Raw genomic sequence first — 55095 nt, forward strand, 5'->3', positions numbered from 1 at the left:
CGTCACTGCCGGACCCTGCTCTGATGCACGATCGCAACGACGCCTTCCATTTCTACGAGCCGGCCAACGGCCACGGGCTGCCGCACGACCCGTTCAACGCCATCGTCGGGCCGCGGCCGATCGGCTGGATCGGTTCGCGCGGCGCCGACGGCGTCGCCAACCTGGCGCCCTACAGCTTCTTCAACGCCTTCAACTACGTTCCGCCGATCGTCGGCTTCGCTAGCATCGGCTGGAAGGACAGCGTGCGCAACATCGAGGCCACGGGCGAGTTCACCTGGAACCTGGCCACGCGGGCGCTGGCCGAGGCGATGAACGCCAGTTCCGCGGCGGTGGCGCCGGAGGTCGACGAGTTCGCCCTGGCCGGCCTGGCTGCCGCGCCGTCGCGGCTGATCGGTGCGCCCCGGGTGGCCGCCAGCCCGGTCAGCTTCGAATGCCGGCTCAGCCAGCTGCTGCCGCTGCAAAGCGCGCGTGGCGAACCGATCGAGACCTGGCTGGTGCTGGGCGAGGTGGTTGGCGTGCACATCGCCGAGCACGCGCTGCAGGACGGGATCTACGACCCGGCCGCGGTCGCCACCCTGCTGCGCGCCGGCGGCCCGGCCGACTACTTCGAGGTGCTGGCGCAAGGGCGCCTGCGCATGCCGCGGCCGACGCAGGCGCGCTGACCGCATCCGGCGCGCCGCCTTTCTTTCTTCCGCCTACGAGCAGATCGTCTCCATGACCATCACCCCCCAGCAAGCCCTGCAACGCACCATCGAGCACCGCGAGATCTTCCACGACGAGATGGTCGCGCTGATGCGGCAGATCATGCGCGGGGAGGTGTCGCCGATGATGACCGCAGCCATCCTCACCGGCTTGCGGGTCAAGAAGGAAACGGTCGGCGAGATCGCCGGCGCGGCGGTGGTGATGCGCGAGTTCTCGCGCACCGTGCCGGTCGCCGACCGTACCCACATGGTCGACATCGTCGGCACCGGCGGCGACGGCTCGCACACCTTCAACATCTCCACCTGCGCGATGTTCGTGGCCGCGGCCGCCGGCGCCAAGGTCGCCAAGCACGGCAACCGCAGCGTCTCCTCCAAGTCCGGCAGCGCCGACGCGCTGGAAGCGCTGGGTGCGGCGATCGAGTTGCAGCCCGAACAGGTGGCGCAGGCGCTGGCGGCCACCGGCATCGGCTTCATGTACGCGCCGGTGCACCACCCGGCGATGAAGGTGGTGGCGCCGGTGCGGCGCGAGATGGGCGTGCGCACCATCTTCAACATCCTCGGCCCGCTGACCAATCCGGCCGGTGCGCCGAACATCCTGATGGGCGTGTTCCACCCCGACCTGGTCGGCATCCAGGCGCGCGTGCTGCAGGAACTGGGCGCCGAGCGCGCGCTGGTGGTGTGGGGCCGCGACGACATGGACGAGCTCTCGCTCGGCGCCGGCACCCTGGTCGGCGAACTGCGCGACGGCCAGGTCCGCGAGTACGAGGTGCATCCGGAGGATTTCGGCATCGCCATGTCGGCCAGCCGCAACCTCAAGGTCGCCGACGCCGCCGAATCGATGGCGATGCTGCGCGCCGTGCTCGACAACGTGCCCGGCCCGGCCCTGGACATCGTCGCCTTCAACGCCGGCGCGGCACTGTACGTGGCCGGCCTGGCCGAGGACATCGGTGCCGGCATCGCCCTGGCGCGCGCGGCCATCGCCGATGGGCGCGCGCGGGCGAAGCTGGAGGCGTATGTGGCGTGTACGCAGCGGTTGGTGGCGGCTCGGGACTCGGGACCCGGGACCCGGGACCCGGAAAATCCCGCAACCTGAAGGTCTGCGCGCAAACCCTGGCTGCGCTCGCGTTTGCCTTGTGCGCCAATCGCGATGGCGCACCTATGCTTTTCCCGGGTCCCGGGTCCCGGGTCCCGGGTCCCGATCCCTTCTTTACCCCGCATCGCCGATAATCCAGCCATCCCCCAGGATCCCAACCGCATGAGCAGCGACATTCTCCGCACCATCCTCGCCCGCAAGGCCGACGAGATCGCCGAGCGCAGCGCGCGCGTGCCGCTGGCCGAGCTGGTCGCCCGCGCCGAGGCCATGCCGCCCACCCGCGGCTTCGCCCGCGCGCTGCAGGCCGCCATCGCCAACGGCGATCCGGCGGTGATTGCCGAGGTCAAGAAGGCCAGCCCGTCCAAGGGCGTGATCCGCCCGGACTTCCATCCGGCCGACATCGCGGTCAGCTACGAGTTCGGCGGCGCCGCCTGCCTGTCGGTGCTGACCGACGAGGACTTTTTCCAGGGCCACGACCGCTATCTGCAGCAGGCGCGCGATGCCTGCACGCTGCCGGTGCTGCGCAAGGATTTCACCATCGATCCGTACCAGGTGTACGAGGCGCGCGCGCTCGGCGCCGACTGCATCCTGCTGATCGTGGCCGCGCTGGACGACCTGCAATTGGCCGAGCTGTCGTCGCTTGCCCTGCAACTGGGCATGGACGTGCTGGTGGAAGTGCACGACATCGACGAACTGGAGCGCGCGCTGCAGGTGCCGGCGCCGTTGATCGGCATCAACAATCGCAACCTGCGCACCTTCGAGGTGTCGCTGCAGACCACCTTGTCGATGCAGAACGCGGTGCCGCGCGACCGCCTGCTGGTCACCGAAAGCGGCATCCTCGGCCCGGACGACGTGGCGCTGATGCGCGGCGCCGGCGTGCACGCGTTCCTGGTCGGCGAGGCGTTCATGCGCGCCGAGGAGCCGGGCGAGGCGCTGCGCCAGCTGTTCTTCGCCGCATGAGCGGGCAGGGCCCGAGTCCGCACCCGCTGCCGCGCGCCGATGCGCCGCTGGTGGTGTTCGATTTCGACCACACCCTGTACGACGGCGATTCCGGCAGCCATCTGTTCGCCTGGCTGATCAAGCGCAATCCGCTGCGCCTGGCCGCCGCGGTGCTGGCCACGCCGTTGCTGGGGCCGCTGGTGGCGATGCTGCCGACCCGGCGCACCGGCATCTCCGGCTACGTCTGGATCGCCAGTTTCGGCCTGCGCCGCGCGCGCGAGTTCAACCGCATCATCGACCAGTACGTGCTGCAGCATCAGGCGCAGATCCGCCAGCGGTTGCTGCCGCAGGCGCTGGACGTGTTCGCCCGGCACCGTGCCGCCGGCGACCGCGTGGTGGTCGCCACCGGCGCGCCGCCGGAACTGGCACGCGCCATCCTCGGCTTCGTCGCGCACCAGGACGTGCCGGTGGTCGGCAGCCTGATCGGCCCGCGCCTGGGCGCGGTCACCGCCACGCGCCACTGCCACAACGAGGAAAAGATGCGCATGCTGCGCGAACTGGGCTACGGCGAGATCGCCATGGCCTATTCCGACAGCACCGCCGACCTGCCGCTGCTGCAGGCCGCGGCCGCGCCGGTGGTGGTCAATCCCAAGCACGGCGCGGTGGCGGTGTTCCGCCGGCTGCTGCCCACCGGCACGCCCATCCTCAACTGGGGCTGCCGCGACCGCGCCGGCGAGGCCGTCGGCTCCGAGTAAGTCACGGCGCTGCGGCGCATTCGGGACGCGGTGTCTCCCCGCGCCTTGTCAGCGCCGTTCGCGCGGATGCCGCCGTGCCCGCCCTGCGGCGATCAGCCGCCGGATCTGGCGTAGGTGCCGTCGCTGCCGACCAGCGCATGGTGCAGCGGCGCGACCCACTGGCCGCGGTCGATGTCGTAGGCGCCGAAGCTGCCCTCGAATTCCCAGTACGCCCAGGCGAAATGCCGTTTCTCCGCGGCATTGACCACGGCCACCGTCCAGGCCAGGCGGTCGGCCGGCGGCGCCTGCTCGTATGCGCCGAACTCGCCCAGCAGCACCTGCCGATGGTGCGCCGTGGCCCAGGCCGCGATGCGGTCGAACTCCCCATATAGCTTGGTGCGGTCGGCCGCGCTGCCCCAGGCCACGCCGGTGTGGTCGCGGATGTCCGCAGGCGCCCACGGCGCGCCCTGGTGGGTGAAGCGGAACGGGTTGTAGTAGTGCACGGTGACCAGCAGGTGGGTGTCGTCGTCGGGCAGGCGCAGGCTGTCGAGCGCGGTGAAGGAATTGCTGTTGCCCGGGCCCACCACCACCGTGCGGGTCGGGTTGTCGCGGCGGATGATCTGCAGCGCATCGCGCAGCAGGTTGTTCCACACCGCGCTGGTCATCTGGCCATTGGGCTCGTTGAGGATCTCGAACAGCACCGACGGCGGCGCATGGCGATAGCGCGGGGCGACCTGGCTCCAGAACGCCAGCAGCTTGGTCCGGCACACCGCCGCGTCGGCGGCGCAGGGGTGGAAATCGTGTTCGTCCAGGATCACGTTCAGGCCCGCGGCGGTGGCCTGGTCGACCACCGTGTCCAGCGTCTTCAGCCAGGTCGGGTCGAGCCGGTTGGCCGCGTCCATGTGCGCGAACGCCTGCAGGTTGACCCGCACCGTACGGAAGCCGCCGTCGCGGATCGTGCGGTACAGCGGCGGGCGGAAATGCGCCTTCGCCGGGTCGTTCCACAGCGGGTCGTAGCCGAGGATGTTGACCCCCCGCCCGAGCCGGGCGAAGGCGTCGTCGGCCTTCGCGCGCGGCGCAGACAACGCAAGACACAACAGGGCCAGGAGCAATGGGATGGCACGCATGGCGGATCTCGCGGGGGAGGGAGGGGGCGAGACGCGCGGCCACCGGCGGCGGTATCCCGGCCGCAATCATCGCGCGGCCCGCCCCGGCAAAAGCGAACGCAGCCTGACCGCCTGATGCGTGGCCAGCACCGCGTCAGGTGCCGCCGACACCGCTCCTGCGAATCCCCAATCCCGACTCCCGACTCCCGAGCGTCAGCCCACCCACCGAAACAGGGCCCCACCCACCTGATACAGGCTGATGCCCAGCACCAGCAGGCCGACCGCCACCAGCACCCAGCGCTCGCGCACGCGCTTGACCAGCAGCGCCGCCAGCGGCGCGGCGAGCATGCCGCCGACCAATAGGCCGAGCACGATGTCCAGGTGCTGCACGCCCATGGTCAGCAGGAAGGTCAGCGAGATCGACAGCGTCACCAGGAACTCGGCGGCGTTGACCGTGCCGATGGTGGTGCGGGCCTGACCGCCGTGGGCGAGCAGGGTCGAGGTCGCCACCGGTCCCCAGCCGCCACCGCCGCTGGCGTCCAGCAGGCCGGCGACGAAGCCCAACAGCGGCACCCGCCGCACCTCGCGGCGCGGCAGCGCACGGCCGGCCGCACGCAGCAGGATCAGCACCGCCAGGGCCAGCAGGTACAGATAGACGAAGGGGCGGATCAGCTCGCCCGGCAGCTGCGTCAGCACGTAGGCACCGGCGACTCCGCCGACCATGCCCGGCAGCGCCAGGCGCAGGAACAACCGCTTTTCGACGTTGCCCAAAGCCAGGTGCGACAGCCCGGAGGCACCGGTGGTGAACACCTCGGCGCTGTGCACGCTGGCGCTGACCACCGCCGGCGGCAGGCCCAGGCTCAGCAACACCGACGAGGACACCAGGCCGAAGGCCATGCCCAGCGCACCGTCCACCAGCTGCGCGGCCAGGCCGACCAGCACGAACCAGTAGAAGGTCTCGCTCAGTACCATCGCGCCGGGCCTAGCGACCCATGGCGGTCAGCGCGCGCCGTACAGCACCACGGTCTTGCCGCGGGCGTGCAGGATGCCGTCGACCTGCAGCTTCTTCAGCACCCGGCCGGCCATCTCGCGCGAGCAGCCGACCAGCCGCGCCAGTTCCTGCCGCGACACGCGCAACTGCATGCCCTGCGGGTGGCTCATCGCCTCCGGCTCCTGGGCCAGGTCGTGCAAAGTGCGCACGATGCGGTCGGTGACGTCCAGGAACGCCAGGCGGCTGGCCTTGCGCGAGGTGTCCAGCAGGCGCTTGGACAGCTGCACGCCGATCGCGTACAGCACCCGCGGCGCGTCGGACGACAGCGAGCCCAGGAACAGCTGGTGCAGGCGCTCGTAGCTGATCTCGGCCAACTCGCACGGGGTACGGGTGCGCAGGATCACCTCGCGCTGGTCGGACTCGATGAACAGGCCCATCTCGCCGACGAACTCGCCGCTGCCGAAATATCCCAGGACCAACTCGCGGTCGTCATCTTCCTCGGCGATGATGCTGACCGAGCCACTGACCACGTAGTACAGGGTGCCGGCCGGATCGCCGGGCCTGAACACGTCCGTCCGCGCCGGATAGCGGCGACGGTGGCTGTGGGCCAGGAAGCGGTCGATGGTGGCGGTGTCCAACGTCAAAGGACTTGGAGCGATGCGCACAGGTGCTGCAGTGGATGTGTTTCCGGGGCTCATGGCGGCTTCGCTACGGCGTAATTCCTGAAGCTTAACGGGACGCGTTCGCGGCGGCAAACAAGAGACGGACGCCACGTTTCGCAGCCGGGCCATTTGGCTCATAATTGAGTGTCTTTCCCCCCCACTTCCAGAGGATCCACGCCGTGGTCAAGCCGTTGCCTCGCCTGAGGCTGCAAGGTTTCAACAACCTCACCAAGGCGTTGAGCTTCAACATCTACGACGTCTGCTACGCGATCTCCGAAGAGGAGCGCCAGCGCTACATCGAGTACATCGACGAGCAGTACGACGCCGATCGCCTGACCCAGATCCTCACCGATGTGGCCGAGATCATCGGCGCCAACATCCTCAACATCGCGCGCCAGGACTACGATCCGCAGGGCGCCTCGGTGACGATCCTGATCTCCGAAGAGCCGGTCATCGACAAGAAGGCGGCGGGCAAGGAGATCATTTCCGACGCCGTGGTCGCGCACATGGACAAGAGCCACATCACCGTCCATACCTACCCGGAAACCCATCCGCAGCACGGTATCGCCACGTTCCGCGCCGACATCGATGTCGCCACCTGCGGCGTCATTTCGCCGCTGAAGGCCCTCAATTACCTGATCGAGAGCCTGGAATCGGACATCGTGATCATGGACTACCGCGTGCGCGGCTTCACCCGCGACGTGAAGGGCAAGAAGCACTACATCGACCACAAGATCAACTCGATCCAGAACTTCCTGGCCAAGAACGTCAAGTCGCGCTACGAGATGTTCGACGTCAACGTCTACCAGGAGAACATCTTCCACACCAAGATGCACCTGAAGGACTTCGACCTGGACCAGTACCTGTTCGAGGAAAAGGCCAAGAACCTCTCGTTCAAGGAGCGCATGCGCATCGAGGCGCTGCTCAAGCGCGAGATCGAGGAGCTGTTCCACGGGCGCAACCTGTCCGAGTAAGCAGTCTCCACACCGGCGGGGCGGCCCGCCCGCAGCCTGCGCTGCGACCCCTGCCGACGGCGGCCCGATGTGCAGACATCGGGCCGTTTTCATTTGGATTTGTCTACGGAGAAAGACAATGCCCTGGATCTACCTGTTGCTCGCCGGCCTGTTCGAGATCGGTTTCGCCCTCGGCCTCAAGTACAGCGAAGGCTTCACCCGGCTGTGGCCGACCCTGGGGACCATCGCCGGCGCAGGCATCAGCCTGTGGCTGCTGACCCAGGCGCTCAAGCACATCCCGCTGGGCGCCGCCTATGCGATCTGGACCGGGATCGGTGCGCTGGGCACGGCCGTGCTCGGTATCGTCCTGTTCGGCGACAGCGCCTCGCCGGCGCGGCTGGCCTGCATCGGCCTGATCGTGGTCGGGGTGATCGGGCTGAAGCTGGTCGCGCACTGAGCGCGGCGCGCGCGGGAACTCAGGCGGCGGCGATGCGGCGCCGGGTCAGCACCCGGCCGATCAGCATCCGGTGTGCGACCACCGCCAGCAGGGCGGCGATCGACAGCGCGATCATCGCGCGGGTGAACACGCTGCCGAGGTTGCCGGCGTGCTGCAGCTGGTCCAGGCGCCCGAAGCGCGCGGGGTCGGCGTTGGCGTAGGCGATCTCGACGGTGGCGCCGTCCAGCAACAGCGGGGCGGCTTCGGCGCCGCTGGCTTCGAAGGCCCCGCTGTGCAGGCGGCCCCTGCTCTCGAACACGTAATGGAAGCGGTAGCGCACCAGCGGCTCGGTCTGCACGCCGAAGGCGCCGTCGGCGATCACCGGCACGGTGGCGACCGAATGGTCGCGCAGGATCGCGCTGGCCTGGCGGTAGTCGCCGAGCAGGTGATGCAGCAGGGCGCCGCCGCCGAGCGCGAACAGGGTCGCGAACAGCAGGCGCGACAACCAGCGGGTCCGGGGCGATGGCAGGTGGAGCGAAGATGCGGGCATGGCAGTCGGCAGGCGGAGCGCACGCAGGCGTGGCTCGGCACGGGTACATCGGTGGCTGCAGCACCTGGCGGTGCCGCAGCTGGAACGGCGTGCGCCGACGCGGAATCAGTCAGCGTTCGTTCACTTTACTCCGATCCGGCCGGCAATGCCAGTCGGGGTGATGCCGGCCCGACCCGCGGGCGGCTACAGCCGATAGGCGACGGCCTTCATCAGCCGCGACGCCGCGGCCATGACCGTGGGGATCGGCGGCGGCAGGCGCCGCGCGCCGGCCTGTTCTGCGTGCTCGGCATGGCGGGCCTCGTCGGCCTTCATCACCTTCAGCACATCGCGGCTGCGCAGGTCCGCTGGCGGCAGCGTCTGCAGGTGTTCGTCCAGATGCGCCTCGACCTGGCGCTCGGTCTCGACCACGAAGCCAAGGTTCCAGCCGTCGCCGCGCAGCCCGGCCAGGGTGCCGATCGCGTAGCTGCCGGCGTACCACAGCGGATTGAACAGGCTGGGGCGGCTGTCCAGTTCGCGCAGCCGCGCCGCGCACCAGGCCAGATGGTCCGTTTCTTCTTGCGCCGCCTCCAGCAGGTGCGCACGTGTGGCCGGGTCCCGCGCGACCGCGGCCTGGCCGAAGTACAGGCCCTGCGCGCAGACCTCGCCGACGTGGTTAATGCGCATCAGGCCGGCGGCATGGCGGCGCTCGTCCGGCGCCAGCACCACATCGGCGGTGGCCGCGGCAGGGTAGGGACGCTGCGCCGGCGGGTCGCCGAACACGGTCTCCAGCGCGCGCTGGGCCTCGACCAGGGCGCGATCGAGCGGGGAATGCTGGCGACTGGCGGTCATGGGGAAAGCCCGGAAGCGGTGGGGACCCCCCGATTTTCGCCGCCGGCCGGCGCACTGCCAAGCGCACGGCCCATCCCGTGTCGGCCCGCCAGGGTGGACTTGCGCGGGGCGACCGGGCCGCGTAGAATTTCGCCTCTTGCGTTTTTGCAATTCACAACGCGTGGCAAAGTTCCGGCCGTTCACCGCAGGAATCCGCCCGACCAACCGAGTCTGATCATGAGCACCTTCACTGCTAAGTCCGAGACCGTCCAGCGCGACTGGTATCTCGTCGACGCCGCCGGCAAAACGCTGGGCCGGCTTTCCACCGAACTGGCCCGCCGCCTGCGCGGCAAGCACAAGCCGGTCTACACCCCGCACGTCGATACCGGCGATTACCTGGTGGTGATCAACGCCGAGAAGATCGTCGTCACCGGCAACAAGCTCAAGGACAAGAAGTACCACCGCTTCACCGGCTACATCGGCAACCTGAAGACCGAGAGCCTGGAGCAGGCGCTGGAGCGCCACCCGGAGCGCGTGATCGAAATCGCGGTCAAGGGCATGCTGCCCAAGGGCCCGCTGGGCCGCGCGATGTACCGTAAGCTCAAGGTCTATTCCGGTGCGGAGCATCCGCACGCCGCTCAGCAGCCGCAGGTTCTGGATATCTAATCATGGCGATTTCGCAAAACTACGGCACTGGCCGCCGCAAGTCCTCCACTGCCCGCGTGTTCCTGCGCAAGGGCAACGGCAACATCTCCGTCAACGGCCGTCCGCTGGACGAGTTCTTCGGCCGCGAGACCGCGCGCATGATCGTGCGCCAGCCGCTGGAGCTGACCAAGAACACCGAAAGCTTCGACATCCTGGTCACCGCCACCGGCGGCGGCACCACCGGTCAGGCCGGTGCGATCCGCCTGGGCATCGCCCGCGCGCTGGTCGAGTACGACGAAACCCTGAAGACCGAGCTGCGCAAGGCCGGCTTCATGACCCGCGACGCCCGCGAAGTCGAGCGTAAGAAGGTCGGTCTGCACAAGGCCCGTCGCGCCACCCAGTTCTCCAAGCGCTGATCCATCGCGCCTGGCGTGGGTTCCCTCGGGAACCCGCTGGGACCAAGCAAAAGCCCGGCTTCGGCCGGGCTTTTGTCGTCTGGGGGTTCGGCGCCGCGTCTTGCTGGCCGGCATTCCATCTGGTTGGCGGAGCTGGGCAGTGGTAGCGTCGATGGATCCTCGCGATTCCGTCGCCTGACACAGTGTCGGCGTTCAGCGGGCGTGGCAGGTGATCACGGCTCGCCCATCGAGGCTTCACTGCGTCAAGCTGCATCAACTGTCTGGTGAAAAGCCCCCTTGGAGTCCAAGGGGGCGCGCCGACAGGCGCGGGGATGTGGAGGCGGAAGGCCGGGGCCCGCGCCTTGCGCAGCAAGGCGTGGGGCGCAGGCGCTACGCGCCTGCGCGAACCCGCAGCCAAACACACAAAAAAGGCCGATCTTTCGATCGGCCTTTTTTGTGTGTTTGGCTGCCCCGGATGGATTCGAACCACCGAATGCCTGAGTCAGAGTCAGGTGCCTTACCGCTTGGCGACGGGGCAATGTGGACTGCAAGTATCGCACGCCTTGGGCGTACACACCATGGTGGCTATGGGTGGACTCGAACCACCGACCCCAGCATTATGAGTGCTGTGCTCTAACCGGCTGAGCTACATAGCCCTGGTGAACCGCCAATTCTTATGGAGAAGCGGGCGGCTGTCAACGGGTTTCTGCGCAGCTTGTGGCCCGGCCGCAGCCATGGCAGAGTCGGAGCCAGTAGATTTTTCAGGAGTCCGCATCGTGATCGATCCGGACGGCTATCGACCGAACGTAGGCATCGTGCTGATGCGGCCGGATGGTCAGGTGTTCTGGGCACGCCGTGTGCGCCGGGACGGCTGGCAGTTCCCGCAGGGCGGCATGAACACCGACGAGACCCCGGTGGAGGCCATGTACCGCGAGTTGCGCGAAGAAACCGGGCTGTTGCCCGAGCATGTGGAAGTGCTCGGCGCCACCCCCGGTTGGCTGCGCTATCGGCTGCCCAGCCGGGCCATCCGCCGCAACGAACGCCAGGTCTGCATCGGCCAGAAGCAGGTCTGGTTCCTGCTGCGGATGCAGTGCGACGAAAGCCAGCTGAACCTGGAACTGACCGAGACGCCGGAGTTCGACCACTGGCGCTGGGTCGATTTCTGGTACCCGGTGGAGCACGTAGTCCTGTTCAAGCGTGGCGTCTACGCGCGGGCGCTGCGCCATCTGGCGCCGCTGGCGCAGACCATCGCCGGCGCCGGCATCCGTGCCATGCCGACCCTGGCCCAGGAGGCCTGGTTGCCGGGCAATACCGCCGGGCACGATCGGCCGCGCAAGCGGCCCCGCAAGCGCGGTGGGCCCTGGGCGGCGCGGATTAATAACGATTAACGGGCGGAATTGACAACCATTCTCACTTTGGTTTGAATGGCGGCAGGCGCAGTCCGCGCCGTCTGCCGCCAAGCCCGCCGTGTACGTCTGCATCTGCAATGGGGTCACCGATCGCCAGATCCGCGAAGCCGCCGAAGCCGGCTGCCGCAGCGTGTCCGAACTGACCATGGGCACGGGCTGTGGCGCCACCTGCGGCTCCTGCCTGGACATGGCCGGCGACCTGCTGGAGCGCGCGCTGAGCCGCGAGCTGCCGTTGCCGGTCCTGGTGGGCAGCCTGGCCCGCGCCGCCTGAGTCCGAGGCCGCGCTGCGGCGCGGGATGATCACGATTCGCGTTCCTTCACGCCGCGGCGCGATTCGCTAGAGTCTGCGCTTTCCGGCTTACGCGAGCGATGCAATGAAGGGCGACAGCAAGGTCATCGAGTTCCTCAACAAGGTCCTCTACAACGAGCTGACCGCGATCAACCAGTACTTCCTGCACGCCAAGATGCTGAAGAACTGGGGCCTGAAGGAACTGGCCGAGCACGAGTACAAGGAATCCATCGACGAGATGAAGCACGCCGACAAGCTGGCGGACCGCATCCTGTTCCTCGAGGGGCTTCCGAACTTCCAGGCGCTGGGCAAGCTGCGCATCGGCGAGAACCCCAAGGAAATCCTCGAGTGCGACCTGGCGCTGGAGCGGGAGGGCACCGTCACCCTGCGCGACGGCATCGCCTATGCCGAATCGATCCAGGACTACGTCAGCCGTCAGCTGCTGGCCGACATCCTCGAATCGGAAGAAGAGCACATCGACTGGCTGGAAACCCAGCTCGACCTGATCGAGCGCATCGGCGAGCCGAACTACCTGCTGACCAAGCTCGAGGATTGAATCGTCGGCGCATGACGCCGCGGCGCTGGCCTGTGTCCGCGCCGCGCTGGATGCTGTTCGCTCTGCACCCCGGGATGGCGTTGCCATGCACGTATAGAAGCGGCTTCAGCCGCGACGCGTGGCTGGCGGAAGGTCGCCGCTGATCCCGCGCATCGGCACATGCTGCTTCTGCGCGAATCCATGGTGACGACATGGCATCCGCATCCGCATCGTGTGGCGTTGCCGATTTGTTGGAACGGCTTCCGCCGCGACGCGTTTGCAGGCCGAAAGTCGCCGCTGATCCCGAACAGCGGCACATGCCGCTCCTGCGCGAATCCATGGCCGACATGGCATCGGCATCGCACGACGTCGCTCTTCTGTGGGAGCGGCTGCAGCCGCGACGCATTGATGGCGGTCGGTCGCAGCTGACGCCGCTCCTGCACGCATGGCGGCGGCGGCGACCGCGGCCGCATGGCGCGCGGCGAGAGTTTCATGTGCGCAGCAACCGCAACACGTTGCTGCTGAATCTCGCGGCATCCTCCGTGCGTCATCGCAGGCGGAGCACGCGACGCGGCAAAGGCCATGGAGGTGCATCGCGACGCCCATGCACTCACTCCCCGCGCCCTTACTGTAGGAGCGGCTTCAGCCGCGACGGGCTTTACCGGTAACGTCTGTCGCGGCTGAAGCCGCTCCTGCAAGAACAACAGACGGGAGTGCATCTGCCCATTGTAGAGATGCGGTAGAGATGCGGCGCGGTGGCGGCGTTCGGCAGACGATGGTTGGTCGCGACAAGCGTCAACGGTAAAGCCCGTCGCGGCTGAAGCCGCTCCTACGAGAAAAAAGCAGCAGGCGAGCGTCTGCGCTTTGGGCGATGCGCTTGGCCAAGTCCTGCGGGCGATCGTTTCGCCTACAGTCGTGGCGCAGCGCAAGATCGCGCGCTACGGCGCAGCGGGTTCGGTGGTGTCGCGCACGCTGGCGCGGTAGCCGCTCAGCGCCAGGCGCGCGCGCGCGAACTCGGCGATCACCAGGGCGACCGCGACCACGGGCCGATCCAGGGTGCCGGTGCGCACACCCGACTCGATGCGCAGCGCCGCCGCCGACAGCGCCAGTGCGCCGAGATTGGCGGCCGAGGATTTCAGCGTGTGCGCGGCCTCGCGCAGTGCGTCGCTCTGCGCCGTCGCCGCGGACTCCTCCAGGCGCTGGATCAGCAACGGCGCATCGGCCAGGAACAGCTCGACGATCTGCGCCACGCTGGCCGAGCCGATGACCTCGCGCAACTCGTCGAGCACGGCGATCTCCAGCACCGGCGCCGGCACTGCCGATGGCGGTTCCGGATCGTCTGCCTCCGTCGCGGCGAGCGGCGGCATCGATGTCGTGATGGCGCCGCGCGATTCCACATCCTGTTCCAGCCCAGGCGCTGCCGGGGGGACTTCGAGCGTGGCGTGATCGGGCGATGGCATCGAGGCGGTCGACGTTGCGGTGGTGCTGGACGCCGTGGCGGTGTCCGTCGTGTGCATGGCGGCGTGGCGGGCGTCCTGCGGTTTGACCTGCATCGCGTCGGCGCGCGCATCTGCCGCTGGCCCGCTCGCGATGGCCGCGGATGCGTCCGCGGCTGCCGGCTCCGGCGCGAACGTCGCGCAGGCCGGCATGGCTGCCGGCTGCAGCGGCAGCCAGCGCTGCAGGCAAGCTTCCAGCCGTGTGCGGTCGATCGGCTTGGACAGGTAATCGTCCATGCCGGCATCGAGGCAGCGTTGGCGGTCGCCGGCCATCGCGTTGGCGGTCATCGCCACGATCGGCAGGCGCGGGCGCGCCGCCTCGGCCTCGCGCTGGCGCCACTGCCGGGTGGCGGCGTAGCCGTCCAGCACCGGCATCTGGCAGTCCATCATCACCAGGTCGTACGGCTGCCGCAACAACTGCGCCAGTGCGGCGGCACCGTCCTCGACACTGTCGGCGTGGTGGCCGAGCGATTCCAGCAGGCGCCGCGCCACCATCAGGTTGACCGGATTGTCCTCGACCAGCAGCAGCCGGCAGCCGCTGCGGGGCGGCGGGGCGTCGGCCACGGCGAGAGCGGGCGCTGCGGCGCGGGCCGGCGTGGGGGTGTCCACGGCGTTCGTCGCGAAGGCGTCGTGGTAGAACGTATCGGCGTCGTTGTCGGTGGCGCCCACGGTCTCGTTGGCCAGGCTCGGGGTCGCCGGCGACAGCGCCAGCATGCTGCGCAGGTCGATGTCGGCGGCCTGTCGCGACAGCAGCGCGCCGTGCGCGCGGATCTCCTCGGGAATGTCGGCCTCGCCGTACAGCCAGATCAGCCGCGTGGTCTGTGGTGTCGGCAGCCGCGCCACCGCGCGCTGCAGCGCACGTGCGCTCTGCCGCAGCCCGTCCAGGTCGCCGATCACCAGGTCGTATGCCGGACGTACGCCACTGCTGCTGCTGCCGTTGCCGCGCAGCCGCTCCAGCGCCTCCTGGGTCGAGTCGACCTTGCTCACCTGCACGCCCCAGTTCGGCAGCAGCACGCTCAGGCGCTGCTGCAGGCGCTGGTCGGCGCCGACCAGCAGCGCATGCAGCCGCGGCAGCCCGCCCGGACTTTGCGGCAGGTCGCCGATCACCTTCAGCAGCGGGATCTCGAACCAGAACGTGGCCCCCTGGCCCTGCCGCGACGTGACGCCGATGCGCCCGCCCATCAGTTCGACGATGCGCTTGCAGATGGTCAGGCCCAGCCCGGTGCCGCCGTACAGGCGGGTGGTGGAGGCGTCGGCCTGGGTGAAGGCCTGGAACAGGTGTTCCTGGCGTTCGGCGCTGATGCCGATGCCGGTGTCGCGTACCTCGAAGCGCAGCAGGTGCTGTGCCGGGGTTTCGCCGAGCCGGCGCACGCCCAGGTCGATGCCGCCGCGCGCGGTGAACTTGACCGCGTTGCCGAGCAGGTTGCTCAGCACCTGGCGCAGGCGCACCGGATCGCCGCGCACCGGCAGGCGCACCGCCGGGTCCAGCTGCAGCGCCATGCGCAGGCCCTTGGCCTCGGCCGCGCGCTGCATCAGTTCCAGCACGCCGTCGAGCAGTTCGCGCAGGTTGAAGGTGGTGATCTCCAGCTCCAGCCGGTTCGCTTCCAGCTTGGAGTAATCCAGGATGTCGTCGACGATGCGCAGCAACTGCAGCGAGGAGGTGCTGGCCGCGCGCAGCATCTCGCGCTGGTCCAGGCCGAGCGGGCCGCGCCCGATCAACTCCAGCATCGGGATGATGCCGTTGAGCGGGGTGCGGATCTCGTGGCTCATCGTCGCCAGGAACTCGCCCTTGGCCAGCACCGCGGCTTCGGCCGCCTGGGTGGCAGCCTCGGCGGCCTGCTTGGCCTGCAACAGTTCCTGCTCCAGCCGCTCGCGCGCGTGCACGTCGTGCTGCAGGGCGTTGCGTTCGGACTCGGCCAGCGCGGCCCGCGCCAGCGCCGCATCCAGGCGTTCGATCTGCTGCCGCGCGCGGCAGCCGGCGAGGGTGGCCAGGGCCGCGGCGGCGGCCATGCAGAGCGGTGCCAGCCAGTGCCACGGCGCCGGCAAGGGCAGCGCCAGCGGCGGCAGCGCCAGCAGGGTGCCGGCGACGGCGAGCACCGCGGCGAAGGCCGCCGGCCACGGAAGGGGCCGGCGTCGACGGACGGACATGGCTAGAGCACCGCGTTCTGGAAGTCGAAGTTCAACTGGTCGCCGACCGACTGCACCAGGTTGCCCTGGATGAAATCGACCCCGCCCATCCACATCGCGGCCGCGGCCTGCGCCTGTTCGATCTGCTGGCCGATGATCAGCAGGCCGGCGCGATGCGCCAGATCGATGGTGGCACGCAGTTGGTCGCGCAATTCGGGATCGGCATGTGCGCCGGCGAAGCGCGCCGACAGGCGCAGATAGCCCAGCGGCAGATGCGCGAGCAAGGCCTCGGCCTCGGCACCCGGTTCGAACTGGCTGATGCAGAACTGCACGCCCAACGGCATCAGCCGCGCGCAGAACTGCTGCAGCGTGGCGGTGTGGACCAGTGCATCGTCCAGGCGCAGGTCGATCACCAGCGAGGTGCCGGTGACGCCGCGGCGGCCGATGGTGTCGATCAGCCACTCGGCGAAGGCGGTGCGCGCCAGCGTACGCGAGGACTGCGAGACGAACAGGCGCAGCGGCGGGGTGGCGTGCTGGTACAGATGCAGCAGGCCCAATGCGTGGTCCAGCACCTGCTGGTCGAGATCGGCGATGCGTCCGCCGGCTTCGGCGGCCGGCAGCACCTGGCCGGCCGAGAGCAGGCTGCCGTCGCGCTGGCGCAGGCGTAGCAGCACCTGGTACTGGGCGATGTCGCCGCCGGCGACGGCGACGATCGGCTGGTAGGCCGGTTCCAGTTGACCTTCCAGCATCGCGATGCGCTGCAGGTCCTCGTCCGCGCGCGGTGGCACGTAGGCAGCGATGCCCTGCGGGTGCAGCCGTGCCTGCAGCGCGGTGCGTTCGACCGCTTCCAGCGCGCTGCCGGCGTCCTCGAACCCATGGCCGAAATCGGCGTAGCCGACCGCGCAGCGCAGGTGCAGTGCCTCGTCCTCGCGCAGCGGGAAGGCGTGGCCGGACAAGGTGTCGCGCAGGCTCTGCGCGCGTTGCCGCTGCGCGTCGGCATCGGCATCCTGCTCGGCCAGCAGCAGGAAGCTGTTGTCGTTGAGCCGCGCCAGCGGCTGCGGCGCGGTGACGCCGGCCAGGCGGCGCCCGGCCTGCACCATCAGCCGCTCGAACGCGGCGTAGCCGTAGCGTTCGCGCAGGCCGAGCGCGCTGGCGATCTCGACGAAGTACAGGCTGCCGGGGCGGCGTGCACGCAGCGTCGTGTCCAGCAGCTGCAGCACATGGGCGCGGGTCGGCAGACCGGTTTCGGGGTTGTTCAGCGGCACCGCCTCGGCGTGGCCCTGCTGGGCCTGCTGGCGGGCGCGGCGGATACGGTTGGACACCGCGGCGATCAGGTGCCGCGGCCGGATCGGCTTGGTCAGGAAGTCGTCGGCGCCGCTGTCGAGCACTTCGTACTCCAGTTCCGGATCCGCGTCGCCGGACAGGAACACGATCGGCAGCAACTGGTGCTGCGGCTGCTGGCGGATCAGCGCGGTCAGGCGCATGCCGTCCAGTCCCGGCATGTGCAGGTCCATCAGGATCAGGTCCGGCCGATAGTCGACGATGGCCTGCTGCACGCCTTCGGCCTGCATCTGCACCTGCGCGTGCATGCCGGCGCCATGCAGCACGCTCTGCGCGAACAGCGCCTGCGCGCGGTCGTCCTCGACGATCAGCACGCGATAGGGCGCGGCTGCAGCCTGTGCGGTGGAATCGGCGGTGGCGTCGGCGACCACGAAGGCGGTCGCATTGGCGTCGGCCGGACCGTCGTCGTGTTCGCTGCCGGCCAGCGGCATGGCCGCGGCCGTCCCTTCGGTGGGCGCAAGATCGGCGATGCCGGCAGCAGCGGCGGCATCGGCGGGCGTCGCGCGCGCAGCGTCGCCGACCCAGCGGCGCCAGTAGTGCGGCGGCGGGATCTCGGCGCGCACATGGCGCGCGCGCGGGTCCTCGCGATGGGAAAGCGGAGCGGTGTCGTTGGCGGGCATCGCGTCTGGTTCCTGGGGCGCGTCCAATTATGCGATGAAGTTCACGATGGCAGGGCGCCGGGCTGCGTGGGTTTGCCGGCCGGCGTTGTCGGCGCGGCCAGCAGGCGGCGCATGCCCCGCCACAGCAGGCGCCACGTCCACCACACCAGCAGCGCGCCGAGCGCGCTCGCCGCCAGCACCACCGCCAACGCCAGCCACGGGTGCGCGAGCGCCAGGGCCAGCGCGGCGATCACCACCGAATCCTCGGCCAGCGAGGCGATCCAGTTGCTGGCCGGCTCCGGCGAGGTGTTGAGCAGGGCGCGGGTGCCGGCCTTGAGCGCGTGGCTGGTCAGGGCCACGCCGGCCCCGGTGGCCAGCGCGCCGGCGCTTAGCTGGCCATCGGGCGAGAGCGTGGCCGCGGCCAGGAAGGCGCCTGCGGGAATCCGGGTCAGGGTCTGCAGCAGGTCCCACACCGAGTCCACGCCGGGGATCTTGTCGGCGAAGAACTCGGCCAGCGCCAGCGCGCCGGAGGTGCCCAGCACCCACCACGACTGCGTCGCCTGCAGCGCCGGCGGCAGCTCCAGCCAGCCGAGCAGCCCGGCCAGGCCGATGCCGAACACGGTCAGGTAGACGCGGATGCCGGCCAGCCAGGCCAGCAGGATGCCGATTACGAAGAGATGGGCGTCGGTCATGGCAGGCGCTCCTGCAACTGCACGGATGCCGGCCACTATCGGCCAAGCCCGCCACGAAGGCCAGCCCGCGGCGGCGGTCGGCCGCGCAGTCCGGCGCCGCTCAGGAGCGTGGCTTACACTAGGTGACCCAGCAGGCCGACCCGTGAGGATCGACGCCGGCGCCGCCTCGGTGGCGCGGCAGCGCGCATGAACCGACCCGTTCCCCGTTTCCAGATCGTGCCCAATGGCGGCGGGGGCCCGCGCCCCGGCCGCCGGCTGTGGCTGCTGCTGGCCGGGTTGTGGCTGCTGTCGCTGGCGCTGACCTGGTGGCTGGCCAGTCGCCAGGCCGCGCCGCGGCTCAGTGCGGTCAGCGCGCAGTTGCGCGAGGCCGAACGCAACCTGCAGGCGCAGCAGCGGCAGATCGAGACGCTCAACCAGCGCCAGGCCACCCTGGCCCGCTCCGACCAGATCAGCCGTGCCGCCAACAACGAGGTGCAGAGTTCGCTGGCCGAGCGCGACGAGGAGATCGCCGGGCTGCGCGCGGACGTGGCGTTCTACGAGCGGCTGGTCGGCGCGACCAGCCAGCGCAAGGGCCTGAGCGTGCATTCGGTGGAGTTCTCCGCCGAGGCCGGCGGCACCTGGCGCTACAACGTGGTGCTGACCCAGAACCTCAACCGCGGCGCGATCAGCCAGGGGCAGTTGCGGCTTACCGTGGAGGGCGTGCGCGGCGGCAAGCTGACCAGCGTCGGCTGGGACGAATTGCACCAGAAGACCGGTGTGCCCGGGCAGGACTACTCGTTCCGCTACTTCCAGCAACTGGATGGCAGCGTGATCCTGCCCAAGGGCTTCACTCCGCAACGGGTGCGGGTGGCATTGAGCGGCGGCGGGGCGCCGGTCAGCCAGACCTTCGATTGGACATTGGCCGGTAACGGCAAAGGGGAATAATCAGCCTATGTTTGGGAACAAGAACAGCCGCAACAGCGGCCAGACCGTGGTCGATACGCTGATCGGCGCGCAGGTGGTGATCCGCGGCGACCTGGTGTTCAGCGGCGGGCTCTACGTGGAAGGGCGCATCCTCGGCAAGGTCATCGCCGAGGACGGCGCGCCGGCCACGCTGACCCTGTCCGAGCACGGCAGCATCGAGGGCGAGGTGCGCGCGCCGGTGGTGATCATCAACGGCCAGCTGATCGGCGACGTGCACGCCGCCGAGCGCGTGGAGCTGGCATCGAAGGCGCGGGTACAGGGCAACGTGCACTACCAGGTGGTGGAGATGAACGCCGGCGCGCAGCTGACCGGGCGCCTGATCCACGCCGGCAGCCTGGTCGCGCTGGCGCCGCCGGAAGCGCACCGCGAGGCCGCCGGCGACGCCGAGCCGCCGCGCGCGCTCACCGCCGAGGCTTGATTCGGCCGTCCGCCGTCCCCATTCTCCCGCCATGAGCACTCTCGTCTCCCTGCCGGGCGCCGCGCCCACGCCCGACTACCAGTCCCTGGACCGGCCGTTGAACTTCACCGCGGCCGCTGCGGCCAAGGTGCGCGAGTTGATCCGCGAGGAAGGCAACGACGCGCTGGCGTTGCGCGTGTACATCCAGGGCGGCGGCTGTTCCGGCTTCCAGTACGGCTTCGAGTTCGACGAGAACCGTGCCGAGGACGACCTGGCGGTGCAGACCGACCAGGTCACCCTGCTGGTCGACCCGCTCAGCCTGCAATACCTGATGGGTGCGGAAGTGGATTACAGCGAAGGCCTGCACGGGGCGCAGTTCGTGATCCGCAATCCCAACGCCAAGACCACCTGCGGGTGCGGCAGCAGCTTCAGCGTGTAGACACGCTGCGGCTTGCGGGACGCATGGTTTGCCTGCACCCTGCGGCGCATGTCCGATCCGACGCCTGACTCCTTCGCCTTCGCCGGTCCCGCGATCGACCGCGCCGATGCCGTGCGCAACGATCCGGCCGCGCTGCGCCAGGCCCGGGAACAGGCCCGGGTGCTGGTGCTGGACGCCGATGGCCACGCGCATGCCGATGCCGACGGACGCCCGCTGATCGCCAGCGCCGCCGCGCTGGGCGCGCTGGGCGAGCAGGCGCTCTTCCTCGGCCTGGACCACGGCCAGGCCTGGTTCGCGCTGGCCGCCGACGCGGTGCCGCAGCTGGCGCCGCCACCGCAGCGCATCGACCTGCGCCGCGCCGCGGCCGAGTGGCCGGCGCTGGAGGCCGGCCTGTTCGCCTACGCGCGCGCGATGCTGCATTGGCAGTCGCGCACCCGCTTCTGCGGCGTATGCGGCGGCACCATCGTGTTGCAGCGCGGCGGCTTCCTTGGTGTGTGCACGCAGTGCGCCAGCGAACACTACCCCCGGGTGGATCCGGCGGTGATCGTCGCGGTCAGCGATGGCCGGCGCCTGCTGCTGGGGCGCCAGGCGAGCTGGCCGGCGCGGCGCTACTCGGTGATCGCCGGCTTCGTCGAGCCGGGCGAATCGCTGGAACAGACGGTGGCGCGAGAGGTGGCCGAAGAGACCCAGGTGCGGGTGCGACCCGGCAGCTGCCGCTACTACGGGGCGCAGCCGTGGCCGTTTCCCGGCGCGCTGATGCTCGGCTTCCGTGCGCAGGCGGAGGCGGACACGCCGCAGGTGGACGGTGAGCTGGAAGACGCGCGCTGGTTCGAGCGCGAGGACGTCGGTGCCGCGCTGGAGCGCCTGGCGGCGCACGGCGACAGCGCCGACGACGGCCATGGCCTGCGCCTGCCGCCACGCATCTCCATCGCCCGCGCGCTGATCGAGGACTGGTACCGGCACGGCGCGCCGCCCTGACCACGCCGGCGCGTTGCGCGCATCCGCTTCAGAACGGTCCCGGAGGACCTGCATGTTCACGACCCTCGTCGCTGTGATCGTCGCCCTGGTGCTGGGCCATGTCGCGCCGGGCATGGTTGCCTCGTTGCGCCGCTTCGATGCGTTCGGCGATTGGCTGAGCTGGCTGGACACGCATGCCGGCGAGGGCAGCGCCTGGCGCGGCCGCTACGGCATCGCGCTGGCGCTGCTGCCGCCGCTGTTGTTGGTCGGCTTGCTGCAGTGGCTGTTGGCGGCACCGCATCTGGGCCTGCTGGCTCTGCTGTTCGGCAACGCGGTGCTGGCCTTCAGCTGGGGCCCGCGCGACCTGGACACCGACGTGGAGGCCATCATCGACGCCGACGATGCCGCGGCCCGGCAACTGGCGGTGGCACAGTTGCAGGCCGATGGCGGGCCGCTGCGTGAGGATCCGGCCGGGCTGGTCGAGGCGGTGGCGGTCAGCGCGCTGCGGCGCTGGTTCGCGGTGCTGTTCTGGTTCCTGCTGCTGGGGCCGTTCGGCGCGCTGGGCTATCGGCTGCTGGCGCTGGCCGCGGTCGGCCCCTATGCCTCGCGGCTGCCGCCGGCGACCGCCGCCGGCGCGCGCGCGCTGCTGGTGGCGCTGGAATGGCCGGTGGCGCACCTGATGACCTTCTCGTTGGCCCTGGTCGGCAATTTCGAGGCGGTGTTCGGCGCCTGGCGCGCCGCCGGCAGCAAGCGCTGGCAACTGGACACCGGCTTCCTCGGGCCGGTGGCCTGCGCCAGCGTGCGCGGCGAACTCGATGCCGAGGCGCACGACTACAGCGATGCGGGCATGGTGGTGCCGGCGTTGCGGCGCCTGCCCGAACTGCGCGATGCGATGAGCCAGGTCTGGCGGGTGTTGCTGCTGTGGCTGGTGTTGCTGGCGCTGCTGGTGATCGCCGGCTGGGTCAGCTGAGGCCGCGCTCGACATCAGGGCACCTCTGACACCCTGCGTCTGCCACGCATGAGGTTGTCGCGTAGGCGCGGCTTCAGCGGCGACGGGCTTAGGCTTGTCGGGAACGTCCCTCGCGGCTGAAGCCGCTCCTACAGGACGCGTTCCGAAGTGATGAGAGGTGCCCATCCGCCGTGTTGGGAGGTGCGAGTCTGCGACGAGGCGGATGCGGCAGGCCGGCTAGTGCGGCGCCAGCAGGGTGAAGGGGAACCACGGCAGGTTGCGTGCGATCCAGTAGCCCGGCAGCGCGACCAGCCAGAAATTCGGCCGCGAGACCACGTTGATCACCGGCGCGAACCAGGCCGTGCGCCAGCCGGCCTTCCAGGCGATCAGGCCCGGCAGCAGGGCCAGGCCGAGCATCGCGCCGGGATTCATCGCGAAGGCGCCGGCCGGGTCCAGGTGCACCAGCGCATGCAGCGCACGGGTCATGCCGCAGCCCGGGCAGTAGTAGCCGGTGAGCGCATGGAACATGCACGGCGCGAACGGGTTGTTCGCGGCGTTGGGATCGAAGCGGTACAACAGCGTGGCGCCGCCGGCCGCGAGTGCGGCGGCGGCGCCCAGGCACGCCCGTTGTTGCCAGGCGCGCATGCCGATCAGCTCGCGTGCTGGATCTGCTGCATGTAGTCCATGTAGCCCTGCATGCCGCCGGTGGCGAGCATGCCGATGTTGATCAGCAGGCCGATGATGGCCAGCGCGGTGGTCACCCAGCACCAGGTCTTGGCGGTGTTGGAGGCACGGCGCGCGCCCTCCAGGTCGCCTTGGTTGAGCAGGCCGTTGACCTTGCTGGAGAACACGATGGCGACGATGCCGGTGATCAGCGCCGGGCAGCACAGGCAGAAGCCGAGCACGGTCGAGATGATCGCCCAGGCCAGGTGATTGGGGACCGGGCCGGGGACGCCGGAGGCGGGAGGCGGCGGGGGCGCGACGGGGCTGACGGTACTCATGTGGATCTCCTTGATGGGTGGTGCACGGCAGTCGATGAGTCTAGACGAGTCGCTGCGGTGCGGGTGTGGCGGGCCGTCAGTGCGGCGCGAGCAGGGTGAAGGGGTACCAGGGCAGATTGCGCAGCAGCGCATAGCCGAGCAGCACCCATAGCCACAATCGCGGGTCGGCGAGGATCTTCAGCAGCGGCCCCAGCGGGCGCATGCGCAGGCCGGCGGCGTTGAGCGCCATGATCGCCAGCAGCGGCAATGCGACGACCAGCAGCGGATTGCTGGTCCAGGCGTGGGCCAGGTCCAGATGCACCAGCGCGTGCAGGCAGCGGGTGCTGCCGCAGCCGGGGCAGTACAAGCCGGTGAGGGCGCGGAACGGGCAGCCCGGCAGCGGATTGCCCGGGACATTGGGATCGATCCGGCGCAGCACCACGGTGGCGATGACCGCGGCGCCGCTCAGTGCGGCCAACGGCAGCCAGCGGGGCAGGGACTGCAGGCGCGGCAGGGACATGACAGGGGGGATCGCATGTGGCCGGCCGCCGTCGCAGGCGACGGCGGCCGCAGTGCTCAGGACATGGACGATTGCTGCATCATGCCCAGGCCGCCAAGGGCGAAGATGAAGATCAGGTACAGCACGATCAGCACCACCGAGGTGACCGCCGAGTAGATCGCCCACTTCTTGGCCTTGTCCGCCGAATCGCGCGCGCCGGTCACGTCGCCCGCGGCGAGCTTGGTGTTGACCTGCGCGGCATAGACGATGGACACGATGCCCAGCGGCAGGCAGCAGAACAGCGTGGTCAGGATCGCCCAGACGAGGTTGTTGGACACTTGCGGTGCGGTGGTATTCATCCGTGTTGCTCCGGTGGTTGGGTGGTGAAACGGGAAACGCCCAGGGTGGTCAGTGGCTGGTCAGGCTGCCGAGGAAGGCCAGGCCGCCGAACAGCAGGAACCACAGGGCCATCAGGATCGGCAGTGCGAACGCGGACCACATCGCCCACAGGCCGGCCTTGCGCGAGGCCTCGCGCGCGCCCGCGATGTCGCCGGCGGCGCGGCGGCCATCCACCTGCGAGGCGTAGACGATGGAGACGATGCCCAGCGGCAGGCAGCAGAACAGCGTGGACAGGATCGCCCAGACCAGGTTGTTGGGCACATAGACGCCCGTCGCGTTGGGCGCTGGTGGTGGTACGACCTGGTTCACTGTGTTCGGTCCTTCGCCATGGACGCCACCGCTTGTGGCGTCTCCCCTGCGCCTAATTTACCCCAAGCGCGCGCCTGCGGCACCTGCGCCGCGCTCAGGCGGCGTCGCCGCGCAGCCGCCGCACCTGCGCTTCCAGGATTTCGGCGGTGGCCTGCGCGCCGGGAACCGGCGCGTCGGCGATCACCTCGACATGCGCGCGGAAGCGTCGCGGCACGCGCATGCGCCGCAGCCGTGAATCCCGCTTGCTCCACATGCTGGTCCACATGTTGCGCAAGGCCATCGGCACCACCGGCACCGCGCGGCGGGCCAGGATCTTCTCCACGCCGGACTTGAACGCGGCGATCTCGCCGTCCTTGGTCAGCGCGCCCTCGGGGAAGATGCACACCAGCTCGCCCTCGGCCAGCGCGGCGTCGATGGCGTCGAACGCGCGCTGCATCAGCTCGGGGTCCTCGCGCGCGCCGGCGATCGGAATCGCCTTGGCGGTGCGGAAGATCCAGCGCATCACCGGGATGTTGAAGATGCGGTAGTACATGACGAAGCGCACCGGCCGCGGGATCGCCGCGGCCAGCACCAGCGCGTCCATGTAGCTGACGTGGTTGCACACGATCAGCGCCGCGCCCTCCTCGGGCACATGGCGTTCGATCCCGTGCAGGCGCAGCCGGTACAGGGTGCGCACCATCACCCAGCTGAGGAAGCGCATCAGGAATTCGGGGACGATGCTGAAGATCCAGATCGCCACCACCGCGTTGGCGATGGCCAGCGCCAGGAACACCTGCGGAATGCTCAGCCCCGGCATCGGGATGCGCACGCCGAACAAGTGCAACTGCTGCATCTGCAGGGCGATGCCGATCATCGCCGCCAGCACGATGAACAGCGAGTTCTGGATGTTGAGCCCGGCGATGACGCGCGACAGCTCCGCCTTCGGCGTGCGGCTCTGGATCAGCGCGAACAGCGGCACCACGAACAGGCCGGTGCACAGACCGATGCCGACCAGGTCGAGCATGATCCGCCAACTGCCGGCCTGGTGCACGAACTGGCCGATGCCAAGGCCGGTCTGCAGCGCGGCGCCGGGCCGGGCGAAGTACAGGTCGAGCATGAAGGCGCTGATGCCGAACGCGCCCAGCGGCACCAGGCCGATTTCCACGGTGCGCCCGGACAGCTTCTCGCACAGCAGCGAGCCGGTGCCGGTGCCGATCGAGAACAGCGCCAGGGCGAAGATGTACAGGTCCTGCGCGCCGCCCAGGTTGAGTTCGGCGTAGGTCGGCAACTGCGCGGTGAGCACGGTGCCGACGAACCAGAACCAGGACACGCCGAGCACGGCGTTGCGCACCGCCAGCTGGCGCCGGGTCAGGCGCATGATCGCCAGCGATTCCGGCAGCGGGTTCCAGTTGATCTTCAGGTCCGGCGCGCCGGCGTCGACCTTGGGGATGCAACGCGCCATCAGGTTGCCGGTGACCGCCAGCGCGACCACCGCGGTGGCCGCGGCCACCGGCCCGTGGCTGCCGGCGATCTGGAAGATCAGCCCGCCCAGGATCATGCCGCACAGGATCGAGATCGAGGTGCCCATCTCGACCAGGCCGTTGCCGCCGGTCAGTTCCTCCGGCTTGAGCACCGAGGGCAGGATCGAATACTTCACCGGGCCGAACAGCGTCGATTGCAGGCCGGTGCAGAACAGCGCCACCAGCAGCAGCGCCATGTTCTCGGTCAGGAAGCCGACCGCGGCCAGCGACATGATGCCGATCTCCATCGTGGTGGTGATGACCACCAGCCGCGACTTCTCCAGCTTCTCGGCGATCTGCCCGGCCAGCGAGGAGAACAGGAAGTACGGCAGGATGAACAGCGCCGGCGCCAGGTTGGTGTAGAGCGTGCGCTGCTCCGGGGTCACACCCAGATAGAACAGCAGGCCGATGATCGCCTGCCGGTACACGTTGTCGTTGAAGGCGCCCAGCGCCTGGACCACGAAGAACGGCAGAAAGCGGCGTTGCCGCAGCAGGGCGAACTGGCTGTGGGCGGACATGCAGGCTCCTTTGCGAACGCGCGCAGCCTAGCAGGTTCGCCGCGCGCGCAGGCGCGGCGTGCGGCGACCGCCGCTGGCGCTGTCGGCTGCGGCCTGCAAGGCGTCGCGCTGCGCGCGCAGCAGGGCGATGAAGGCGCGTGCAGCGGGGGTCGGGTCCGGCCGCCACACGGCATAGGTGAGGAAGCGGAAGCGCTCGCGCAATGCCACCGTGGCCACACCGTGCATGCCGGTGGCCATGGTCTGCGGCACCACCGCCAGGCCCAGGTCCTCGGCCACCAGTTGCCGCTGCAGGTCGGCGTGGGTGACCTCGTACTGCAGGCGCTGGCGCAGGCCGGCGGCGGCGAAGGCGCGGTCGATGATGCCGCGCACGCCGGCGCCGGGGATCAGCCCGGCCATCGGCGCGTCCTCCAGGTCGCGCAGGGAGACCTGGCGGCGCGCGGCGAAGCGGTTGCCGGGTGCGGCGATCAGCGCCAGCGGTTCCTCGTGCAGCAGCAGGTGCTGTGGCGGCAGCGCCACGTGCGGGCCGACCCCGACCAGGGCCACGTCGAGCCGGCCTTCGGCCAGTTCCAGCAGCAGCGCATCGCTCATACCGGTGCGCAGGTGCACGTCCACCGCGCTGTGCGCCTCGCGGAAGCGGCGCAGCACCGCCGGCACCTGCACCGCGTTCAATGAGGAGATCTGCCCGATCTGCAGGCGGCCGCGCACCGTGCCCAGGGTCTGCGCCATCTCCTCGTGCAGACGTTCGGCGGCGCGCAGGGTGGCGCGGGCGTTGTGCAGGAATACCTCGCCGGCGGCGGTGGCGCGCACGTGGCGCGCGCCGCGCTCGAACAGGCGCGCGCCCAGCGCCTGCTCGATCTTGGCGATCTGGTGGCTCAGCGCCGACTGCACGGTGTGGCAGCGGCGTGCGGCCGCAGTGAAGCTGCCTTCCTCGGCAACGGCGACGGCGAATTCGAGCTGGCGCAGGGTCAGCATGGCGCTGCCTGGCATGCGCTGTGCCGCCGCCGCCGAGTGGCGCTGGCGCCGCATGCGCGCAGCGCCGGTCGTCGCAGTGCCCGCCTCATGCCGGGCGCCCCAGCCGCTTGCGCCATTGCGCGCGCAGCCACAGGCGGATGTTGTAGCGGCGCTTGCGGCTCATGAACGGGTAGCGAAGGGTCATGCTGAGCAGGCCGCGCAGCGTGTCGAGCCGCGGCGCATGTGCGGGCAGCGCATCGCAGCGCACCGAGATGCGATCGCAGCCGGCGTCGTGGGTGCGGTGGATGACGTCGGCGCGCATGATCAGCAGGTCGCCGACCGCGAGTTGCGGCACCACCTTGTGCGCTTCCAGGTCGAGGCCGAGCTTCCAGCCGGGGCTGGCATCGTGCAGGTCCTCGATCGCATACCAGTCGCCGATGGCGAGGGCCTCGCCCGGAAAGCGCAGCCGGAACCAGTCCAGCGTGTCGGCCTCCACGCAGCGGAAGCGCAGCGCGCCGCGGCCCTGGATGCGCTCATGCAAGTGCGGATCCAGGCGCGCGACCACGTCGTCGGCGACGATGGCCACGTTCGCCAGGGCGGCATCGGGCTTGAGCACCGGCATGTAGCAGATCAGGTAGTTGCGGTGGTCGCCATGCAGGAAGTAGCTGAAATGGTCCAGATGCCAGTTGAGCGCACCGCCCGGCGCGGTCTTCGGATCGCGGTGCTGGTCGAACGGCAGGCGCAGGCTCGGCGCCGCATGGCTTTCGCGGATGCGGATGGCGCAGTAGCCGAAGCGGTTGGCGGCGATCGCCAGGCCCATGGCTGCGGCGACCGACGGCACGGTGGCGGCGATGCGCGCCTGGATCCGCTGCATGTCCGCCGCCGGCAGCGCGCCGATCACCCCGTCGTGGAACTTCTCGGCGCCTTCCAGGAAGCGCAGCAGGCTGTCGGGAATGTCGCCCTCGCCCAGGAAGCCGCGGACCACCGCGTACCCGTGTCGGTGCAGCGCCTCGGCGATGGCGTTGGACATGGTGCGGGTTCCCTCGGAGCGATGGCGGTCGGCGGCCGCGTTGCAGTGCTGACGCAGCGCGCGTTCGAAGCGGCGACCCCGGTGTGACCCGAAAGGGCCGCACTTACGCTATCTCAAAATCAGATGGCAGTGGTGAAAAAAATGCGTTTGAAAGATCGCTGTCCGCCCCACAGACTGCGCCCCTCCCCACGACCTGGTGTCCGTCCATGGAAACGACCCCGCATCCGCCGATGCGCCGCGGCCTGGTGCTGCTGATGGCCACCGCCACCGGCCTGGCGGTGGCCAGCAACTACTATGCGCAGCCGCTGCTGGAGGTGCTGGCGCAGACCTTCGCCATCGACGTGCGCCGCGCCGGCGCGGTGGTCACCACCGCACAGTTGGCCTATGCGGTCGGCCTGCTGTTCCTGGTGCCGCTGGGCGACCGCTTCGAACGGCGCAGCCTGATCGTCGGCCTGTACGCGCTCAGCGCGGTCGGCCTGCTGGTCAGCGCGATGGCTCACAGCTTCGCGCTGCTTCTGCTCGGCACCCTGATCACCGGCCTGAGCTCGGTGGCGGCGCAGATCCTGGTGCCCTTCGCCGCCACCCTGGCCGCGCCGCACGAGCGCGGCCGGGTCATCGGCACGGTGATGAGCGGCCTGCTGCTGGGCATCCTGCTGGCGCGCACGGTGTCCGGCCTGCTGGCCGGGATCGGCGGCTGGCACACCGTGTATTGGGTGGCCGCGGCGCTGATCCTGGTGGCCTCGGGGCTGCTGTGGCGCGGCCTGCCGCGGCACCCGGGCAATCCGCAGTTGTCCTATCCGCATTTGATCGGCTCGGTGCTGGCGCTGCTGCGTGACGAGCCGGTGCTGCGCGCGCGCTCGGTGCTGGGCGGTTTGCTGTTCGCCGGCTTCAGCATGTTCTGGACCACGCTGGCGTTCCTGCTGTCCGGCCCGGACTACCGCTACGGCACCGCGACCATCGGCCTGTTCGGGCTGATCGGCGCGGCCGGCGCGTTCGCCGCCAACCTCTCCGGCAAGCTGTCCGACCGTGGCGCCGGCCACTGGGTCGGCTGGGGTGGCCTGGTCATGCTGCTGCTGTCGTGGCTGTTGCTGCTCGGCGCGCCGCACTCGCTGTGGCTGCTGATCGCTGGGGTGGTGCTGCTGGACGTGGCGGTGCAGGGCGTGCACATCGGCAACCAGAGCGCGATCTACCAACTGGATCCGGCCGCGCGCAACCGCATCACCTCGGCCTACGTCACCTGCTACTTCATCGGCGGTGCGGTCGGGTCCAGCCTCGGCACCGCGGCCTATGCCTACGCCGGCTGGCGCGGGGTGGCGCTCGGCGGTGCGGCGCTGGCGGTCGCGGCGCTGCTGTGGATGGGCATCAGCGTGCGGCCGGGGCGGCAAGCGCCGGCGCCGGTGGCACCGGTGCGGCGCTGACCGCCTGCGCGGCGGCGCGCAGCTTGGGCAGCAGGCGCAGGGTCAGCGCGAGCTGGTTGCGCACCAGCCGGCGCTTGGCCTCGTCGATGCCCTCCTCGCGCTCCAGGGCCTCGGCCAGCGCGGTTTCGGTCGCTTCGTCGGCGGCCGGCAGCACACGCCGCTCGGCCAGTGCGTCGGCCAGCGCACCCAACGCCTGCGGCAGGTAGTCGCCGGCACGGGCGATGTCCGGATCGGTCTCGCCGGCCAGCGCGGCGCGGTGCGCGCCCAGCGCCGACAGGTAGCCGAGCAGGGTGTTGGACAGGGCCAGGAAGCGGAAGCCGGCATCCAGGTTGCGGCGGTAGCGGCCGGGCTCGCGCAGCATGTTCGACAGCGCCACCGACAGCGCGGCGTCGGCGTTGTGCATGTCGCGGCGGGCGATGCGGTAGGGCAGGTCGTCGCGCATGCCGCTGCGGTATTGCTCCAGCACCTGCGCCAGGTAGCGCGCGCTGCTGGACAGCACCGTCGCCAGCACCTGGTTGAGGCGCCGGCCCTGCCAGTCCGGCAGGATCAGGAACGAGGCGGCGGCGGCGATCGCGCAGCCGATCAGGGTATCGAGCAGGCGCGGCCAGATCAGCATGAAGCCGTTGCCGATCAGGTTGAAGCAGAACAGCGCCATCACCGTGATCGCCGCGGTGGCGAGCATGTAGCGGTCGGTGCGGGTGACGAAGAACACCAGCGTGCCGAGCAGGGCGAACAGCAACTGCAGTTCTGTGCCGGGGAACAGCTGCATCAGCGCCCACGCCGCGCCCAGGCCGATCAGGGTGCCGGCCATGCGCTGGACCAGGCGCAAGCGGGTGGCGCCGTAGTTGGGCCGGCACACGAAGGCGGTGGTCAGCAGGATCCAGTAACCGTTGCTGGCATGGATCGACTGCATGATGGCGTAGCCGACCACCAGCGCGATGGCCATGCGCAGGCCGTGCCGGAACAGCACCGAGCCGGGCGTGAGCTGCTGGCCCAGGCGCCGCAGCATCTCGCGCAGGGTGTGCGGCGAGGAGTCGCGCAGGCGCGTGTCGAGGGTGTCGCTGGTGGTGTCCGATTGCGCGGCCTCGGCCAGGCGCCGCTCGATGCTGTGCAGGTTGGTCACCAGCAGTTCCAGCGAGCCGAGCAGACGCGCCTGCCGTGGGTCGGCGCGGGCGTGCAGGAAATCCAGCGATTCGCGCAGGTCGGTGGTGGCCTGCTGGGTCTGTTCGCCGTAGTCGAACGGCTGGCGCAGCCGGATCGCCTCGCCCAGCGCCGCGCAGGCCTTGCCCTGCAGGGCCAGCAGGCGCTGGCAGCGGTACAGCACGTCGCTGTGGAAGAACGCGTCGGTCAGCGCCTCGTACGGGTAGTGCGATGAACTGGCGCGCTCGTGGAAGTCCTGCGCCATGTAGTACAGGCGGAAGTACAGGCCCGACTGCACGCCGGGCCGGCCGGAGCGGCCGAAGCGGCTGATGATCGCGGTCTTGGCCGCGTTCAGCGCCGCCACCACCTGCGCGTTCTGCTCGGCCAGCGCCAGCCGCCGCGCGTGCAGGTCGCTCTGCCGCACCGGCTCGAACAGCGCGGCCTTCAGCCGCAGGTAGCGGCCCAGTTCCAGGTACAGCCGCGACAGCCGCTCGCGCACCGGCCGGTTGGCGAACAGGACCGTCCACAGCACCGACAGCACCCCGTACCAGCTGGCGCCGAGCAACAGGAGTGCCACGCCGTGCCAGGCATTGCCGCCGACGTGGCCGTTCTGGGTGCCGTGGTCCAGGCCGATCATCGCGTAGATCGCCAGCGCCACCGTGGCCTGGGCGATCGAGGCGTAGCGTTCGCCGAGCGCGCCGAGCAGGGTCAGGGCGAAGGTGGACAGCGCCAGGCCGGCCGCGAACGGCCACGGATAGGGGAACAGCAACACCACCGCGGCGGCGGCGGCGGCGAAGCACAGCAGCGACAGCAGCACCGACTTGATGCGGCCCAGCCAGTTGTCGTCGGTCTCGGCGATGGCGCTGGCGATGGTGCCCAGGAAGAGCGCCGGCACCGCCTCCAGTTGCTGTTGGTGCCAGCACACGCCCATCGCCACCGCCAGCGCGATGAACACGCGCAGCCCGTAGCTGGCCTTTTCGTGGGCCCACAGGCGGCTGAGGCGGGTTTCGATCGAGGGGGTCGGCACCGCGACACGATAACGCACCGTCGCTGTATGCGATCTCTCTTCAGAGTCTCATTACCCGCGGGCGCTCGGCGCTCAGACCTGCAGTTGTCGCAGGCGGGCCTCCAGCAGTGCCGGGAAGCGCTTGTACCAGGTCTGGTTGAGTGGCGAGGGATGCGGTAGCGGATGCAGCGCCACACGGCGGGCGCGGCGGCCGTCCTCGCTGCGCAGCTCCACCTCGGTCTGCGCCTGGAAGCGGTCCTCGCGCGCCCAGAACGCGTCCAGTGCCGTGCGCACCTCGCGCGGCTGGTCGATGCCGAACCACAGGAAGGCCTCGCGGCCCAGGGTGAGGATGTCATCGCCACGCCACTGCTCGAGCAGCAGGCGCCGCATCAGCGGGTGGAAACGCCGCTTCACCGGCATCGACCAGGCCTTGTTGCCCACCGACTTGTACGGCACGGTGTTGAGCCAGAACGCGACGCGGCCGGCGGCGAGTCCTGCGGCGAAATCGGGCATCTCCGCCCCATCGTGCAGGTGCCGGTACAGCCTTGCGCACCAGTTGGCCGCCGCTGCCGACGAACGGCTCGCCGTGCTCCACCTCGCTGCGGCCCGGGTCGCGGCCGAGGATGCAGATGCGTGCATCGCGGCGGCCCAGGCCGATGATGGGATCGAGCGGATCCTTGCCGCAGGCGGCGTAGGCCGCGGTGTCGATGCCGTCGGTCTGCGCGGCGAGCGCGCGGAAACGCGTGCGGAGGGTGGTGGAGAGGGCCATGGGCATGCGCGAAGCGGTAGAGGATCCAGGCTAGCGCAGGCCCGATGGAGAGTGCGTGGGCGCATTCGTAGGAGCGGCTTTAGCCGCGACAGGCGTTCCCATTCATGCCCCTGTCGCGGCTGAAGCCGCTCCTACAGGGAGTGGATCGGTGTCCTTGTGGGAGGAACTTCAGTCCCGACGCCGGGTAGTGTCAGCCTGCTTTGGGCTTCACTCGTCGCGGCTGAAGCCGCTCCCACAAGGAGTGGATCGGTGTCCTTGTGGGAGGGACTTCAGTCCCGACGCCGGTTGGTGCCAGTCGGCATTGGGCCTTGCTCGTCGCGGCTGAAGCCGCTCCTACAGGGAGTGGATCGGGTGTCCTTGTGGGAGGGACTTCAGTCCCGACGCCGGGTAGTGTCAGCCGGCATTGGGCTTCGTTCGTCGCGGCTGAAGCCGCTCCTACAGGGAGTGGATCGGGTGTCCTTGTGGAGGGACTTCAGTCCCGACGCCGGGCAGTGTCAGCCCGGCCTTGGGCTTCACTCGTCGCGGCTGGAGCCGCTCCTGCACGCGGTGACGTGCTACGCCTCCTGCTCGCGCGCGATCGCGCGCCAGCCGATGTCGCGGCGATGGAATTCGCTGGCCCAGTGGATCCGTTCCACGCCGGCGTAGGCATGCCGCTGCGCCTCGGCCACGCTGTCGCCCAGCGCCGCCACGCACAGCACGCGGCCGCCGGCGCTGAGCACGCGGCCCTGCGCGTCCAGCGTGGTGCCGGCATGGAACACCTTGGCGTTGGCCGGCACCGCGTCCAGGCCGGTGATCGCTTCGCCGGTGACCGGGGTCTCCGGATATGGCGCCGCCGCCAGCACCACGCCCAGCGACGGGCGCGGATCCCACTGCGCCTCGGTGGCGTGCAGGCGTTCTTCGAGCGCGGCCTCTATCAGGTCGAGCAGGTCCGACTGCAGGCGCAGCATCACCGGCTGCGTTTCCGGGTCGCCGAAGCGCACGTTGAACTCGATCACCTTGGCCGCGCCGCTGGCGTCGATCATCAGCCCGGCGTACAGGAAGCCGGTGAACGGCACGCCGTCGTCGCGCATGCCGCGCACGGTCGGCTCGACCACCTCGCGCATCACCCGTGCGTGCACCTCGGGCGTCACCACCGGCGCCGGCGAATACGCGCCCATGCCGCCGGTGTTGGGGCCGGTGTCGCCGTCGCCGACGCGCTTGTGGTCCTGGCTGGTGGCCATCGGCAGCGCGGTATGGCCGTCGACCATGGAGATGAAGCTGGCTTCCTCGCCGTCGAGGAATTCCTCGATCACCACGCGCGCACCGGCGTCGCCGAAGGCGTTGCCGGAGAGCATGTCGCGCACCGCGGCCTCGGCCTCGTCCAGCGACATCGCCACGATCACGCCCTTGCCCGCGGCCAGGCCATCGGCCTTGATCACGATCGGCGCGCCCTTGTCGCGGACATAGGCCAGCGCGGCCTCGACCTCGGTGTGCACGGCGTAGAACGCGGTGGGAATGCCATGGCGCTGCAGGAAATCCTTGGCGTAGGCCTTGCTGCCTTCCAGCTGCGCGGCGGCGGCGCTGGGGCCGAAGATGCGCAGTCCGGCGGCGCGGAAGCGGTCGACCACGCCCAGCACCAGCGGCACTTCCGGGCCGACCACGGTCAGCGCCACGCCTTCGTCCTGTGCCAGCGCCAGCAGTCCGTCGAGGTCGTTGACCTTGACCGGCACGTTGCGGCACTTGGCCTCGCCGGCGGTGCCGGCATTGCCGGGCGCCACCAGCACTTCGTCGACACGGGGGGACTGGGCCAGCTTCCAGGCCAGGGCGTGTTCGCGGCCGCCGGAGCCGATGACGAGCAGTTTCATGGTGTTGAATTGTCCATTCCAAGAAAGAGGAGAAGCGCCAACTTGAAGAGGAAGCCTAGCCAGATTTCGAGCTTGCGAAGGCTTTCGGTGGTCTCTGTGAGATTGCCGCGACGGTCGGTACAGCGAAGTTTGCGATTTCCTGCCATTGCCAATTCCCGCGGAGGTCTGACTACCCAAGCTAAACATCTCTCAGGAGCGATCAACGGGCGAGCATTGTAAAAATCCTGCGTACAGGAAGCGCCGTTGAAGCGCTCCCCGCCAATCGCAAGGCCGGTAGCGTCGATCGAGACGACGCGCGGGCCTCACGTGCAGCCTTCGCGCTGCAGCGCCTCGGGGAAAGGGTAGGTCCAGGTCTTCGCGTCCAGCACGAAGCGGTGGGTGCGCTGCACCGGGCGCTGGCCGCAGTCCGTGCCGGTTTCCTCGATCAGCAGCGGCCACACGCGGGCGGCGTGGTCGCGGTCGTCGAAGCGCAGGGCGAAATCGATGGCGAACTGGCCGGCCTTGCAGTCCGCGGCCGCATCGGCGGCCTCGCAGTCGGCGGCGGCGCTGTTGTCGATGTGGCTGCGCACGCTGCCGGCGTCCACCAGGCCCTTGGGGCCGGGCAGGATCAGGGTCTGCGATTGCAGCGCGTAGCCCTGGCCGAACCAGCCGTCCTCCACGCGGAACCCGTAGAAATCGCTGCCGGCGCGGACGATGCCGACCTCGCCCGGCTGGCCGTTGCTGCCGTAGGTGCCGCCGGTGCGCTCGGCGGCGACGGCGAAGCCCTGGGCCTCGGGACGCAGCACGTAGAAGTCGATGGTGCCCGGCTCCGGGTGGCCGGCATCGCGCAACGCGCCGCACACCGCCAGCAACTGCTGCCAGCCGTCGCCGATGACCACCGGCTGTTCGGCGCAGACCTGCCAATCCACCGCGTGGCTATCGCCGTCCTGGGTCCATTGCCCCGGCCAGTGCCCGGCGAGCGTGGCGGCGCTGCCGTAGCGTTGCTGCAGGAACGCGAGCAGGCGCGCGGTGCGGCTGACGTGGGCTGACGTCGCGGCGCTGGCGGGCGCGGCCGCAGGCGCTGCGGCCGATGTGGGCGCCGCCTGCTTGCAGCCGCCCAGCACGATGGCGCCGACCAGGGCCAGCACGGCGAACGGACGCGGCGCGACAGCGGACATGCGCATCGCTGCAGACCTCAGTGACGGAAGTGGCGCACGCCGGTGAACACCATGGCGATGCCGTGCTCGTCGGCCGCGGCGATGACCTCGGCGTCGCGCATCGAACCGCCGGGTTGGATCACTGCCTTGATGCCGGCCGCGGCGGCGGCGTCGATGCCGTCGCGGAACGGGAAGAACGCATCGGAGGCCATCACCGAGCCTTCCACGACCAGGCCGGCGTCGGTGGCCTTGATGCCGGCGATGCGCGCCGAGTACACCCGGCTCATCTGCCCGGCGCCGACGCCGATGGTGCGGTGGTCCTTGGCGTAGACGATGGCGTTGGACTTGACGTACTTGGCCACCTTCCACGCGAACAGCAGGTCGGCGAACTGCGCCTCGCTCGGCGCCAGCCGGGTCACCACCTTCAGCGCATCGCGCGGCACCACGTGGGCGTCGCTGGTCTGCAGCAGGATGCCCGAGCCGACCCGCTTGCTGTCGATGCCGTAGGCGCCGTCGCCGGCGGGGATGCGCAGCACGCGCACGTTGGCCTTCTTCTTGGCGTATTCCAGCGCGGCGTCGTCGTAGTCGGGGGCGATCAGCACCTCGACGAACTGGCGGTCCAGGATCGCCTGTGCGGTGGCCGCATCCAGGCGCCGGTTGAAGGCGATGATGCCGCCGAAGGCGCTGGTCGGGTCGGTGGCGTAGGCCAGTTCGTAGGCGTCGCCGCAGCCGGCGCCGACCGCCACGCCGCACGGGTTGGCGTGCTTGACGATGACGCAGGCCGGGGCGTCGAACTGGCGCACGCATTCCCAGGCCGCATCGCTGTCGGCGATGTTGTTGTAGGACAGCTCCTTGCCCTGCAGCTGGGTGAAGGTGGCCAGGGTGCCGGGCGTGGGGGAGAGGTCGCGGTAGAACGCGGCCTGCTGGTGCGGGTTCTCGCCGTAGCGCAGTTCCATCACCTTGACGAAGCTGGAATTCATCTGCGCCGGGAACGGGCTGCGCGCCGGCACCGCGGCGTCGCTGGCGGTGACCGCGGACAGGTAGTTGCTGATCGCCGCGTCGTACTGGGCGACGCGGTTGAACGCGGCCACGGACAGGGCGAAGCGCTTGGCCGCCGACAGCCGGCCGTCGTTGGCCTCCAGCTCGGCCAGCAGTTCGGCGTACTGCGCCGGGTCGGTGGCCACGGCCACGCGGGCGAAGTTCTTGGCCGCCGAGCGCAGCATCGCCGGGCCGCCGATGTCGATGTTCTCCACCGCGTCGGCGAGCGTGCAGTCGGCCTTGGCGGTGACCGCCTCGAACGGATACAGGTTGAGCACCAGCAGGTCGATCGCGGCGATGCCGTGTTCGGCCATCACCGCATCGTCGGTGCCCGCGCGGCCGAGCAGACCGCCGTGCACCAGCGGGTGCAGGGTCTTGACCCGGCCGTCCATCATTTCCGGGAAGCCAGTCAGTTCGGACACGTCCTTCACCGCCAGCCCGGCCTCGCGCAGCGCCTTGGCGGTGCCGCCGGTGGACAGCAGTTCGACGTTGCGCGCGGCCAGTGCGCGGGCCAGGTCGATCAGGCCGGTCTTGTCGGAAACGGACAGCAGCGCCCGGCGCACGGGCAGGAAATCGGAGGACATGGGGCAGGGCGGGGGCAGCGGAACGGGCCGCCATTGTAGGCGCTGAGGCCCGCCGACGCCCGGCCGGCGCGCCCGCCCGGCGCGTCGATCGCGCTTGTGGAGGCCCATTGCAGGCGATCGCGACGAGGGCTCGGCGGCCCATGCGGTGTTGCGCTCCCGCGCTGCGGGCGGTGCTGCGCGGACCGGGCGCCGTGTCGCCGATCGTGCATGCGAAGGCCCGTTTCAGACGAATGCGACGAAGACGGCGTGCCCATGGCAGCGTCGCCGCCGTACCGCAGGCGGCGCTACATGGCTGTCGCGTGTCGACGAGGCCCACCGGCGGTGTCGCTGCGCGCGCGTGGCCTGTCGTGGACAAACGGGCTGGAGGGCGGGGTGCGCGCACGCCATCGCGCGCGCCGCCGCTGCGATGCATTAGGCTGTCGCCGCCCCGCCCTCGCCGTCAGGACCACGCGCGTGTCGATCTATGCCCTCAAAGGACGTTTCCAGGACCTGCTGCGGCCGGGCGTGCGCGTGCTGGACCGACTGGGCGTCACCGCCAACCAGGTGACGGTGGCCGCGGCGCTGCTGTCGCTGCTGGTCGCCGCGGTGGTCTACGCGCAAGGCGCGGCGCAGCCGCTGTGGTACGCGCTGCTGCCGGTGTGGATGCTGCTGCGGATGGCCTTGAACGCGGTGGACGGCATGCTGGCGCGCGAGTTCGGCCAGCAGTCGCGGCTGGGCGCCTACCTCAACGAACTGTGCGACGTGGTGGCCGATGCGGCGCTGTACCTGAGCCTGCTGAGCGTGCCGGGCGTGATGGGCGGCTGGGTGTGGTTGATGGTGCTGACCGCGGCGCTGACCGAGTATGCCGGGGTGCTGGGGCTGATGGTCGGCGCCAGCCGCCGTTACGATGGGCCGATGGGCAAGAGCGATCGCGCCTTCTGCGTCGGCGTGCTGGGGGTGTTGCTGGCGTGCGGGTTGCCCGGTGCGCCAGCCGTCAATGGCTTCGCTGGGGTGGTGGCGTTCCTGTGCGTGTCGACGACGGTGCGCCGCGTCGCGGCCGGATTGCGCGAGGCGGACGCGGCAGACTGAGCGCGGCGGCGCGCGCGGATCGAATCACGAGTGATGTCAGGTCAGACAGGGAATCGGCAACGGATGCGGCAGGTCAACGAAAGCGAATTCGCCAGTTTCGACGGCACACGGCTGTTCTACCGGCATTGGCCGGCTACCGCGCCGGTGGCGCCGCCCAGGGCGATCGTGCTGCTGCACCGCGGCCACGAGCATTCCGGGCGGGTCATGCACCTGGCCGAGGAGCTGGGCCTGGACGACTGCGCGGTGTTCGCCTGGGATGCGCGCGGCAACGGCCGCTCGCCCGGCGCACGTGGCGATGCGCCCGGCTTCCCGGCACTGGTGCGCGACCTCGACCGCTTCGTCGCGCACATCGGCGAAGTCCACGGCATCGCCGTGCAGGACATCGTGGTGGTGGCGCAGAGCGTGGGTGCGGTGGTCGCCAGCACCTGGGTGCACGACTACGCGCCGCCGCTGCGCGCGCTGGTGCTGGCCTCGCCGGCGTTCAAGGTCAAGTTGTACGTGCCGTTCGCGCGGCCCGGGCTGGCCTTGCTGCAGAAGCTGCGCGGCAACTTCTTCGTCAACAGCTACGTCAAGCCGCAGTGGCTGACCCACGACCCGGCGCGGGTCGAGAGCTACCGCAACGATCCGCTGATCACCCGGCCGATCTCGGTGCGCGTGCTGCTGGGCCTGTACGCGGCGGCCGACCGCGTGGTCGGCGATGCGCAGGCGATCACCGTGCCGGTGCAGTTGCTGGTGTCCGGCAGCGATTTCGTGGTGCACCGCGGCCCGCAGGACCGCTTCTACGAGCGCCTGTCCTCGCCAGTGAAGGAGCGCCACCTGCTGCCCGGTTTCTTCCACGACACCCTGGGCGAGCGCGACCGCGCGCCGGCGCTGGCGCAACTCCGCCGCTTCGTGCGCGAGCGCTTTGCCGCCGCGCCGGCGCTGCCCAGCCTGTTGCAGGCGCACCGGCATGGCCCGACCTTCGAGGAAGCCGAACGCCTGGCCTGGCCGCCGGAGCGCTACAGCCTGCACGACCTGCGCTGGCGCGGTGTGCGCGCCGGCCTGCGCCTGGGTGGGCGGCTGTCCGAGGGCATCGCCCTGGGCCTGCAGACCGGCTTCGATTCCGGCAGCACGCTGGACTACATCTATCGCGACCAGGCCGCCGGGCGTGGCCCGCTGGGGCGGATGATCGATCGCAACTACCTGGATGCGATCGGCTGGCGCGGCATCCGCGTGCGCCGCCAGCATCTGCACGAACTGCTGGGCCTGGCGATGCAGCGGCTGCGCGCCGCCGGCCTGCCGGTGCGCGCGCTGGACATCGCCGCCGGTCACGGCCGCTATGTGCTGGAAGCGCTGGCCGGCGGCAGCCAGCGCGCCGACGCGATCCTGCTGCGCGATTTCAGCCCTCTGAATGTGGAGCAAGGCCGCGCACTGATCGCCACGCTCGGCGCCACCGACATCGCCCGCTTCGAACAGGGCGACGCCTTCGACCGCGACGCGCTGGCCGCGTTGCAGCCGCGGCCGACGCTGGCAGTGGTGTCGGGCCTGTACGAACTGTTCCCGGACAACGACCAGGTGCTGCGCTCGCTGCAGGGCGTGGCCGCGGCGGTGGAGCCGGGCGGCTACCTGGCCTACACCGGCCAGCCCTGGCATCCGCAGCTGGAGTTCATCGCCCGCGCGCTGACCAGCCACCGCGGCGGTGCGGCCTGGGTGATGCGCCGGCGCACCCAGCAGGAGATGGACGAACTGGTGCGCGCGGCCGGCTTCCGCAAGCTCGAGCAGCGCATCGACGAGTGGGGCATCTTCACCGTGTCGCTGGCGCAGCGGATCGCGCCATGAGCATGGCGGTCGCACGGCCGTGGCGGCGTGCGCTGGCCTGGCTGGCGCTGCTGGGGCCGTTCTTCTTCCTCAGCTACGGCCTGGCCAACACGCTGGCCGCGCGTCGCGCGGAGGTGCCGTCGCTGCCGTTCGCCTGGGAAAGCCAGATCCCGTTCTGGCCGTGGACCATCGTGCCGTATTGGTCGATCGACCTGTTCTACGTGATCTCGTTCTTCGTCTGCCGCACGCGTGCCGAACTGGACACGCATGCGCGGCGCCTGCTCACCGCGCAGGTGCTGGCGGTGAGTTGCTTCCTGCTGTGGCCGCTGCGCTTCGGTTTCGAACGGCCGCCGACCGAGGGCGTGTTCGGCTGGCTGTTCGCGGTGCTGCTGGGCTTCGACAAGCCGTTCAACCAGGCGCCGTCGCTGCACATCGTGCTGCTGGTGGTGCTGTGGGTGCGCTATGCGCAGCACCTGCACGGGCTGGCGCGGTGGGCCCTGCACGGTTGGTTCGCGCTGATCGGGCTGTCGGTGCTGACCACCTACCAGCATCACTTCCTCGACGTGCCCACCGGCCTGGCCGCCGGCTGGTTGTGCGTGTGGCTGTGGCCGGAGCGCATCGCCGCGCCGTGGCGGGCGGCGGCACCGGCGCGCGATCCGCGGCGCTGGCGCCTGGCTGCGCTGTACCTGCTTGGCAGCGCGGCCTGCGTGGCGGCCGCACGCGCGCTCGGCGGCGCCGGCTGGTGGCTGCTGTGGCCGGCGCTGTCGCTGCTGCTGGTCGCGCTCACTTATGCGCTGCTCGGCCCGCTGGGCCTGCAGAAGCGCGCCGACGGCCGCCTGAGCCTGGCCGCGCGCTGGCTGTACGCGCCGTACCTGGCTGCCGCCTGGCTCAACTCGCGCGCGTGGACCTGGCGCGATCCGGCGCCGCGCGAAATCGCCGACGGGGTCTGGCTCGGGCGCATGCCCGGCCGCGGCGAACGCACGCGCTTCGCCGCGGTGGTCGATGTCAGTGCGGAGCTGTCGTTACGCGAGGCGCAGGCGCACGATCGCGTGGTGCCGATGCTGGACCTGGTGGCGCCGCCGGCCATGGCCTTGCGCGCCGCCGCCGACGCGATCGAAACGGCGCGCGTGCACGGCCCGGTGCTGGCCTGTTGTGCGCTGGGGTATTCGCGCAGCGCCGCCGCGGTCGCCACCTGGCTGCTGCACAGCGGCCGTGCCGCCACGCTGGACGACGCACTGGCGCAGCTGCGGGCACGCGCGCCGCGGATCGTGCTGGGGCCGGCGCAGCGTGCCGCCATCGCCGCCGCCTGCACGGCACCACCAGCGCCGCTGCAGGCGCAGGAGCTGCCGGCATGAGCACGCCGCTGGAACTGCGCGCGATGGCGGCGGTGCTGCGTCAGGTGGCGCCGCTGGATCGGCTGTCGCTGCTGCTGCTCGCGGTGACGGTGGCGCTGGCGGCGTGGTATGCCGGCGGCGGCGCGCTGCTCGCGGTGGTCTGGTGCGGCGTCGCCGCGTTGGCCGGCCTGTTGCAGCGCTACTGGGCGGCGCGGGTGGGTCTGGACGTGGCGCTGCTCGAGGCGGTGCTGGCCGAGCCGGACCTGCAGCGCGCCGGTGCCGACCTGGACGCGGCCCTGCAGCGCTTGGGCCTGCTGCGCACGCTGCCGCCGCCGCGCGACTGGTTGGCGCGCTGGCAGGGCATGCGGCGCCTGCTGCGGCGGCAGTTGGCCTGTTTCGCCCTGCAGGTGCTGGCCTTGGTGCTTGCGCTGTGCACGGCGCCAACCGGCTGGTTGGCACCGCAATGACGCGAGCATCCACGCCGTTGTTGCCGACCGCGATCGATCCCGATCACGCAGCGCTGTGGCAGCGTCTGCAGGCCGATGGCTTCGGCGAAGGCGAGGCAGCGCTGCCGGCGTTCGAGCGCCGCGTCGCCGAGGAGGCCGGCGTCTCCCTGGCGCTGGCCGCGCAACTGGTCGAGGAATACCGGCGCTTCTGCTTCCTGGCCTGCGTCGCCGGCGAGGAGATCACGCCGAGTCCGCTGGTCGACCAGGCCTGGCATGCGCACCTCACCGATACGCGCGAGTACTGGCAGCGGTTCTGTCCGCAGGTCCTGCGCCGCACGCTGCACCACCATCCCGGGCGCGGCGACCCGGCCGACGCCACGCGCTTCCAGGCGCAGTACCGCGCCACCCTGGCGCACTACCGGCACTACTTCGGCGAACCGCCGGTGGCGTGTTGGCCGGCGCCGGCCGGTACGCGGCCACCCGCGCCGGCGACCCGCCAGGCACGCACGCGCCGTGTCGCGCCCGCGCGCGGCGGCATCGCCCTGTGGGGCTGGATGCTGGGCATGGCGCTGCTGTTCGCGGTGCTGTGGCAGCGCCACGGCCCGCTTGCGCCGCTGCACTGGCCCGGACCGCCGTTCCTGCTGCTGTTCCTGGCCGGCATCGGCCTGGCCTGGAGCCTGGGCGCGCGCCTGCGCCTGGCCGTGCGCGGACTGCGCCGCGCGGCGCTCGATACGCCACTGGACGCCACCGAACTGGCCTATCTGGCCGGCGGCAGCGAGCGCGTTGCCGACCAACAACTGGCCTTGCTGCTGGCGGCGGGCGGGGTGCGTCTGGAGGCCGAGCCGCACGTGCGCCGCCACGCGCGGCTGCGGCTCACCAGTGTCGCGGCACCGCCGGCGCTGCAGCGCGCGCTGGCGATCGTGCGCGCGCATCCGATCCTGCAGCAGGCGCTGGCGGCGTTGCAGCGCGACGCCGCGCCACTGCGCCGGGTACTGGTCGCGAAGGGGCTGTGGCTGGGCCACGGACAGGCGCTGTGCGCACGCCTGTTCGGCGCCGCGCCGTTGCTGGCGCTGTGGACCCTGGGCTTGATGAAGTTGCGCATTGGCCTGCAGTTGCAGCGCCCGATCGGTTTCCTGGTGGCGGCGATGGTGGTGGTCACGGTGGTTGCGCTCGGCTTCCTGCTCACGCCGCCGCGGCGCAGCGTCGCCGGCGACGCGCTGCTGGCCGAGCGCGAGGCGGCCTGGCGCGACGGCGTCGCCGCGCCCTCGCTGGCGCCCGGTTCGCATCTGGCGCTGCCGCTGGCCCTGGCTGGCACCAGCGTCCTGATGACCACGCCCTGGGCGGACTACCATGCCTTGCGCGCGCCGGCGCCCAACGGCCGCGGCGGTAGCTGTTCGACCAGCAACTGCGGTGGCGACGGTGGCAGCAGCGCTGGCGGCAGCAGTTGCGGCGGCGGTGGCTGCGGCGGGTGTGGAGGCGGCGACTGATGGCCGGTTCGACCTGGCAGGCCCGGCGTGCGCAGTGGCGCGTTCGCCTGGCGCTGGCGTTGCGTGAGTGCGGGGCCACGCCCAACGGCGTGTCCTGGGCCGGATTGGCCTGCGCGGTGCTGGCGGCGCTGATGTTCGCCCTGGCCTGGCGCGAGCCGCCGGCCCATGCCGCCGCGCTGCTGGTGCTGGCGGCGCTGGCGCTGCAGGCGCGGCTGTTGTGCAACCGCCTGGACGGGCTGTTGGCGCATCAGGCGCAGCTGATCGGCCGTGCCGGCACGGTGTACAACGAGGCGCCGGACCGGTTGTCGGACGTGGCGGTGTGCCTGGGCGTGGGCTACCGCCTGCAGCCGGTGCTGGGCATCGGCGCGGAACCGGGCTGGGCCGCCGCCTTGCTGTGCGTGGGCACCGCCTACGTGCGCATGCTCGGCCTGGCCTGCGCGGTGCGCGAACCGTTGCAGGGTCCGATGGCGCGCGTGCAACGCATGCATTGGTTGTCGCTGGGCGCACTGCTGGCGGCCGCGGCGCTGCTGCTGCAGCACGCCACACTGGCCTACATGATTCTTGCCGTGGCGCTGGCGCTGCTGATCGCCGCCGCCGCCCTGACCATCGTGATCCGCGTGCGCGCTATCGTGCGCGAACTGGAGTGGAAATGATCGCCCGCCTGATCGCCCGCGGCTGCAGTGCCGCGATCCGTTTGCTCACCGGTGCGCGTGCGTTGTGGCGCGGCTGCATGCCATCCAGCGAGCGCCGGGTGTACTACGGCAACCACGCCAGCCACGGCGATTTCGTGCTGATCTGGTCGTCGCTGCCGGCATCGCTGCGGCGCGAGGTGCGGCCGGTGGCGGCGGCCGACTACTGGCAGCGCGACGCGTTGCGCCGCTACCTGATCCACGCGGTGTTCAACGGCGTGCTGATCGAGCGCGACCCGCAACAGCGCCAACGCGATCCGATCGCCTGCCTGTGCGAGGCGGTCGACGCCGGCGGTTCGCTGATCCTGTTTCCGGAAGGCACGCGCAACACCGAGGACGGCCTGCTGCCGTTCAAGAGCGGTCTCTATCACCTGGCGCGGCAGCGTCCGGAACTGGAATTCGTGCCGGTGTGGATCGACAACCTCAAGCGGGTGATGCCCAAGGGCATGTGGCTGCCGCTGCCGCTGCTGTGCACCACCACCTTCGGCGAGCCGCTGCGGCTGGATGCCGGCGAGGACAAGCAGGCCTTCCTCGATCGCGCGCGTGCGGCCTTGCTGGCCCTCGCGCCGGAGCAGGCGGAGGCGGCCCGATGAATCCGATCGCCTTGAGCGAACACCTGCAGCAGTCCTCGCTGCGGCAGCAGACGGTGTGGTTGTTCCTGGGCATCGCCACGGTGCTGATCGTGGCCACGCTGATCGCCGAGACCCTGCGCTGGCGTGCGCGCGGACGGCCCAGCGCAGTGCTGGACAACCTGGTGGCGCGGATCCGCGCCTGGTGGGTGATGGCCGCGGTGGTGGCGCTGGCGTTCGCCTTCGGCCGGTTGGGCGTGATCGTGCTGTTCGCGCTGGTGTCGCTGTTCGCGCTGCGCGAGTTCATCACCCTCACCCCGACCCGGCGCGGCGACTACTACGCGCTGCTGGCCGCGTTCTACGTGGTGCTGCCGTGGCAGTACTGGCTGGTGTGGAGCGACTGGTACGGCCTGTACACGCTGCTGATCCCGGTCTATGCGTTCCTGGTGCTGCCGATCCTGGCGACCATCGGCGGCGACACCACGCGCTACCTGGAGCGTACCGCCAAGGTGCAGTGGGGGCTGATGATCTGCGTGTTCTGCATCTCGCACGTGCCGGCGCTGTTGAACCTGCGCATTCCCGGCTACGAGGACCGCAACCTGCTGCTGTTCGCGTTCCTGGTGATCGTGGTGCAGTCCTCGGACGTGCTGCAGTACGTGTGGGGCAAGCTGCTCGGCCGGCACCTGATCGCGCCGAAGTTGTCGCCGTCCAAGACCGTGGAAGGCTTCGTCGGCGGCATCCTCTCGGCCAGCCTGCTCGGCGCGGCGCTGTGGTGGATCACCCCGTTCTCGCCGCAGCAGGCGTTCGCGCTGGCGCTGGTCGCCAACCTGATGGGCTTCTTCGGCGGCCTGGTGATGTCGGCGATCAAGCGCGACCGCGGCATCAAGGACTGGGGCCACATGATCGAAGGCCACGGCGGCGTGCTCGATCGCTTGGACTCGGTGTGTTTTGCGGCGCCGGTGTTCTTCCACCTGATCCGCTATGGGTGGGTGTGAGAGGCTGGGATTGGGGATGGTGGGATTTGGGATTCGCTGGAGCGTCGCGCGGTGAGAGTGTTGCGGCTGCGTAGGAGCGGCTTCAGCCGCGATGCTTTCCCGATCGCGCGTCGGCGCTAATCGCGCAACAAGAGGGCAAGAATTGCTTTCGGATACCCACAGCCGTTCGTCTGGCCGGCGATGGAAGTTGAGTGATGCGGTCGCGCTTTGTCGCGATGGTGTGGCGTCGGATTCGTTGTAGTAGGGCTGCAGCTCTGGTGCTGCAGCCAGTGTCGCGTCGGGGCTGAAGCCCCTCCCACAATGGCGAGGCATGCGCTTCGGCGTTCGGTGGTTTCTTCGCCGCGGTAGTGCGTTCGCTATCGTCTGGTGGATTTCAGGCGTCGCGGCTGAAGCCGCTCCTACGAGGGCGATGCGCAGCGATTACAAGCAGGATCGCGTGCTGTGTCGGATCGCTTGCCACTCACGTCATGCAGCACAGCCTGCTGCAATCCCGAATCCCGGCTTCACCAGCCGCAGGCTGGTCATCCCGAATCCCCAATCCCGAATCCCGGCCCTCACTCAAGCCAGCCCATATTCCTTGAGCTTCTTGCGCAGGGTGGCGCGGTGGATGCCCAGCAGCGCAGCGGCGCGGCTCTGGTTGCCTTCGCAATGGTTCAGCACTTCCACGAACAACGGGATCTCCATCTCGCGCAGCACGATCTCGTACACGTCGTCGGCGTCGCAGCCGTCGAGGTCGCGCAGGTAGCGGCGAACCGATTGCGCCACGTGTTCGCGCAGGGGCGGCTTCGGCGCGCCGCGACTGGAGTCAGGACGAGTGGTGGCGGCGTTCAAGTTCGACGGATCCCCGGATGACAGCGGCGCCGGACGGCAGGAGGGCCGACGCGGGGGGACGAGTCTAGCGCGTGGCCTGCGCCGCTGCCATGGCGGAGTGCCCGAACGCAGCGTTCTCAGTGGAAGTCGAAACTGAATGCCGCAGTCTCGGCGGCCGGTTCGCGCACCTGGAACGCGATCTGTGCGCTCTGTCCCGGCGCAAGTGTGGCGCTGTCCGGGCGTGAGCGGCCCAGGTACTCCTGCGGGCGCAGCACGCGGCTGCCGATGGTGCGGCCGTCGGTGTCGGCCAGCGACAGTTGCAGCAGCGGCCAGGCCTGCGCCCAGCGCGCATCGTTGCGGAAGGTCGCCTGCACCTGCAGGGTGCCGGCATGGCCGGGCAGCGGCCGCACCTCGCGGCTGAGCATGGTGAAGGCGGCCGGCTCGCGCCAGGCCGGCACGCTGCAGCGCAGGACCTGGCAGACCCCGGCCACCCACGGCCGCCAGCGCGGGTCGGCGCCCAGGCGCTGGCGATCGGCGATCAGGATCTGCAACGCCAGCAGCAGGCCCAGCCCAAGCAGCGCGATCCACTGCCACGGTGCGGCACGCAGCACCGGGCGGCGCGTGCGTGAGCCATGCAGGAAGCTCGGCGCGGCGGCGGCGGCAGGCGCGGTGGGGGCGGTAGCGGGTGTCGCGGCCGCGGCCGGTGCCAGTACGGGGTCTGTCGCCGATGCGGGCGCTGGTGGCAGCGCCTCCGAGTCGCCCGCGTCAGGCATGGCGTGGGGCGCTTCGGCTTCGGTGGTGGCCTCGGTCTCGATCGGCTTCACGTTCGCAGACGCTGGCGAGACGCTCGGCGCTAAGGGCGCTAAGGGCGCTACGGGCGCTACGGGCGGCGCTGCGGTGTCGGCCAGCGGCGCCGCGGCTGCTGGCGCATCGTCGCCCGCTGCCGGCGCGACCGGCGTCTCGTCCCGCGAGGCGGCCGGATCGGGCTGACGCAACAAGGTGGCGAGGCTGGGGCGGGGCGGAGTGCGATCGGGCATGCGCGCGGGCGACGACGGCGAGAGCCGTATTCAAGCATGCGCCGGCCGGATCTGCAGCGCGCTCCCGGTGGATCGTGGCTTTTGTCAGCGCTAGAGGCGTGACCGAGCGAGTATCCCCCAGCGTGCTCAGCGCGACTTGCGGGTGTCGAGCAGGTCCAGCAGGCCGGCGCGCTGGCGTGGGCTCAGGCTTTCGAAGCGCTCCAGCAGGCGCAGTTGCTGGTCGGTGAACTGGTACTGGTTGGGCAACTCGCCGATGGCGGCGGCGTCCACCGCGATCGGTTCGCCGAACACGCGCTCGCCGCGGCCGGTGGCCAGGTACTCGAAGCTCAGCCCGCTGCGGCGGGCCAGGGCGATCAGGTGCTCCACGGCCGGTGCGGTGCCTTCGGCCATTTCCCACTGCGCCACGGCGCTGCGGGTCACGCCCAGGTCCAGCGCCAGGGCCTCCTGGGTCAGGCCGGTGAGCTTGCGCGCTTCGCGCACCCGTTCGTACAGCTTGCTGTTCACACGCACCTCCGCAGGGGAGGCGAGATATAGCCGCGCCGGCCGTGGCGGTTGGTTCGTATCGCTATCTATCGGTGAAATGTTAGAAATACTGTCGATTCATGTTGGGCCGGTCCGCCTCGGCGCGAATCGTGCTGGCCTGGCATGCCGTGGGTGAGGCGCTCCCGGCGCGACCGCGCCCCGGTTCAGTCGCGGCGCACGCCGTCGATGCGCATCCAGTCGCCGTCCTGTTCGGTGCGCAGCTCGGTGAACCACGGCGCATAACGCTGCAGCAGCTCCTGTTCCTGGCCGTGCAGGATGCCGGACAGGGCGATGCGCCCGCCCGGCGCCACGCGCGCGGCCAGGGTCGGCGCCAGCGCGTCCAGCGCCGAGGCGAGGATGTTGGCCACCACCACCGGATAGGTGGCCGCTGGTTCGTCGGCAGGCAGGTACACCGCCAGGCGCTCGCCCACGGCGTTGCGCTCGGCGTTGTCGTGGCTGGCCAGCAGCGCCTGCGGATCGTTGTCCACGCCCACCGCGGCGGCGGCGCCCAGCTTCAGCGCGGCCAGCGCCAGGATCCCCGAGCCGCAGCCGAAATCGAGCACGCGCGCCTGCGCCAGGACGCCATCGGTGGCCAGCGCGTCCAGCCAGCGCAGGCACAGCGCGGTGGTCGGGTGGGTGCCGGAGCCGAACGCCAGGCCCGGGTCCAGGCGCACCACCGCGGCGTCGGCGCCGCTGGCCTCCTCCGGCAGGTCGTGGTTCCACGGCACGATGAAGGTGCGTTCGCCGAAGCGCATCGGCTGGAACTGGTCCAGCCAGGCCCGCTCCCAATCCTGGTCGTCGACCTTGCGGAACGTGGCCTGGGTCCAGTCCAGTCCGGGATCGAACGCCTCCAGCGCGGCCAGCAGCACCAGCGCGTCCTGTTCTTCGGGGAACAGGGCGGTGAGCACCAGCGTGCCCCACAGCGGGGTCTCGCCCACGCCCGGTTCCAGGATCGCGCGTTCGTTGCTGGTGTCGGCGTCGGCATCGAGCAGGGTCACCGCCAGCGCGCCGACATCCTCCAGCGCAGTCTCGTAGCGGGGCTGTGTGGCATCGGTGCAGCGCAGGGTCAGTTCGAGGAACGGCATCGGTCGGTGGGGCAATGAGGGGAAGCGCGCATCTTAGACGGGCGGCGGACGTTGCGCTGGAGGTTGCCCGGCCAGCGTAGCGGGGTGGGGCGTGCGTGTCGGCGGGTGACGACCGACCGACGACCGACCAGCGGCGTTCGGCCTGCGACTGCGCGACGGCGGTGCGTGGTGTCGCGCTGGCGCCGGCCGTTCGCCTGGGGACCGGCGGGTGCGCGATCGCCATCGGGTCCGGTCGCATCGCCGCTCGGGTGGCGCTGGACAGCCGAAAGGGCTGCCGCGCGTCACGCCACGGGAGCGATGAGGCCGGATCAACGCGGAGCCGGCCCGCGGCGCCCGGCTGAAAGGCCCGGCAAGGCGTCTAGGCGCTGAGAGGCCAGGACCCGCGCTGCGACTGGGTGCCGCGCCGCCCATCGCGCCGTGCCGTTCGTCCGTGCCGCCGCTCCGCGCATCCGTGCGTCGATGCCGGGGCATGCACTTGGCGCATGCCACGGCCGCGGCCTGGGGTAGACTGCCGGCTCGCAGCGGCCGGGCGACAGGGGGTCCGGCTGCGCTTCTGCCCGTTGTCCGGCTCTCTCGCGCATGCCTGTCGTGTCCCGTCCAACCTGGCTGTTGCTGGCGCCCGCCGCGCTGTTGCTGGGCGTGGTCGCCTATCGCGCGCTGTCGCTGCCGGCGGCACCGGCGGCGCCCGCGGCAACGACCGCGGTGGCGGCCGGCACCGCCCCTGCGCCCGCCGCGCCGATTCCTCTGCCGATCCCGACGTCGACGCCGATGCGCCCGCGTGGGGATGCAGAGGGCGAACACGGCGCCGATCTCTACCGTGCCGCGCAGCAACTGTCGATCGCCGCCGCGCACGGCGACCCCGAGGCGTCCTGGCGGCTCAGCCGCATCTACGACTATTGCGCCGGCTATGCGATGGACCCGGTCGGCTACGGCGCCGACACCCGCGCGATCGCCGACGCGCGCCTGCCGACGTCGGCGCAGATGGTACAGGCGCGTGCCCGCGTCGGCCGCCGTTGCGCCGGTTTCGTGCCCGGCGACGGCCTGACCCGCCAGGCCATCGTCGCCCAGCGCGTGCAGGCCGCGCGCGGCGGCAACCTGGCCGCCCTAGCGGCGCTGCTGGCGCTGGGCCAGCCGTTGCATGCCGGTGCCGAGTACAAGCGCGATCTGGTCGCACGGGTGCGCGCCTCGGGCGATCCCGACGCCTACGTGGCGCTGGCGCCGGCGATGGGCCTGGCCGCCAGCGGCGACGATGGCATGGACGGCGGCGTGGCCGGTACCCAGTTTTCCGAATTGGCCTGGCAGCTGGCCGCCTGCAGGCTGGGATTGGATTGCGGCCCGGACAGCGAGTTGATGACCCGCTATTGCGCCAACGGCGGGATCTGCTCGCGCGACCCCACCCAGGATTTCAGCAGTTTTGTTTACGACGCCGCGGTCCCGCGGCAAGGCACGGACACGATGAACGACATGGTCAACCGACTGGTGGACACCACGGGAGCAGGCTCATGAATTACCGGCGATGGCTGCACGGCGCCAAATTCTGGTTCTGGGTCCTGGCCTTCGTCGCCTACTCGGCGGCGGCGGCGGGCCTGCTGCTGATCGACACCGCCGAACAGCGCTACCGCGGCCTGTCCAAGGTCGAACTGACCACGGCGCATTCGGCGCCCGACGTGCGCCGTGCCGGCGCCGCGCAGGTGGCGGCGATCTATCGCGCCAACAGCGGCATGCCGTTCTCCACCCTGGCCCCGGGCAGCACCTTCCAGATCGTCTGGCCGGACGGCTCCACCGAGACGGTGATGATCGTCAGCCCGACCTCGAGCCTGGGCGTGGAGCCGGTGGCGGGGACGCAGACGAAGTAGCCGGGATTCGGCATTGGGGATGGGGGATTCGGGAATGGTGGGCTGCGCGTGTGCCAGCCCGCTGCGATGCTGCTGGCTGCCGTAGGAGCGGCTTCAGCCGCGACGCCTCACAGGCAACCGGTCGCGGCTGAAGCCGCTCCTACGACACCACGGACGGCGTGCGCCGATCGCGCCACTCCGGATGGAGTGGCGCTTTTTCATCAGCACGTTTGGCGCCAGCCTGCGCCGGTGCCGCGTCTTGCCAATCCCAAATCCCGACTCCCGAATCCCAGCCGTTCCTACAACGCAATCGACTTGTTCTTGCGTTCGGCCAGGCGCTTTTCCAGGTAGTGGATGTTCTGGCCGCCGGCCTGGAAGCCCTTGTCGCGCATGATCCGCTGCTGCAGCGGGATGTTGGTCTTGATGCCGTCCACCACCATCTCGCTCAGCGCCACGCGCATGCGCGCGATCGCGGTCTCGCGGTCGGGGCCGTGCACGATCAGCTTGCCGATCATCGAGTCGTAGTTCGGCGGCACCTTGTAGCCGCTGTAGATGTGCGTGTCCACGCGCACGCCGGGGCCGCCGGGCGGGTGGAAGCCGGTGATCAGGCCCGGGTTGGGCATGAAGGTTTCCGGGTCCTCGGCGTTGATGCGGCACTCGATCGCATGGCCGCGCAGCACGATGTCCTTCTGCTTGATGCTGAGCTTGTGCCCGGCGGCGATGCGCAGCTGCTCGCAGACCAGGTCGATGCCGGTGATGCGCTCGGTGACCGGGTGCTCCACCTGGATACGCGTGTTCATTTCGATGAAGTAGAAGCGGCCGTTCTCGAACAGGAACTCGAAGGTGCCGGCGCCGCGGTAGCCGATGCGGATGCAGGCGTCCACGCAGACCTTGCCGATCTCGTTGCGCAGTTCCTCGGTGATGCCCGGCGCCGGCGCTTCCTCCACCACCTTCTGGTGGCGGCGCTGCATCGAGCAGTCGCGCTCGCCCAGGTGGATGGCGTTGCCCTGGCCGTCGGCCAGCACCTGGATCTCCACGTGGCGCGGATTCTCCAGGAACTTCTCCATGTACACCTGGTCGTTGCTGAAGGCGGCCTTGGCCTCGGACTTGGTGGTCTCGATCGCGGCCTTCAGCGCGGCCTCCGAATGCACCACGCGCATGCCGCGGCCGCCGCCGCCGCCGGCGGCCTTGATGATCACCGGATAGCCGATCTCGCGGGCGATCTTGGTGTTGGCGACGATGTCCTCGCCCAGCGGGCCGCCCGAGCCGGGCACGCACGGCACGCCGGCGGCCTTCATCGCGCGGATCGCCTCGACCTTGTCGCCCATCAGGCGGATGGTGTCGGCCTTGGGCCCGATGAAGATGAAGCCGGACTGCTCCACGCGCTCGGCGAAGTCGGCGTTCTCCGACAGGAAACCGTAGCCGGGGTGGATGGCCTGGGCATCGGTGACCTCGGCCGCGGCGATCAGCGCCGGGATGTTGAGGTAGCTCTCCGAAGAGGGCGCCGGGCCGATGCACACCGACTCGTCGGCCATGGCCACGTGCTTGAGGTTGCGGTCCACGGTGGAATGCACCGCGACCGTGCGGATGCCGAGCGTATGGCACGCGCGCAGGATGCGCAGCGCGATTTCGCCGCGATTGGCGATGACGACTTTATCGAGCATGGGATTCGGGATTCGAGATTGGGGATTCGTAGGGGGCAACGTCCTCCCGGATGGAGTGGGCGTTGTCCAGCGAACGAATCAGGGCGTTGAGTCGGGAAAAAACACGATCGAGCAGCGCGGCCAGCGAGGCGTCTGCGCCGCTGAAACCAAGCCTCACGGCGAGCTGGGTCTGGGTATCCAGTTCCGACAGCGAGCCACGGGCCATCGACAGGAAGCGCAGGTACTCCGCGGTGGATCTGCGGGCCGCCCCCTCGGCAATGTTGGAGGGAACACTGACGGCTGCTCGGCGCATCTGCGCGATGAGTCCGAAACGCTCGGAGTCGGGGAAGTGTTCGGTGATCCGGTAGATCGATTCGACCAGCGTCATCGCATCGCGCCAGACGTCCAGGCGCTCGTGCGGCCGCTGTTGCGAATCCCGAATCACGAATCCCTAATCCCGGCTACTGAATCACAAACAACGGCTGATCAAACTCCACCGGCTGGCCGCTTTCGCCCAGGATCGCGACGATGGTGCCGGAGACGTCGGCTTCGATCGGGTTGAACATCTTCATCGCCTCGATGATCGCCAGGGTCTCGCCGGCCTTGACCGTCTGGCCGACGCTGACGAAGGCGGGCTTGTCCGGCGACGGCGAGGTGTAGAAGGTGCCGACCATCGGCGCGCGCAGCACGTGGCCCTCGGGCAGGGCGTTGCCGGGCTTGGCGCTGCCGCCGGTGGAGGCCTCGGTGGGCGAGCTCATCGGCATCGGCGCGGCCGCGGCCGGCGCAGCCGCGGGGGCGGCAGCCACGTACTGCGGCGCGCTGGCGGTCATGCCCTTGGGGGTGCGGGCCAGGCGCACGCTTTCCTCGCCTTCCTTGATCTCGATCTCGGCGAGATTCGATTCTTCCAGCAGGTCGATCAGTTTCTTGATTTTGCGGAGATCCATAACGGCCTCGTGAGGTGACTTTGAAAAAGACCGGGCGCGCGGCCCGGGGACTCAGACGGGGGTGTGCGGTGCCGGTCGGGCCTGGGCGCGGCTCATGCGGCCGCTCCCAGCCGGGTCAGTGCCGCGTCCATCGCATAGCGGTAGCTGTCGGCGCCGAAACCGCACACCACGCCGACCGCGTGGTCGCTGAAGTAGCTGTGGTGGCGGAACGGCTCGCGGCGGTGCGGGTTGGACAGGTGGATCTCGATGAACGGGATCGCCACCGCCGCCAGCGCCTCGCGCAGCGCCACCGAAGTGTGGGTGAAGGCCGCCGGGTTGATCAGGATGAAGGCGGTGCCGTCGCCGCGCGCGGCCTGCACCCGGTCCACCAGCACGTGCTCGGCGTTGGACTGCAGGCTCTCCAGCGCGTGGCCGGCGGCGCTGGCCTGGGCCAGCAGCGCCGCATCGATCTGCGCCAGGGTGGCATGGCCGTACACGCCCGGCTCGCGGGTGCCGAGCAGGTTGAGGTTGGGGCCGTGCAGCAGCAGCAATCGCGCCATCGGAAACAAAGCAGCGGAAAGGGCGGCAGTCTGCGCGAAGCCGGCATTGCTGTCCAGTTCGGCGAAGTTGCGGGTGTTTTAAACAAATGTTTGATTTTGCCGCCGGTGTACGGCCGGTCTGAGCGGGGATGGCAGGCCGCGATGGCGCGGAACACGCACGCGCCTCCGGCTGCGGTTATGTCGCACCTTGTGCCGACCATGCAAGTGTCGCCGCAGCATGGGACGGCGGTATTGCAGCGGCGCTGCGCATCGGTGTGGCTGGAAGTGGTATATACCATTCGCAAATCACTGAAATACCAATCAGGGAGTGGGCGTATGCGAACCGACCGTGCTGGCCGTTGCGGCCTTGGCCGCTCCATCCTGGCGCTGCTGGCGCTGCTGGCGCTGCTGGCCAGCGCGAGCGCCGGCCCCGCACTGGCTGCGGCGCCGGCGACGCTGCCGGCGGTGTACCCGGCGCCGACCGCGCTGCGCCTGCTCGGGCCGGAATTGCCGCTGGGGCCGTCGGTGGTGCTGGTGCAGGCCGGCACGCCCGATCCGGCCACCGAGGCGCTGGTGCGTGCGGTGCTGCGCGATGCCGGCGTTTCCCGCATCCGCCGTGCCAGCGCGTTGCCGCGCGACCCGCAGGCGGTGTCGGTGGTGCTCGGCACCGTCGATGCGGCGCCGGTGCGTGACGCGCTGGCCGCCGTCGACCTGGACGTGCCGGAGCGCGCGGAAGGCTATGCGCTCGGCAGCATGGCCCGCGGCGGCGGCACGCTGATCGTGCTGGCCGGCCGCGACGGCGACGGCCTGTACCACGCGGCGCAGACCTTCCGGCAACTGGTCGCGCACGGGCGCATCGCCTCGGTGGCGGTGACCGACGCGCCGGCGATGCCGGTGCGCGGCACGATCGAGGGCTTCTACGGCAAGCCCTGGAGCATGGCCGAGCGCGCCGCGCACCTGGCGTTCCTGGCGCGGTTCAAGGCCAACACCT

The 55095-nt window shown here is 70.3% G+C and carries 57 protein-coding genes and 2 tRNA genes (1 of these 59 cut by a window edge); 28 read left to right on the plus strand and 31 right to left on the minus strand.

Annotated elements, in window-relative coordinates; genetic code table 11:
• Positions 1–23: 23 nt before the first annotated feature.
• The 4 genes from ACP93_RS03025 to ACP93_RS03040 all read left to right on the plus strand — a co-directional run bounded on the left by ACP93_RS03025 (position 24) and on the right by ACP93_RS03040 (position 3488).
• Positions 24–662 carry a flavin reductase family protein gene (locus tag ACP93_RS03025; RefSeq protein WP_048489296.1) on the plus strand — a complete coding sequence of 213 codons (639 nt, stop codon included), beginning with the start codon at positions 24–26 and terminating at the stop codon, positions 660–662.
• 52 nt (positions 663–714) lie between these two features.
• Entirely contained in the window at positions 715–1794 is a 1080-nt protein-coding gene (gene trpD, locus ACP93_RS03030) for an anthranilate phosphoribosyltransferase (RefSeq protein ID WP_048489297.1), read from the plus strand.
• A 162-nt stretch (positions 1795–1956) separates the two neighbouring features.
• Positions 1957–2754 (plus strand): indole-3-glycerol phosphate synthase TrpC, encoded by a 798-nt coding sequence (trpC, locus tag ACP93_RS03035; protein ID WP_048489298.1) that lies wholly within the window; start codon positions 1957–1959, stop codon positions 2752–2754.
• Complete coding sequence (locus ACP93_RS03040; RefSeq protein ID WP_048489299.1) at positions 2751–3488, plus strand: haloacid dehalogenase-like hydrolase; 738 nt, start codon at positions 2751–2753, stop codon at positions 3486–3488. Before trpC ends, ACP93_RS03040 begins: the two co-directional genes overlap by 4 nt.
• A gap of 92 nt (positions 3489–3580) precedes the next feature.
• On the opposite strand, the gene ACP93_RS03045 is transcribed toward ACP93_RS03040, so the two are convergent.
• The 3 genes from ACP93_RS03045 to crp form a co-directional block, all read right to left on the minus strand.
• A complete protein-coding gene (locus tag ACP93_RS03045) occupies positions 3581–4594 on the minus strand; it encodes a glycoside hydrolase family 5 protein (RefSeq protein ID WP_048489300.1) in 1014 nt (337 codons plus the stop codon).
• Between the two features lie 192 nt (positions 4595–4786).
• On the minus strand, positions 4787–5545 hold the full coding sequence (locus ACP93_RS03050; RefSeq protein WP_048489301.1) for a sulfite exporter TauE/SafE family protein: 759 nt from the start codon (positions 5543–5545) through the stop codon (positions 4787–4789).
• A 27-nt stretch (positions 5546–5572) separates the two neighbouring features.
• Positions 5573–6262, minus strand: coding sequence for a cAMP-activated global transcriptional regulator CRP (gene crp / locus ACP93_RS03055; protein ID WP_010341415.1), 690 nt, complete (start codon positions 6260–6262; stop codon positions 5573–5575).
• A 143-nt stretch (positions 6263–6405) separates the two neighbouring features.
• Here crp and speD point away from each other — a divergent pair, with 143 nt between their 5' ends.
• Both speD and sugE read left to right on the plus strand, forming a co-directional pair.
• Positions 6406–7200, plus strand: coding sequence for an adenosylmethionine decarboxylase (gene speD, locus ACP93_RS03060; protein ID WP_017910332.1), 795 nt, complete (start codon positions 6406–6408; stop codon positions 7198–7200).
• A gap of 118 nt (positions 7201–7318) precedes the next feature.
• Entirely contained in the window at positions 7319–7636 is a 318-nt protein-coding gene (sugE, locus tag ACP93_RS03065; protein WP_048489302.1) for a DMT family transporter, read from the plus strand.
• 19 nt (positions 7637–7655) lie between these two features.
• Here sugE and ACP93_RS03070 read toward each other — a convergent pair whose 3' ends face one another.
• Both ACP93_RS03070 and coq7 read right to left on the minus strand, forming a co-directional pair.
• The gene (locus ACP93_RS03070; protein ID WP_048489303.1) at positions 7656–8120 is read right to left on the minus strand and encodes a hypothetical protein; all 465 of its coding nucleotides are present in this window, start codon (positions 8118–8120) and stop codon (positions 7656–7658) included.
• Between the two features lie 228 nt (positions 8121–8348).
• Positions 8349–8993 (minus strand): 2-polyprenyl-3-methyl-6-methoxy-1,4-benzoquinone monooxygenase, encoded by a 645-nt coding sequence (gene coq7 / locus ACP93_RS03075; RefSeq protein WP_048489304.1) that lies wholly within the window; start codon positions 8991–8993, stop codon positions 8349–8351.
• A gap of 216 nt (positions 8994–9209) precedes the next feature.
• Between coq7 and rplM the strand changes: the two genes are divergently transcribed.
• Both rplM and rpsI read left to right on the plus strand, forming a co-directional pair.
• Positions 9210–9638: a 50S ribosomal protein L13 gene (rplM, locus tag ACP93_RS03080; protein WP_010341420.1), complete on the plus strand. Its 429-nt coding sequence runs from the start codon at positions 9210–9212 to the stop codon at positions 9636–9638.
• Between the two features lie 2 nt (positions 9639–9640).
• Positions 9641–10033 carry a 30S ribosomal protein S9 gene (rpsI, locus tag ACP93_RS03085; RefSeq protein WP_048489305.1) on the plus strand — a complete coding sequence of 131 codons (393 nt, stop codon included), beginning with the start codon at positions 9641–9643 and terminating at the stop codon, positions 10031–10033.
• Positions 10034–10475: 442 nt separating this feature from the next.
• Here rpsI and ACP93_RS03090 read toward each other — a convergent pair.
• Positions 10476–10550, minus strand: a tRNA-Gln gene (locus tag ACP93_RS03090).
• A gap of 41 nt (positions 10551–10591) precedes the next feature.
• Positions 10592–10668 (minus strand) — tRNA-Met (locus ACP93_RS03095).
• A 120-nt stretch (positions 10669–10788) separates the two neighbouring features.
• Here ACP93_RS03095 and ACP93_RS03100 point away from each other — a divergent pair.
• The 3 genes from ACP93_RS03100 (at position 10789) to bfr (ending at position 12266) form a co-directional block, all read left to right on the plus strand.
• Positions 10789–11400, plus strand: a complete 612-nt coding sequence (locus tag ACP93_RS03100; protein WP_048489306.1) for an RNA pyrophosphohydrolase — start codon at positions 10789–10791, stop codon at positions 11398–11400.
• Positions 11401–11479: 79 nt separating this feature from the next.
• Positions 11480–11692, plus strand: a complete 213-nt coding sequence (locus tag ACP93_RS03105) for a (2Fe-2S)-binding protein (protein ID WP_048489307.1) — start codon at positions 11480–11482, stop codon at positions 11690–11692.
• Positions 11693–11795: 103 nt separating this feature from the next.
• Positions 11796–12266, plus strand: coding sequence for a bacterioferritin (bfr, locus tag ACP93_RS03110; RefSeq protein ID WP_048489308.1), 471 nt, complete (start codon positions 11796–11798; stop codon positions 12264–12266).
• A gap of 917 nt (positions 12267–13183) precedes the next feature.
• Here bfr and ACP93_RS03115 read toward each other — a convergent pair.
• The 3 genes from ACP93_RS03115 to ACP93_RS03125 are packed head-to-tail and all read right to left on the minus strand — an operon-like array spanning position 13184 to position 18500.
• Positions 13184–15889, minus strand: a complete 2706-nt coding sequence (locus tag ACP93_RS03115) for a hybrid sensor histidine kinase/response regulator (protein ID WP_228135939.1) — start codon at positions 15887–15889, stop codon at positions 13184–13186.
• Positions 15890–15891: 2 nt separating this feature from the next.
• Entirely contained in the window at positions 15892–17829 is a 1938-nt protein-coding gene (locus ACP93_RS03120) for an EAL domain-containing protein (RefSeq protein ID WP_048489309.1), read from the minus strand.
• 41 nt (positions 17830–17870) lie between these two features.
• A complete protein-coding gene (locus tag ACP93_RS03125) occupies positions 17871–18500 on the minus strand; it encodes a DUF4126 domain-containing protein (RefSeq protein ID WP_048489310.1) in 630 nt (209 codons plus the stop codon).
• Between the two features lie 186 nt (positions 18501–18686).
• Here ACP93_RS03125 and ACP93_RS03130 point away from each other — a divergent pair, with 186 nt between their 5' ends.
• The 5 genes from ACP93_RS03130 to ACP93_RS03150 are packed head-to-tail and all read left to right on the plus strand — an operon-like array spanning position 18687 to position 22226.
• Positions 18687–19424 carry a DUF6776 family protein gene (locus tag ACP93_RS03130; RefSeq protein WP_048489311.1) on the plus strand — a complete coding sequence of 246 codons (738 nt, stop codon included), beginning with the start codon at positions 18687–18689 and terminating at the stop codon, positions 19422–19424.
• Positions 19425–19431: 7 nt separating this feature from the next.
• Complete coding sequence (locus ACP93_RS03135; protein ID WP_048489312.1) at positions 19432–19881, plus strand: bactofilin family protein; 450 nt, start codon at positions 19432–19434, stop codon at positions 19879–19881.
• A 31-nt stretch (positions 19882–19912) separates the two neighbouring features.
• Positions 19913–20299: an iron-sulfur cluster insertion protein ErpA gene (gene erpA / locus ACP93_RS03140; protein WP_017908990.1), complete on the plus strand. Its 387-nt coding sequence runs from the start codon at positions 19913–19915 to the stop codon at positions 20297–20299.
• 48 nt (positions 20300–20347) lie between these two features.
• The gene (nudC, locus tag ACP93_RS03145) at positions 20348–21277 is read left to right on the plus strand and encodes an NAD(+) diphosphatase (protein WP_048489313.1); all 930 of its coding nucleotides are present in this window, start codon (positions 20348–20350) and stop codon (positions 21275–21277) included.
• A 52-nt stretch (positions 21278–21329) separates the two neighbouring features.
• A complete protein-coding gene (locus ACP93_RS03150; protein WP_048489314.1) occupies positions 21330–22226 on the plus strand; it encodes a membrane protein in 897 nt (298 codons plus the stop codon).
• Positions 22227–22442: 216 nt separating this feature from the next.
• Here ACP93_RS03150 and ACP93_RS03155 read toward each other — a convergent pair whose 3' ends face one another.
• The 8 genes from ACP93_RS03155 to ACP93_RS03190 form a co-directional block, all read right to left on the minus strand.
• The gene (locus ACP93_RS03155; RefSeq protein ID WP_048489315.1) at positions 22443–22850 is read right to left on the minus strand and encodes a DUF2752 domain-containing protein; all 408 of its coding nucleotides are present in this window, start codon (positions 22848–22850) and stop codon (positions 22443–22445) included.
• A 5-nt stretch (positions 22851–22855) separates the two neighbouring features.
• A complete protein-coding gene (locus ACP93_RS03160; protein WP_048489316.1) occupies positions 22856–23206 on the minus strand; it encodes a CD225/dispanin family protein in 351 nt (116 codons plus the stop codon).
• A gap of 76 nt (positions 23207–23282) precedes the next feature.
• Positions 23283–23705 (minus strand): DUF2752 domain-containing protein, encoded by a 423-nt coding sequence (locus tag ACP93_RS03165; RefSeq protein ID WP_048489317.1) that lies wholly within the window; start codon positions 23703–23705, stop codon positions 23283–23285.
• Between the two features lie 56 nt (positions 23706–23761).
• Positions 23762–24043 (minus strand): CD225/dispanin family protein, encoded by a 282-nt coding sequence (locus tag ACP93_RS03170; RefSeq protein WP_048489318.1) that lies wholly within the window; start codon positions 24041–24043, stop codon positions 23762–23764.
• Positions 24044–24092: 49 nt separating this feature from the next.
• The gene (locus tag ACP93_RS03175) at positions 24093–24392 is read right to left on the minus strand and encodes a CD225/dispanin family protein (protein ID WP_048489319.1); all 300 of its coding nucleotides are present in this window, start codon (positions 24390–24392) and stop codon (positions 24093–24095) included.
• A 94-nt stretch (positions 24393–24486) separates the two neighbouring features.
• Positions 24487–26409: an MFS transporter gene (locus ACP93_RS03180; protein ID WP_048489320.1), complete on the minus strand. Its 1923-nt coding sequence runs from the start codon at positions 26407–26409 to the stop codon at positions 24487–24489.
• A gap of 27 nt (positions 26410–26436) precedes the next feature.
• Entirely contained in the window at positions 26437–27381 is a 945-nt protein-coding gene (locus ACP93_RS03185) for a LysR family transcriptional regulator (RefSeq protein ID WP_048489384.1), read from the minus strand.
• 85 nt (positions 27382–27466) lie between these two features.
• On the minus strand, positions 27467–28390 hold the full coding sequence (locus ACP93_RS03190) for a hypothetical protein (RefSeq protein WP_048489321.1): 924 nt from the start codon (positions 28388–28390) through the stop codon (positions 27467–27469).
• Positions 28391–28596: 206 nt separating this feature from the next.
• Between ACP93_RS03190 and ACP93_RS03195 the strand changes: the two genes are divergently transcribed.
• Positions 28597–29808: an MFS transporter gene (locus ACP93_RS03195; protein ID WP_048489322.1), complete on the plus strand. Its 1212-nt coding sequence runs from the start codon at positions 28597–28599 to the stop codon at positions 29806–29808.
• On the opposite strand, the gene yccS is transcribed toward ACP93_RS03195, so the two are convergent.
• From yccS to purH, 5 genes are all read right to left on the minus strand, one after another.
• Positions 29753–31975: a YccS family putative transporter gene (gene yccS, locus ACP93_RS03200; RefSeq protein WP_048489323.1), complete on the minus strand. Its 2223-nt coding sequence runs from the start codon at positions 31973–31975 to the stop codon at positions 29753–29755. The two genes, ACP93_RS03195 and yccS, sit on opposite strands and share 56 nt — an antisense overlap.
• Positions 31976–32047: 72 nt before the next feature.
• The gene (locus ACP93_RS22210) at positions 32048–32467 is read right to left on the minus strand and encodes a uracil-DNA glycosylase family protein (RefSeq protein ID WP_228135940.1); all 420 of its coding nucleotides are present in this window, start codon (positions 32465–32467) and stop codon (positions 32048–32050) included.
• Between the two features lie 810 nt (positions 32468–33277).
• On the minus strand, positions 33278–34567 hold the full coding sequence (gene purD / locus ACP93_RS03210; protein WP_048489324.1) for a phosphoribosylamine--glycine ligase: 1290 nt from the start codon (positions 34565–34567) through the stop codon (positions 33278–33280).
• Between the two features lie 302 nt (positions 34568–34869).
• Positions 34870–35724, minus strand: a complete 855-nt coding sequence (locus ACP93_RS03215) for a hypothetical protein (RefSeq protein ID WP_048489385.1) — start codon at positions 35722–35724, stop codon at positions 34870–34872.
• Between the two features lie 17 nt (positions 35725–35741).
• Positions 35742–37325, minus strand: coding sequence for a bifunctional phosphoribosylaminoimidazolecarboxamide formyltransferase/IMP cyclohydrolase (gene purH, locus ACP93_RS03220; protein ID WP_048489325.1), 1584 nt, complete (start codon positions 37323–37325; stop codon positions 35742–35744).
• 453 nt (positions 37326–37778) lie between these two features.
• Between purH and ACP93_RS03225 the strand changes: the two genes are divergently transcribed.
• The 8 genes from ACP93_RS03225 to ACP93_RS03260 all read left to right on the plus strand — a co-directional run bounded on the left by ACP93_RS03225 (position 37779) and on the right by ACP93_RS03260 (position 45710).
• On the plus strand, positions 37779–38393 hold the full coding sequence (locus ACP93_RS03225; protein WP_048489326.1) for a CDP-alcohol phosphatidyltransferase family protein: 615 nt from the start codon (positions 37779–37781) through the stop codon (positions 38391–38393).
• A gap of 63 nt (positions 38394–38456) precedes the next feature.
• Complete coding sequence (locus ACP93_RS03230) at positions 38457–40211, plus strand: bifunctional alpha/beta hydrolase/class I SAM-dependent methyltransferase (protein WP_048489327.1); 1755 nt, start codon at positions 38457–38459, stop codon at positions 40209–40211.
• Positions 40208–41545, plus strand: coding sequence for a phosphatase PAP2/dual specificity phosphatase family protein (locus ACP93_RS03235; RefSeq protein ID WP_048489328.1), 1338 nt, complete (start codon positions 40208–40210; stop codon positions 41543–41545). Before ACP93_RS03230 ends, ACP93_RS03235 begins: the two co-directional genes overlap by 4 nt.
• Positions 41542–41991 (plus strand): hypothetical protein, encoded by a 450-nt coding sequence (locus tag ACP93_RS03240; RefSeq protein ID WP_048489329.1) that lies wholly within the window; start codon positions 41542–41544, stop codon positions 41989–41991. The genes ACP93_RS03235 and ACP93_RS03240 overlap by 4 nt, the downstream gene beginning before the upstream one ends.
• Positions 41988–43457 (plus strand): TIGR04222 domain-containing membrane protein, encoded by a 1470-nt coding sequence (locus ACP93_RS03245; protein WP_048489386.1) that lies wholly within the window; start codon positions 41988–41990, stop codon positions 43455–43457. The genes ACP93_RS03240 and ACP93_RS03245 overlap by 4 nt, the downstream gene beginning before the upstream one ends.
• The gene (locus tag ACP93_RS03250; protein ID WP_048489330.1) at positions 43457–44110 is read left to right on the plus strand and encodes a CDP-alcohol phosphatidyltransferase family protein; all 654 of its coding nucleotides are present in this window, start codon (positions 43457–43459) and stop codon (positions 44108–44110) included. Before ACP93_RS03245 ends, ACP93_RS03250 begins: the two co-directional genes overlap by 1 nt.
• Positions 44107–44739 carry a lysophospholipid acyltransferase family protein gene (locus ACP93_RS03255; RefSeq protein ID WP_048489331.1) on the plus strand — a complete coding sequence of 211 codons (633 nt, stop codon included), beginning with the start codon at positions 44107–44109 and terminating at the stop codon, positions 44737–44739. The genes ACP93_RS03250 and ACP93_RS03255 overlap by 4 nt, the downstream gene beginning before the upstream one ends.
• Complete coding sequence (locus tag ACP93_RS03260; RefSeq protein WP_048489332.1) at positions 44736–45710, plus strand: phosphatidate cytidylyltransferase; 975 nt, start codon at positions 44736–44738, stop codon at positions 45708–45710. Before ACP93_RS03255 ends, ACP93_RS03260 begins: the two co-directional genes overlap by 4 nt.
• A gap of 558 nt (positions 45711–46268) precedes the next feature.
• On the opposite strand, the gene fis is transcribed toward ACP93_RS03260, so the two are convergent.
• From fis to prmA, 4 genes are all read right to left on the minus strand, one after another.
• On the minus strand, positions 46269–46541 hold the full coding sequence (gene fis / locus ACP93_RS03265; protein WP_010343856.1) for a DNA-binding transcriptional regulator Fis: 273 nt from the start codon (positions 46539–46541) through the stop codon (positions 46269–46271).
• Between the two features lie 116 nt (positions 46542–46657).
• Positions 46658–47344 carry a DUF3426 domain-containing protein gene (locus ACP93_RS03270; protein WP_228135941.1) on the minus strand — a complete coding sequence of 229 codons (687 nt, stop codon included), beginning with the start codon at positions 47342–47344 and terminating at the stop codon, positions 46658–46660.
• Positions 47345–47683: 339 nt separating this feature from the next.
• Positions 47684–48061 (minus strand): helix-turn-helix transcriptional regulator, encoded by a 378-nt coding sequence (locus tag ACP93_RS03275; protein WP_048489333.1) that lies wholly within the window; start codon positions 48059–48061, stop codon positions 47684–47686.
• A gap of 182 nt (positions 48062–48243) precedes the next feature.
• A complete protein-coding gene (prmA, locus tag ACP93_RS03280; protein ID WP_048489334.1) occupies positions 48244–49164 on the minus strand; it encodes a 50S ribosomal protein L11 methyltransferase in 921 nt (306 codons plus the stop codon).
• 579 nt (positions 49165–49743) lie between these two features.
• Between prmA and ACP93_RS03285 the strand changes: the two genes are divergently transcribed.
• Together ACP93_RS03285 and ACP93_RS03290 are read left to right on the plus strand one after the other, a co-directional pair.
• A complete protein-coding gene (locus ACP93_RS03285; protein ID WP_048489335.1) occupies positions 49744–50670 on the plus strand; it encodes a hypothetical protein in 927 nt (308 codons plus the stop codon).
• Positions 50667–51020 carry a hypothetical protein gene (locus tag ACP93_RS03290; protein ID WP_048489336.1) on the plus strand — a complete coding sequence of 118 codons (354 nt, stop codon included), beginning with the start codon at positions 50667–50669 and terminating at the stop codon, positions 51018–51020. Before ACP93_RS03285 ends, ACP93_RS03290 begins: the two co-directional genes overlap by 4 nt.
• 278 nt (positions 51021–51298) lie before the next feature.
• On the opposite strand, the gene accC is transcribed toward ACP93_RS03290, so the two are convergent.
• The 4 genes from accC to aroQ all read right to left on the minus strand — a co-directional run bounded on the left by accC (position 51299) and on the right by aroQ (position 54125).
• The gene (gene accC / locus ACP93_RS03295) at positions 51299–52663 is read right to left on the minus strand and encodes an acetyl-CoA carboxylase biotin carboxylase subunit (RefSeq protein ID WP_048489337.1); all 1365 of its coding nucleotides are present in this window, start codon (positions 52661–52663) and stop codon (positions 51299–51301) included.
• Positions 52653–53087, minus strand: a complete 435-nt coding sequence (locus ACP93_RS03300) for a four helix bundle protein (protein WP_048489338.1) — start codon at positions 53085–53087, stop codon at positions 52653–52655. The genes accC and ACP93_RS03300 overlap by 11 nt, the downstream gene beginning before the upstream one ends.
• Positions 53088–53103: 16 nt before the next feature.
• A complete protein-coding gene (accB, locus tag ACP93_RS03305) occupies positions 53104–53586 on the minus strand; it encodes an acetyl-CoA carboxylase biotin carboxyl carrier protein (protein ID WP_048489339.1) in 483 nt (160 codons plus the stop codon).
• Between the two features lie 92 nt (positions 53587–53678).
• Complete coding sequence (aroQ, locus tag ACP93_RS03310) at positions 53679–54125, minus strand: type II 3-dehydroquinate dehydratase (RefSeq protein WP_048489340.1); 447 nt, start codon at positions 54123–54125, stop codon at positions 53679–53681.
• A 315-nt stretch (positions 54126–54440) separates the two neighbouring features.
• On the opposite strand from aroQ, the gene ACP93_RS03315 reads away from it, so the two are divergent.
• Positions 54441–55095, plus strand: the 5' portion of a protein-coding gene (locus ACP93_RS03315; RefSeq protein ID WP_053069677.1) for a glycoside hydrolase family 84 protein. It continues 1316 nt past the right edge of the window; the window shows 655 of its 1971 coding nt (coding positions 1–655); the start codon lies at positions 54441–54443; its stop codon lies beyond the right edge, outside the window.

The organism is Xanthomonas sp. NCPPB 1128 (genome assembly GCF_001043115.1).
Taxonomy (GTDB): Bacteria; Pseudomonadota; Gammaproteobacteria; order Xanthomonadales; family Xanthomonadaceae; genus Xanthomonas_A.

Bases quoted from the DNA above. Each gene is read 5' to 3' on its own strand.
- ACP93_RS03230 (WP_048489327.1), top strand. From the start codon at position 38,457: ATGCGGCAGGTCAACGAAAGCGAATTCGCCAGTTTCGACGGCACACGG.
- ACP93_RS03170 (WP_048489318.1), bottom strand. From the start codon at position 24,043: ATGAATACCACCGCACCGCAAGTGTCCAACAACCTCGTCTGGGCGATC.
- sugE (WP_048489302.1), top strand. From the start codon at position 7,319: ATGCCCTGGATCTACCTGTTGCTCGCCGGCCTGTTCGAGATCGGTTTC.
- ACP93_RS22210 (WP_228135940.1), bottom strand. From the start codon at position 32,467: ATGCCCGATTTCGCCGCAGGACTCGCCGCCGGCCGCGTCGCGTTCTGG.
- erpA (WP_017908990.1), top strand. From the start codon at position 19,913: ATGAGCACTCTCGTCTCCCTGCCGGGCGCCGCGCCCACGCCCGACTAC.
- ACP93_RS03290 (WP_048489336.1), top strand. From the start codon at position 50,667: ATGAATTACCGGCGATGGCTGCACGGCGCCAAATTCTGGTTCTGGGTC.
- accB (WP_048489339.1), bottom strand. From the start codon at position 53,586: ATGGATCTCCGCAAAATCAAGAAACTGATCGACCTGCTGGAAGAATCG.
- ACP93_RS03130 (WP_048489311.1), top strand. From the start codon at position 18,687: ATGAACCGACCCGTTCCCCGTTTCCAGATCGTGCCCAATGGCGGCGGG.
- purH (WP_048489325.1), bottom strand. From the start codon at position 37,325: ATGTCCTCCGATTTCCTGCCCGTGCGCCGGGCGCTGCTGTCCGTTTCC.
- ACP93_RS03125 (WP_048489310.1), bottom strand. From the start codon at position 18,500: ATGACCGACGCCCATCTCTTCGTAATCGGCATCCTGCTGGCCTGGCTG.
- ACP93_RS03260 (WP_048489332.1), top strand. From the start codon at position 44,736: ATGAATCCGATCGCCTTGAGCGAACACCTGCAGCAGTCCTCGCTGCGG.
- coq7 (WP_048489304.1), bottom strand. From the start codon at position 8,993: ATGACCGCCAGTCGCCAGCATTCCCCGCTCGATCGCGCCCTGGTCGAG.
- bfr (WP_048489308.1), top strand. From the start codon at position 11,796: ATGAAGGGCGACAGCAAGGTCATCGAGTTCCTCAACAAGGTCCTCTAC.
- ACP93_RS03135 (WP_048489312.1), top strand. From the start codon at position 19,432: ATGTTTGGGAACAAGAACAGCCGCAACAGCGGCCAGACCGTGGTCGAT.
- ACP93_RS03050 (WP_048489301.1), bottom strand. From the start codon at position 5,545: ATGGTACTGAGCGAGACCTTCTACTGGTTCGTGCTGGTCGGCCTGGCC.
- ACP93_RS03215 (WP_048489385.1), bottom strand. From the start codon at position 35,724: ATGTCCGCTGTCGCGCCGCGTCCGTTCGCCGTGCTGGCCCTGGTCGGC.
- ACP93_RS03235 (WP_048489328.1), top strand. From the start codon at position 40,208: ATGAGCATGGCGGTCGCACGGCCGTGGCGGCGTGCGCTGGCCTGGCTG.
- ACP93_RS03120 (WP_048489309.1), bottom strand. From the start codon at position 17,829: ATGCCCGCCAACGACACCGCTCCGCTTTCCCATCGCGAGGACCCGCGC.
- ACP93_RS03025 (WP_048489296.1), top strand. From the start codon at position 24: ATGCACGATCGCAACGACGCCTTCCATTTCTACGAGCCGGCCAACGGC.
- accC (WP_048489337.1), bottom strand. From the start codon at position 52,663: ATGCTCGATAAAGTCGTCATCGCCAATCGCGGCGAAATCGCGCTGCGC.
- ACP93_RS03240 (WP_048489329.1), top strand. From the start codon at position 41,542: ATGAGCACGCCGCTGGAACTGCGCGCGATGGCGGCGGTGCTGCGTCAG.
- ACP93_RS03190 (WP_048489321.1), bottom strand. From the start codon at position 28,390: ATGTCCAACGCCATCGCCGAGGCGCTGCACCGACACGGGTACGCGGTG.
- crp (WP_010341415.1), bottom strand. From the start codon at position 6,262: ATGAGCCCCGGAAACACATCCACTGCAGCACCTGTGCGCATCGCTCCA.
- ACP93_RS03150 (WP_048489314.1), top strand. From the start codon at position 21,330: ATGTTCACGACCCTCGTCGCTGTGATCGTCGCCCTGGTGCTGGGCCAT.
- ACP93_RS03155 (WP_048489315.1), bottom strand. From the start codon at position 22,850: ATGCGCGCCTGGCAACAACGGGCGTGCCTGGGCGCCGCCGCCGCACTC.
- trpC (WP_048489298.1), top strand. From the start codon at position 1,957: ATGAGCAGCGACATTCTCCGCACCATCCTCGCCCGCAAGGCCGACGAG.
- ACP93_RS03195 (WP_048489322.1), top strand. From the start codon at position 28,597: ATGGAAACGACCCCGCATCCGCCGATGCGCCGCGGCCTGGTGCTGCTG.
- rplM (WP_010341420.1), top strand. From the start codon at position 9,210: ATGAGCACCTTCACTGCTAAGTCCGAGACCGTCCAGCGCGACTGGTAT.
- ACP93_RS03180 (WP_048489320.1), bottom strand. From the start codon at position 26,409: ATGTCCGCCCACAGCCAGTTCGCCCTGCTGCGGCAACGCCGCTTTCTG.
- ACP93_RS03250 (WP_048489330.1), top strand. From the start codon at position 43,457: ATGGCCGGTTCGACCTGGCAGGCCCGGCGTGCGCAGTGGCGCGTTCGC.
- purD (WP_048489324.1), bottom strand. From the start codon at position 34,567: ATGAAACTGCTCGTCATCGGCTCCGGCGGCCGCGAACACGCCCTGGCC.
- nudC (WP_048489313.1), top strand. From the start codon at position 20,348: ATGTCCGATCCGACGCCTGACTCCTTCGCCTTCGCCGGTCCCGCGATC.
- ACP93_RS03285 (WP_048489335.1), top strand. From the start codon at position 49,744: ATGCCTGTCGTGTCCCGTCCAACCTGGCTGTTGCTGGCGCCCGCCGCG.
- ACP93_RS03245 (WP_048489386.1), top strand. From the start codon at position 41,988: ATGACGCGAGCATCCACGCCGTTGTTGCCGACCGCGATCGATCCCGAT.
- ACP93_RS03165 (WP_048489317.1), bottom strand. From the start codon at position 23,705: ATGTCCCTGCCGCGCCTGCAGTCCCTGCCCCGCTGGCTGCCGTTGGCC.
- ACP93_RS03160 (WP_048489316.1), bottom strand. From the start codon at position 23,206: ATGAGTACCGTCAGCCCCGTCGCGCCCCCGCCGCCTCCCGCCTCCGGC.
- ACP93_RS03045 (WP_048489300.1), bottom strand. From the start codon at position 4,594: ATGCGTGCCATCCCATTGCTCCTGGCCCTGTTGTGTCTTGCGTTGTCT.
- ACP93_RS03185 (WP_048489384.1), bottom strand. From the start codon at position 27,381: ATGCTGACCCTGCGCCAGCTCGAATTCGCCGTCGCCGTTGCCGAGGAA.
- ACP93_RS03115 (WP_228135939.1), bottom strand. From the start codon at position 15,889: ATGTCCGTCCGTCGACGCCGGCCCCTTCCGTGGCCGGCGGCCTTCGCC.
- rpsI (WP_048489305.1), top strand. From the start codon at position 9,641: ATGGCGATTTCGCAAAACTACGGCACTGGCCGCCGCAAGTCCTCCACT.
- ACP93_RS03040 (WP_048489299.1), top strand. From the start codon at position 2,751: ATGAGCGGGCAGGGCCCGAGTCCGCACCCGCTGCCGCGCGCCGATGCG.
- prmA (WP_048489334.1), bottom strand. From the start codon at position 49,164: ATGCCGTTCCTCGAACTGACCCTGCGCTGCACCGATGCCACACAGCCC.
- aroQ (WP_048489340.1), bottom strand. From the start codon at position 54,125: ATGGCGCGATTGCTGCTGCTGCACGGCCCCAACCTCAACCTGCTCGGC.
- trpD (WP_048489297.1), top strand. From the start codon at position 715: ATGACCATCACCCCCCAGCAAGCCCTGCAACGCACCATCGAGCACCGC.
- ACP93_RS03255 (WP_048489331.1), top strand. From the start codon at position 44,107: ATGATCGCCCGCCTGATCGCCCGCGGCTGCAGTGCCGCGATCCGTTTG.